General features: G+C 61.6%; 45 protein-coding genes and 4 pseudogenes (1 of these 49 cut by a window edge). 24 read left to right on the forward strand and 25 right to left on the reverse strand.

Translation table 11 applies throughout. From position 1 onward, the window contains the following. Positions 1 to 734, forward strand: partial view of a hypothetical protein gene (locus QFZ40_RS11110; protein WP_306904421.1) — the 3' portion only. It extends 619 nt beyond the left edge of the window; the window shows 734 of its 1,353 coding nt (coding positions 620-1,353); its start codon lies beyond the left edge, outside the window; its stop codon occupies positions 732 to 734. A gap of 79 nt (positions 735 to 813) precedes the next feature. On the opposite strand, the pseudogene QFZ40_RS21755 reads toward QFZ40_RS11110, so the two are convergent. The 4 genes and pseudogenes from QFZ40_RS21755 to QFZ40_RS11135 all read right to left on the reverse strand — a co-directional run. Continuing rightward, a pseudogene (locus QFZ40_RS21755) lies at positions 814 to 2,425 on the reverse strand (IS1634 family transposase). Between the two features lie 262 nt (positions 2,426 to 2,687). After that, the gene (locus tag QFZ40_RS11125; RefSeq protein WP_306904424.1) at positions 2,688 to 3,170 is read right to left on the reverse strand and encodes a VOC family protein; all 483 of its coding nucleotides are present in this window, start codon (positions 3,168 to 3,170) and stop codon (positions 2,688 to 2,690) included. A 60-nt stretch (positions 3,171 to 3,230) separates the two neighbouring features. Continuing rightward, entirely contained in the window at positions 3,231 to 4,808 is a 1,578-nt protein-coding gene (locus tag QFZ40_RS11130; protein ID WP_306904425.1) for a phytoene desaturase family protein, read from the reverse strand. A 312-nt stretch (positions 4,809 to 5,120) separates the two neighbouring features. Then, positions 5,121 to 6,113, reverse strand: a pseudogene (locus QFZ40_RS11135) (MFS transporter); the annotation flags it as partial. A gap of 69 nt (positions 6,114 to 6,182) precedes the next feature. On the opposite strand from QFZ40_RS11135, the gene QFZ40_RS11140 reads away from it, so the two are divergent. Further along, the gene (locus QFZ40_RS11140; RefSeq protein WP_306904427.1) at positions 6,183 to 6,587 is read left to right on the forward strand and encodes an integrase core domain-containing protein; all 405 of its coding nucleotides are present in this window, start codon (positions 6,183 to 6,185) and stop codon (positions 6,585 to 6,587) included. On the opposite strand, the gene QFZ40_RS11145 is transcribed toward QFZ40_RS11140, so the two are convergent. The 6 genes from QFZ40_RS11145 to QFZ40_RS11165 form a co-directional block, all read right to left on the reverse strand. Then, positions 6,584 to 8,017, reverse strand: coding sequence for an amidohydrolase family protein (locus QFZ40_RS11145; protein ID WP_306904428.1), 1,434 nt, complete (start codon positions 8,015 to 8,017; stop codon positions 6,584 to 6,586). The two genes, QFZ40_RS11140 and QFZ40_RS11145, sit on opposite strands and share 4 nt — an antisense overlap. Continuing rightward, on the reverse strand, positions 8,014 to 8,313 hold the full coding sequence (locus QFZ40_RS21685; protein WP_373427424.1) for a helix-turn-helix transcriptional regulator: 300 nt from the start codon (positions 8,311 to 8,313) through the stop codon (positions 8,014 to 8,016). The genes QFZ40_RS11145 and QFZ40_RS21685 overlap by 4 nt, the downstream gene beginning before the upstream one ends. Positions 8,314 to 8,441: 128 nt before the next feature. Beyond that, positions 8,442 to 8,867, reverse strand: coding sequence for a hypothetical protein (locus tag QFZ40_RS11150; protein ID WP_306904429.1), 426 nt, complete (start codon positions 8,865 to 8,867; stop codon positions 8,442 to 8,444). 43 nt (positions 8,868 to 8,910) lie between these two features. Continuing rightward, entirely contained in the window at positions 8,911 to 10,080 is a 1,170-nt protein-coding gene (locus QFZ40_RS11155) for an LLM class flavin-dependent oxidoreductase (protein WP_306904430.1), read from the reverse strand. Between the two features lie 106 nt (positions 10,081 to 10,186). Beyond that, positions 10,187 to 10,720: a flavin reductase family protein gene (locus QFZ40_RS11160; RefSeq protein ID WP_306904431.1), complete on the reverse strand. Its 534-nt coding sequence runs from the start codon at positions 10,718 to 10,720 to the stop codon at positions 10,187 to 10,189. A gap of 33 nt (positions 10,721 to 10,753) precedes the next feature. Continuing rightward, entirely contained in the window at positions 10,754 to 11,293 is a 540-nt protein-coding gene (locus QFZ40_RS11165) for an NADPH-dependent FMN reductase (protein WP_306904432.1), read from the reverse strand. Between the two features lie 656 nt (positions 11,294 to 11,949). Between QFZ40_RS11165 and QFZ40_RS11170 the strand changes: the two genes are divergently transcribed. From QFZ40_RS11170 to QFZ40_RS11190, 7 genes and pseudogenes are all read left to right on the forward strand, one after another. Continuing rightward, a complete protein-coding gene (locus QFZ40_RS11170; protein ID WP_306904434.1) occupies positions 11,950 to 12,372 on the forward strand; it encodes an aldolase/citrate lyase family protein in 423 nt (140 codons plus the stop codon). Then, on the forward strand, positions 12,372 to 13,199 hold the full coding sequence (locus QFZ40_RS11175) for an NAD(P)-dependent oxidoreductase (RefSeq protein WP_306904435.1): 828 nt from the start codon (positions 12,372 to 12,374) through the stop codon (positions 13,197 to 13,199). The genes QFZ40_RS11170 and QFZ40_RS11175 overlap by 1 nt, the downstream gene beginning before the upstream one ends. 267 nt (positions 13,200 to 13,466) lie before the next feature. Then, on the forward strand, positions 13,467 to 13,751 hold the full coding sequence (locus tag QFZ40_RS11180; RefSeq protein ID WP_306904436.1) for a DDE-type integrase/transposase/recombinase: 285 nt from the start codon (positions 13,467 to 13,469) through the stop codon (positions 13,749 to 13,751). 35 nt (positions 13,752 to 13,786) lie between these two features. Further along, positions 13,787 to 14,011 (forward strand): annotated as a pseudogene (locus QFZ40_RS21690) (integrase core domain-containing protein); the annotation flags it as partial. 253 nt (positions 14,012 to 14,264) lie between these two features. Continuing rightward, on the forward strand, positions 14,265 to 15,509 hold the full coding sequence (locus QFZ40_RS11185; RefSeq protein WP_306904437.1) for a cytochrome P450: 1,245 nt from the start codon (positions 14,265 to 14,267) through the stop codon (positions 15,507 to 15,509). A gap of 8 nt (positions 15,510 to 15,517) precedes the next feature. Continuing rightward, positions 15,518 to 15,715: a ferredoxin gene (locus QFZ40_RS21695; RefSeq protein WP_373427472.1), complete on the forward strand. Its 198-nt coding sequence runs from the start codon at positions 15,518 to 15,520 to the stop codon at positions 15,713 to 15,715. Continuing rightward, a complete protein-coding gene (locus QFZ40_RS11190) occupies positions 15,712 to 16,905 on the forward strand; it encodes an NAD(P)/FAD-dependent oxidoreductase (protein ID WP_306904438.1) in 1,194 nt (397 codons plus the stop codon). The genes QFZ40_RS21695 and QFZ40_RS11190 overlap by 4 nt, the downstream gene beginning before the upstream one ends. 480 nt (positions 16,906 to 17,385) lie before the next feature. Here the strand turns inward: QFZ40_RS11190 and dmpG are convergent, their stop codons facing one another. The 4 genes from dmpG to QFZ40_RS11210 form a co-directional block, all read right to left on the reverse strand. After that, positions 17,386 to 18,459 (reverse strand): 4-hydroxy-2-oxovalerate aldolase, encoded by a 1,074-nt coding sequence (gene dmpG, locus QFZ40_RS11195; RefSeq protein WP_306904440.1) that lies wholly within the window; start codon positions 18,457 to 18,459, stop codon positions 17,386 to 17,388. A 2-nt stretch (positions 18,460 to 18,461) separates the two neighbouring features. Then, positions 18,462 to 18,875, reverse strand: coding sequence for a hypothetical protein (locus tag QFZ40_RS11200; protein ID WP_306904441.1), 414 nt, complete (start codon positions 18,873 to 18,875; stop codon positions 18,462 to 18,464). A 1,069-nt stretch (positions 18,876 to 19,944) separates the two neighbouring features. Further along, entirely contained in the window at positions 19,945 to 21,174 is a 1,230-nt protein-coding gene (locus QFZ40_RS11205) for an MFS transporter (protein ID WP_306904442.1), read from the reverse strand. 380 nt (positions 21,175 to 21,554) lie between these two features. Further along, on the reverse strand, positions 21,555 to 22,535 hold the full coding sequence (locus tag QFZ40_RS11210; protein WP_306904443.1) for an AraC family transcriptional regulator: 981 nt from the start codon (positions 22,533 to 22,535) through the stop codon (positions 21,555 to 21,557). A gap of 166 nt (positions 22,536 to 22,701) precedes the next feature. On the opposite strand from QFZ40_RS11210, the gene QFZ40_RS11215 reads away from it, so the two are divergent. From QFZ40_RS11215 to QFZ40_RS11235, 5 genes are all read left to right on the forward strand, one after another. Further along, positions 22,702 to 23,490 carry an SDR family oxidoreductase gene (locus tag QFZ40_RS11215; RefSeq protein ID WP_306904444.1) on the forward strand — a complete coding sequence of 263 codons (789 nt, stop codon included), beginning with the start codon at positions 22,702 to 22,704 and terminating at the stop codon, positions 23,488 to 23,490. A gap of 22 nt (positions 23,491 to 23,512) precedes the next feature. Next, positions 23,513 to 24,754, forward strand: a complete 1,242-nt coding sequence (locus QFZ40_RS11220) for a styrene monooxygenase/indole monooxygenase family protein (RefSeq protein ID WP_306904445.1) — start codon at positions 23,513 to 23,515, stop codon at positions 24,752 to 24,754. A gap of 59 nt (positions 24,755 to 24,813) precedes the next feature. After that, the gene (locus QFZ40_RS11225) at positions 24,814 to 26,562 is read left to right on the forward strand and encodes a flavin reductase (RefSeq protein WP_306904446.1); all 1,749 of its coding nucleotides are present in this window, start codon (positions 24,814 to 24,816) and stop codon (positions 26,560 to 26,562) included. A 16-nt stretch (positions 26,563 to 26,578) separates the two neighbouring features. Further along, complete coding sequence (locus QFZ40_RS11230) at positions 26,579 to 28,156, forward strand: phytoene desaturase family protein (RefSeq protein WP_306904447.1); 1,578 nt, start codon at positions 26,579 to 26,581, stop codon at positions 28,154 to 28,156. A gap of 174 nt (positions 28,157 to 28,330) precedes the next feature. Further along, a complete protein-coding gene (locus QFZ40_RS11235) occupies positions 28,331 to 33,058 on the forward strand; it encodes an NAD-glutamate dehydrogenase (RefSeq protein ID WP_306904448.1) in 4,728 nt (1,575 codons plus the stop codon). A gap of 89 nt (positions 33,059 to 33,147) precedes the next feature. Here QFZ40_RS11235 and QFZ40_RS11240 read toward each other — a convergent pair whose 3' ends face one another. From QFZ40_RS11240 to QFZ40_RS11255, 4 genes are all read right to left on the reverse strand, one after another. Then, positions 33,148 to 34,824 carry a thiamine pyrophosphate-binding protein gene (locus QFZ40_RS11240; RefSeq protein ID WP_306904449.1) on the reverse strand — a complete coding sequence of 559 codons (1,677 nt, stop codon included), beginning with the start codon at positions 34,822 to 34,824 and terminating at the stop codon, positions 33,148 to 33,150. Further along, positions 34,821 to 35,597 carry a cyclase family protein gene (locus tag QFZ40_RS11245; protein ID WP_306904451.1) on the reverse strand — a complete coding sequence of 259 codons (777 nt, stop codon included), beginning with the start codon at positions 35,595 to 35,597 and terminating at the stop codon, positions 34,821 to 34,823. Before QFZ40_RS11245 ends, QFZ40_RS11240 begins: the two co-directional genes overlap by 4 nt. Before the next feature lie 490 nt (positions 35,598 to 36,087). Then, positions 36,088 to 36,888: a PaaX family transcriptional regulator gene (locus tag QFZ40_RS11250; protein WP_306904452.1), complete on the reverse strand. Its 801-nt coding sequence runs from the start codon at positions 36,886 to 36,888 to the stop codon at positions 36,088 to 36,090. Positions 36,889 to 37,035: 147 nt separating this feature from the next. Then, positions 37,036 to 37,176 (reverse strand): hypothetical protein, encoded by a 141-nt coding sequence (locus QFZ40_RS11255; RefSeq protein WP_306904454.1) that lies wholly within the window; start codon positions 37,174 to 37,176, stop codon positions 37,036 to 37,038. Positions 37,177 to 37,415: 239 nt separating this feature from the next. Here QFZ40_RS11255 and QFZ40_RS11260 point away from each other — a divergent pair, with 239 nt between their 5' ends. Beyond that, positions 37,416 to 37,856 carry an acyl-CoA thioesterase gene (locus QFZ40_RS11260; protein ID WP_306904455.1) on the forward strand — a complete coding sequence of 147 codons (441 nt, stop codon included), beginning with the start codon at positions 37,416 to 37,418 and terminating at the stop codon, positions 37,854 to 37,856. A gap of 125 nt (positions 37,857 to 37,981) precedes the next feature. Here QFZ40_RS11260 and QFZ40_RS11265 read toward each other — a convergent pair whose 3' ends face one another. Further along, positions 37,982 to 38,380: a RidA family protein gene (locus QFZ40_RS11265; RefSeq protein WP_306904456.1), complete on the reverse strand. Its 399-nt coding sequence runs from the start codon at positions 38,378 to 38,380 to the stop codon at positions 37,982 to 37,984. A 135-nt stretch (positions 38,381 to 38,515) separates the two neighbouring features. Here QFZ40_RS11265 and QFZ40_RS11270 point away from each other — a divergent pair, with 135 nt between their 5' ends. From QFZ40_RS11270 to QFZ40_RS11305, 8 genes and pseudogenes are all read left to right on the forward strand, one after another. Then, complete coding sequence (locus tag QFZ40_RS11270) at positions 38,516 to 39,406, forward strand: fumarylacetoacetate hydrolase family protein (RefSeq protein WP_306904458.1); 891 nt, start codon at positions 38,516 to 38,518, stop codon at positions 39,404 to 39,406. 11 nt (positions 39,407 to 39,417) lie between these two features. Further along, positions 39,418 to 39,900 (forward strand): cupin domain-containing protein, encoded by a 483-nt coding sequence (locus QFZ40_RS11275; RefSeq protein ID WP_306904459.1) that lies wholly within the window; start codon positions 39,418 to 39,420, stop codon positions 39,898 to 39,900. A 5-nt stretch (positions 39,901 to 39,905) separates the two neighbouring features. Further along, the gene (locus QFZ40_RS11280) at positions 39,906 to 40,811 is read left to right on the forward strand and encodes an acyl-CoA thioesterase (RefSeq protein ID WP_306904460.1); all 906 of its coding nucleotides are present in this window, start codon (positions 39,906 to 39,908) and stop codon (positions 40,809 to 40,811) included. A gap of 44 nt (positions 40,812 to 40,855) precedes the next feature. After that, a complete protein-coding gene (locus QFZ40_RS11285) occupies positions 40,856 to 42,514 on the forward strand; it encodes an AMP-binding protein (protein WP_306904461.1) in 1,659 nt (552 codons plus the stop codon). A gap of 12 nt (positions 42,515 to 42,526) precedes the next feature. Continuing rightward, positions 42,527 to 44,920: a bifunctional salicylyl-CoA 5-hydroxylase/oxidoreductase gene (locus QFZ40_RS11290; protein WP_306904462.1), complete on the forward strand. Its 2,394-nt coding sequence runs from the start codon at positions 42,527 to 42,529 to the stop codon at positions 44,918 to 44,920. Between the two features lie 163 nt (positions 44,921 to 45,083). Next, positions 45,084 to 46,643: a Re/Si-specific NAD(P)(+) transhydrogenase subunit alpha gene (locus QFZ40_RS11295; protein WP_306904463.1), complete on the forward strand. Its 1,560-nt coding sequence runs from the start codon at positions 45,084 to 45,086 to the stop codon at positions 46,641 to 46,643. After that, entirely contained in the window at positions 46,640 to 48,115 is a 1,476-nt protein-coding gene (pntB, locus tag QFZ40_RS11300) for a Re/Si-specific NAD(P)(+) transhydrogenase subunit beta (RefSeq protein ID WP_306904465.1), read from the forward strand. Before QFZ40_RS11295 ends, pntB begins: the two co-directional genes overlap by 4 nt. A 339-nt stretch (positions 48,116 to 48,454) precedes the next feature. Further along, a pseudogene (locus QFZ40_RS11305) lies at positions 48,455 to 49,015 on the forward strand (adenylate kinase); the annotation flags it as partial. 1,433 nt (positions 49,016 to 50,448) lie between these two features. Here the strand turns inward: QFZ40_RS11305 and QFZ40_RS11310 are convergent. From QFZ40_RS11310 to QFZ40_RS11335, 6 genes are all read right to left on the reverse strand, one after another. Next, positions 50,449 to 50,724, reverse strand: a complete 276-nt coding sequence (locus QFZ40_RS11310; RefSeq protein ID WP_373427425.1) for a TIM-barrel domain-containing protein — start codon at positions 50,722 to 50,724, stop codon at positions 50,449 to 50,451. Between the two features lie 13 nt (positions 50,725 to 50,737). Further along, entirely contained in the window at positions 50,738 to 51,442 is a 705-nt protein-coding gene (locus QFZ40_RS11315; RefSeq protein WP_306904467.1) for a hypothetical protein, read from the reverse strand. Positions 51,443 to 51,491: 49 nt separating this feature from the next. Further along, positions 51,492 to 52,343, reverse strand: a complete 852-nt coding sequence (locus QFZ40_RS11320; RefSeq protein WP_306904469.1) for a carbohydrate ABC transporter permease — start codon at positions 52,341 to 52,343, stop codon at positions 51,492 to 51,494. Beyond that, on the reverse strand, positions 52,340 to 53,179 hold the full coding sequence (locus QFZ40_RS11325; protein ID WP_306904470.1) for a carbohydrate ABC transporter permease: 840 nt from the start codon (positions 53,177 to 53,179) through the stop codon (positions 52,340 to 52,342). The genes QFZ40_RS11320 and QFZ40_RS11325 overlap by 4 nt, the downstream gene beginning before the upstream one ends. A 172-nt stretch (positions 53,180 to 53,351) precedes the next feature. Then, complete coding sequence (locus QFZ40_RS11330) at positions 53,352 to 54,689, reverse strand: ABC transporter substrate-binding protein (protein WP_306904471.1); 1,338 nt, start codon at positions 54,687 to 54,689, stop codon at positions 53,352 to 53,354. Between the two features lie 151 nt (positions 54,690 to 54,840). After that, positions 54,841 to 56,139, reverse strand: coding sequence for an alpha-L-fucosidase (locus tag QFZ40_RS11335; RefSeq protein WP_306906900.1), 1,299 nt, complete (start codon positions 56,137 to 56,139; stop codon positions 54,841 to 54,843). A gap of 287 nt (positions 56,140 to 56,426) precedes the next feature. On the opposite strand from QFZ40_RS11335, the gene QFZ40_RS11340 reads away from it, so the two are divergent. Further along, entirely contained in the window at positions 56,427 to 57,269 is an 843-nt protein-coding gene (locus QFZ40_RS11340) for a LacI family DNA-binding transcriptional regulator (RefSeq protein WP_306904472.1), read from the forward strand. Positions 57,270 to 57,671 lie beyond the last annotated feature (402 nt).

Here is a 57,671-nt window from a genome sequence, read left to right on the forward strand (position 1 = left end):
CCCGATCAACCCGAGATGTCGGGATTCTGGCCGTAGGAGGCGCCATCATGATTGACATCATTGTCGTCATCCTAGGTGCCGTCATTGTTCACGCCAGCGCGAATTCCGTGACCGATTTCCTGACCCAGAACACCGCCGCCGCGGCAACCCAGACGGGGGACTCAATAGCGGAGAAGGTGTCGTGGATGATCGCCAACAATACCGGCGCCTACTTCATCATCATTTTCGGGATCACCGGGTTCATCCTCATGTACGTCGCACAGGTCAAGGCGCAAGTTCTTAACACGTACTCCGGATCCCTTTCCCTGGTCAATCTCGTGGAAGGGCTCACCGGGAAGAGGCCAAGCCGGCTCAGTGCAGTCATTGCAGGGAACATCGTGGCATTGCTTATGATCGCCGGAAACATCCTGGGGCTACTGGGCAGTTTCCTTGGCATCCTGGGCGTATCCACGACGGCCCTTGCCGGCGTCATTATCGCCGACTACTTCATCGTCAGAAAGCGCAAACCGGTGACTGGCAACGAGACAGAGGCGGTGAACTGGGCCGGCGTTATCACCGTTGTTCTGGCAGCCGTCATTGGTTCTGTTCTGACCGAGGCGCGGGTCACACCACTGGGCTTCCTTGTCAGCCTGGTCATCGTTCTGGTGCTCTACCCCGTTCTTCGGAAGTTTGTGTTCAGAGCCCCTAACTACACGGTTGAAGTTGCTGAAACGCCAAGCAGGGATCTGGTCTAAGCCGAAGTTACGTGAGCCGTGACGTTTGAAATCCCCGCCATGGTGGGGATTTCAGCGTTTCCGGGGTTCCTCCTTCTGCCTACTTCAGGGTGAGCGGGATGGGTTGGCCAATGAGGTCGAAGGCTCTGCGCTGGATCGGGGTCGGTTCGGCCAGGGTCGGGATCGCCGGGGCTGTCCCGTCGGTGCCGTAGCGGCTGTCGTTGCGGGTCAGCGTGGCCAGGTGGGCTAGCAGGGCCTGGAAGCTGTGGGGGCGGGTTGGTCCTCGTCGGTGAAGGTCAGCGGTGCCCAGGCCCGGCGCAGGTGCCAGACCAGGTAGGCGGCGAGCAGGCAGATGAACACGTGGGCCCGCACACGGGTTTCGGTCCAGTGATGGATTGGGCGCAGGTGCAGGGCGATGGCCTTGATCGAGCGGAAGTCGCGTTCGACGTTTGCCAGGGACTTGTAGGTCGCAACAACCTGCCCGGCGTTCATCCGGGTGACGTCGATGGTGGTACGGATGAGATAGATCCCGTCCAGGGCGGTCTCGGCCGCGATCTGTCCCTCGTTGCGGGCGCAGGTGAAGCGGTCGTCGTCGATGGTGAGGGTGAAGTGTTTTTCCATCCGGTATTTGCCAATGATTTTCCCGGGCCTCAGACCGGTCTTTCCAGCACCGGTGAGCCGGCCGGCGTCAACGGCGGCGGTGATTTTCGCGAGCTCCTTCTCGGTGACGGCGAGCAGCTCAGTGCGTTTGCGTCCCCGTTCGGCAGCCAGGGCCCGGTTGCGGCAGGCGACGAGCCGTTCGCCGGGGAAGTCGGGGTGGGTGATCTCGGCCCAGGTTCGCCTCATCGAAAAGGGACATTTGCAGGGGCCCGTCATCGGCGGCCAACGTCTTGATCTCCGGGGCGCGCAGCGCGGTGACCCAACCGAACCAGCCCAGCTCCTCCAACGCCGCGATGCGGGCGGTGGTGATCATGCCGCGGTCCCCGACCATGACCATCCCCTCCAGTCCGTACCGGGTTGTGAAGTCCGCCGCCAGGGCCTCGAACGCGGCCGGGTCCGCCGTGTTCCCCGGGGCACAACCCGCACCGAGACGGGCCGGCCTGCGGGATCGGTGAGGAGCCCGTACCCGGTCTGCTCCACGCCGCGCTTTTTGTCCCGGGAATACCCCCGGCGGCCAGCGGTGTGGCCGGTCACCTACGAGGAGGACAGGTCGAACAGGGCGAGCCGGTCCGGATTCGCCTCCGGGTTTAGGTGCCGGGCGGCGAGCTTCTTTTCGATGCCCTCCTGGCGGGCGGCCAGCCAGTCCATCCCCGCATACACGTCATGGGTGGACGCGCCGGCCAGGCCGAGGTCCACGGCGAGGGTCGTGTCTTTCCACAGATGCAGCGTGGCCAGTTTCGACCCGGGCTTGCAGATCCGGGCAATGACCAGGGCAAACGCCATGTCCCGCTCCCGGCCGGCAGGCCCAGGGCCTGCGCCTGCGCGAAGACCGCGGGCACCAAGCGGTGGCCCTTCAGCCCGGCATCGATGAGGTCGACCACGTGCTCGGGCAGGGCGGAGAGGTTCGCGACGGTTTCGTTGCAGACCTTCCCGTTCTGCCGCTAGGTCCGGCGCAGTGTGTACGCGGACCGGTATTCGCGCTCCTGGCCGTTCCTGCCCGTGTGGGATTTCTTGACCCTGACTACATGAACCGCACTGCCACGCTTCGCCATGCCAGGGTTCTACGGGCGAAACGGCCCGCAGTCGATATCCAGAAGCCAAATCTTCTGACTACCTTTCAGAACCAAAAGAAGGTTTCCGCCGGAATCCCAACGATTCCGGGCGGCAAGCCCACCTAACTTCGGAAAACACTGCTCCTCCACAAAAGGCGGCCGCCATTCGCGTATAGGAGTGGCGGCCGCCATTCGCGTATAAGAGTGGCGGCCGCCATTTACTTTGTGCGACGGCACAGGACGCCGCGGTGTTGCTGGACAGTTAGGCCCACATTTGGGCATAGGGGTGAGAGCATAGCTCGATCACCGTTCCCCAAGGGTCTTCGCAGTAAACAACGGAGTAACCGCGTTCAGCGTTGATTACAACGGCGTCGGACCGTTGCCGTCCGCCAGCCTCGACGATCCGGGCGATAGTCGCTTCGAAGTTCGGGGCGGTGAGCGCAAGATGATATATCCCGGTCTTCCAGAATTCAAAATTATTGTCACGCCTTGATGTCTCCGGGGACGCAAAGTGGAAGAGCTCAAGGCCGGAACCGTCGGGCCAGACGAGGTGGGCGAAGGAAAAGCTGCTGAATCCGACACCGTAGATCGCAGCGGCCGCCATGCCCAGGTCCGTGTCGTCTTCCACAACTTTGATGGGACCCGCGAGCACATACATTCCGAAGGCTTCGCGGTACCACTGGATAGCTGCATCGAGGTTGGGCACGGTAACGCCGACGTGTGAGAAAGCGGTGGGTTGAAGCATTGAACTTCTCCTGGATCGTTGGTTGTTGCTCTTTCTTGGACTAAACCCTTGGCCATTGCACTAGATAAGGCTTCTGGCCACCAGGTGCCCGGAACCTCCGGACAGCCCAGGCCCAGGATGCGTTGATGCGCCGATGTGCCAAAGACCCTTGACTGCTGTCCGGTGGCCTGCGGCTTCCGGGAACGGGCGCCACAGGAGGTTTTGGAAGAGCTCGGCCGATCCGCCGTAAGGGTCACCATTGACTGCGTTCGGATTCTGCTGAGCTAGGTCAGCTGGCGAAAGGATGTCCCATGCCAAGACGGACGCGCGGGTGCCAGGCGCGAATTCCTCCAGTCTGGCAAGGATCCGTTCCATATAACCCGCCTTCAGTTCCTCGGACCAGCCTTCCGCAACGGACAGCAGTCCCGCCGCATCCCCTACTGGGCCGAATGGAACTTCCTGTAACTGCAGCCAAAGCGTCGCTCCACCCGCGGGTGCACGGGATGGATCCAGGATCGATTGCTGTCCCACCACGACCGTGGGCTCGGCGGGAAGCAGCCCGGCCTCTGCCTGCGCGCAGGCGATACCAATGCTGTCCGAGCCATTGCTGAGGTGAATCAGAGGAACCGTATTCAGGCGAGAATCGAGCCATTGGAGCGGCTTATCGAGAGCCAGATGGATCTGCATCGCCCCGCGGCCGTTCTGAAACCGGTTTGCTGCGGCTGCGGCGGCCGGCACCGCATTGTCAAGTAATTTTCCGTACAGGGCTTGAGGGGAAACGTTTGCCAGCACTGTACCTGCCGCGACGGGCCCGTCCGACGTCATCAGCCCTGAGACGCGCCCGGCGTCGATTCTTATCTTTTCAACGTTTGTGTTCAGCATGATGCGCACCCCTTTCTCGCGCAGCAGGGATTCAAAGGCAGCCACAAAATTTGATGCACCACCTTTCACCACAGGCAGTCCGAAGCCGTGCATGGTCAGGGCCATTACGGGCATCATCACGCCGCCGGTGGCGCTATCGGGCCCAAGGCCGGCGTGGAGAAGCCAAGGCGACCAAAGTTGGTCCGCCTCCCAGCCGTCGAATCGACTTCTGATATAGCTGCGCCCGCTCATCAGGGCGTCGCGCAGAAAGGCCTCATTTCCCTTGATTTTGCCTTTCTTCAGAGCTCCCAGGGCGATCCGTGAAACGTCCTTGAATGATCGAAGCTCAGCCCCAAACGCACCAAAGACAGTGGAAGCGTTTTTCCCGAGGTCGTCAATCATATCCAGGTAGGCGCTCCCCTCCCTGGGGGAGCTCAGAGCCAACGCCGTAGATTTGGGGTCCCTGTCGGCAACCACGACGCGGTGCTTGCCGGTGGTCGGGTCAATGCCAATGCTGGCCGTCACCGCCCCGTCTGCGTTGCAGTACTCCAACCCGCGCGCATGCAGCTCCTGGCCCAGTTCCTTGTAGGCATCCCCTGAAACGAAGAGGGGGTGCCACGATGAGAATGTGTCATGAATAAAGCCAGGAATGGTCCGTTCGGAGGAATGGATGAACCCGCCCAGCCGATCCATGCGTTCGATAAGGCAAACGCGTTTCCCGGCAAGAGCGAGCTCCGCAGCCGCTACCAGAGAGTTGATTCCTGAACCGATAATCGCAATATCTTCGGGTGCTCGCATGCGCTTTTTTCATCCTTTTCTATGACTGGCGGGGCTACCTTCCACCGGAACGCACTGCCCAGCTGCTCACCGAACTGGGCGGCGCCCCGGTCAGCCAGGGCTCCTCGGCTCGCCGGTACACCGGCTTCCGTCCACGAGAACCATGGTTGCCAGCGTTCTTGAATCCACTGGCATGAATTGTTGGGTTTCGTCGTGCAATCGGCCCCGAGCTGAAGCGGTGACTCGCCTGGTCCGGATGGTTTCGCTGTTCCAGCTGAGGAGGGCCCCGCCGGATCGCGGGAGGGCCCTCCTCAGCTGCTTGCAGTGCTGCTGCTACCGAGCGCCGACCTTGGCGCTCTCGTCTTTCGTGTCGCCGTCGAGCTGCGGTACGGAAACCGGGTCATCGACACGGCGCTTCGGAATCGTGGCCACGGCGCCGGCCGCCACAACGGCGGTTCCGGCGAAGATTGCGAAGTTGTACTCGAACGGCAGTTTCGCGTTGCCGATCCAGCCACCGATCAGCGGTCCGGAGATCGCACCGATACGGGCGAAACTCAGCGCCCAGCCCGTTGCCGTGCCGCGGATCGCGGCCGGATAGTAGTCGGCGATGTAGCCAGTCAGGACCAGCGAGGTTGAAATGGACCCGATGCCGGCGAACGCGACGAATACCAGGTTCACCACCATGTTGTTGGGGAACATCAGCAACATGATGCCCAAACCGCCCAGCACATAGAACACCAACAAAATCAGCTTCTGGCCGTACTTGTCGGCGGCGCGGCCCAGAACCAGGCCCCCGACGGCGGACGCGAGGCTGAACACTAGGAGGAATGTCAGCGACGAGCCAAGATCGTACCCGACCTGCTTCATGATCGACGGCAGCCACGTATTCAGGCCGTAAACCAGGACCATTCCGCAGAAGAGCGCGATCCAGAAAAACACCGTGGACCGCAGGTACTTTGGCGAGAACATGACGGTGATGGTCTTCCACAAAGGCGCAGACTCGCCGTTCGGGGCTGCCGGCGCTCCCACGGGTACGTAGTCGGGGATGTTCAGCTTCGCTGCGGGAGTGAGGGCATCCTTCCCGCGTCCCTTGGATTCGAGGTACTCCAGGGATTCGGGGAGCAGCTTCCAGATGAGGGGCACCAGGACAACCGGCAGCGCGCCGAAGCCGATCACCCAACGCCATCCAGCGGTAGGAAGCACGAAGAGCGCCACCAGCGCCGCAGCGACGATGCCCAGCAAGTATCCCGAGTACATCACTCCATAGTTAAAGGAGCGCTTCTTGGGGGCCGAGTATTCGATGGTCAGCGCAGCCGCCACCGGGACCGCCATCGTGGTGTCCTCGCCGGTTCGCAAGGCGGCCAGTTTCATCCGTCCAGTTCCCTTCAGTCAGATATGGAGACTTTTTTACGACCGTCACATGTGCTCAAGGTAGCACGAAGGAAAGGATCTGAACAAGGGTCTTTTTCGAACCAGCGGCCCGCGACCGTGCACATGGTCAGCGACCAGGCCTCGGCCCCGGTGAACTGGCGCTTGTTCGTGCCCGAGGCCTGGGAAGGCCCGGACATCAAGCACAAGCGAACCCGCCCGTACAGGCCCCAGACCAACGGCAAAGTCGAGCGCTACAGCTGCACCATGCTCGATGAATGGGCCTACGCCAAACCCTACGCATCAGAAAGCGAGCGTGTTGCCGCTTTCACCGACTGGCTCCATCACTACAATCATCACCGAGGCCACACCTCACTCAAAGGTCAGCCACCGGCCAGCCGCGTCACTAACCTCTCAGGTCAATACACCTAGCGTTCTGGCTGTGGGGCTGGCGACGGGGGCCACGTGACTCGACGTCCGCCGAGCCTGGTAAGTGCCCGGCGGGATGCGTCGTCCACTGCTTTGGCGAGGGTTTGCAGATCTTCCTGCGGAAATTGCCGGTCTTCCATGGCTACTATCCCGTTGATGACAACTGTGCGCGCGTCCCGTCCCGACCCTCCGTAAACGAGGTTAGGCACCGCGTTGCCGAGCGGGTCAGGCCACCATTCGGGACCGGACATGTCGAAAATCGCAAGATCGGCGGCCTTCCCAACCTCGAGTGAGCCGATTCGGTCACTCCATCGGGCGGCGCGGGCACCTCCTATGGTGGCCATTTCGAAGACGTGAAACGGGTTCATGATCAGCGGGTCTTGGCGGGCGTCCTTATGGGCGCACGCCGCCAAGTACATTGTCCTGACCATGTCCAGGGAACGGCTGATGATTGATGCGTCTGTTCCGAGAGCCACGTTGGCTCCGGCGGCAACCAAGTCGGGTATGACGCCATGGGAGACCCAACCGTTTCCGCCTACGAAGCTCGATCCTGGACAGTGGGCAACCTGGGTGTCTGTGGCGGCCAGCAGTTCGATGTCCCCGTTGGGTATCCAGCCGATGTGTGCCAACAGGAGGTCGGGTCCGAGCAGGTTTGCCTTTTGCAAGCGGTGGATGTCAGAATTCCGGTTGTTGGTCGTTTCTAGTGACTGGCGGCCTATGAGGTGGGAGACAACACCGACACCGCGGGCTGCGGAGGCCTCGGCAACCCGACTGAGCAGGGCATCACTCGCAACTATGGGCATGTCGATGTTGTATGCAGCCCGGATCAGAGAGTCAGGGCCGCCGCGATATTTCGCCACGGTCTCCTCTGCGCCTGCGATGGCGTCTTCGAGCGCCTCTACGCGTCCCCCGAACGGGCCGGCGACGTCTGTCAGCTTGCGGGTGATGACTCCTCGTATACCTGTGTCAATGGCTGCACGTGCTATCGCGTCGGGTTGCGGTCCTGCGCCGTCGACGAATGTTGTTGTTCCGTGGCGGATCATCTCGATGAAAGAGGCTTTGGCGGCCAGGAAGGCGTCTTCGTCGTCGAGTTGGTCCTCGTAGGGAATGACCCGTTGACTGAGCCGCACAAACTGGGGGGTGTCGTCGCACATTCCAGGGATCAGGGAGTCTATGGGATGCGTATGAGCATCGATGAATCCCGGCACAACAAGCCCTTCGGGTTCGTCGATGTGCCGTACCGGCGCGAAGATGTCCACGAGCTCAGCACGCGGTCCTACTGCGACTATATTGCTTCCCTCGACTGCAATGGCGCCGTCGAAGAGGATCCTTCGTTCGGCATCGACCGTTACTATGCAGCCGGCCGTGATCAGCAGGTCGACCTTTTGTCGCATGTCCGATGTCATGTCACTCCGTTCAATTGTGTGGTTCACCAAAGGGACGTTTTTTGGGTGCAGACAGGAGTCTGCCGAATGAGCGCGGGTGACACTCCGAGGCGGCGTCGGAATACCTCGGTCATGTGTGCCTGACTGCAGAAACCTGCTTCATAGGCAATATCCGCGATCCTACTGCCGGTTTCGCCAAGCAGGCGGCGCGCCTGATGGACGCGGTATTGCATGAGGTACTGGTGAGCGGAGATCCCGAAGGCTGCGGAGAAGAGGTGAGCGAAGTGCACCGGACTAAGGTTTCCTGCTGCGCGGGCTAGTTCTTCGACTGAAAGCTTCTCCATGAAGCGTTCGCCAACGAGCCGCAGGGACTGCCCCAGCCGTGCATCTGGATGCGTCTTTGGCGGCGGCGCGGGTGCGTGGTGCAAGGCCCTAAGGGCCGTGGTAATGAGCCCACTGACTTCGTCCTCTGTCACCGTGCCCTGGAGCAGATTACGGCGGATTCCCTGGGCGGCAGTGGCAAAAGCTTGGTCAAGCGCTCCCGCATGACGTCCTCAAACCCGCCCACCATGGCAGGGTCTATTGTCAGCAACAGGTACTCGCACGCATACGCCTTCTCAATGCTGACTGCGGCGCCTGCAGGAACGAAGTAAAACGAATCAGCCGGGACAACTGTGTTGATCATATGTCCACCCAAGTCCAGTGTGACGAGATTGGGCAGGAATTCTATGCCGATCAGGTGGTGATGCAGGGTAACTTCAGCCCTCGAGAAACCTTGGGGGTAATACAGGACGTACCCCGAGTCATGTACAGCCTGCCAGGGTGCCGCCGCAAGTGGCGGCACCCCCCGACGCGCTCCTGATTCGGGGGCCCACTCGGCGAAAGCGTCGATGTTCAACGGCGGACGCGCAATTCTACGTGCCCGGCAACAGGACTGGGGTTCAAAACTGCTGGCGGCCGGGAGCCCGGAGCCCTGCCTGTTCCAATTGCGGTAACACCGACTGGCTGAAGGCAGTCAGACCGCCCTCGTAGTCCAGCCAGGACATGAGGAACCCGTCTACGCCTGCATCCGAAAGAGCAGAGAGCTTTTCAGCAATGTCCTCAGCTGAACCCACGAGAGGATAGCCGCCGTAGCCGGCAGCCACAGCGAAACGCACATGCTGCACTACTTCTGGCGGCCAGGTCTCGGCGTTGCCGACGTTGTTTGCCATGAACGAATCCACTCCTTCGGCGTCGCCCTGATTCACCACGTAATCCTGGACATAGGCATCGGCCTGCTCACGGGTGTCACGCTGCACCACGTAGCATGACATCCAGACTTCGATCTCCTTTCCATGGATGTCCCGCGCCTGCCGGCGGTATTCCTCCACCTGGCGCCTAATGGCTTCCGGCCGGGGGTCCTGCGGGACGACAAACGCGATGTCACAATTTTTCGCCGCGAAGGCACGACCCCGTTCAGACCCCCCTGCATTCAACAGAGTCGGCCTGGGGAAAGGTGCGTGGGGCTGGGCGATGGCTCCTTTGAGCTGATAAAACGTGCCATCATAATCGAAGCTGCGCGGATCAGACCACAAGCGGTTGAAGATTTCGACCCATTCATCGGCGAGGGAATAGCGGTCATCGTGGCCCGGCATGGCGGTGCCGAACATTTCCATTTCGGCCCGGTACCAGCCGCAGACCAGATTCATGCCGAAGCGGCCGCCCGAGATCAGATCCACCGTTGCAGCAGACTTTGCCGCGATGATCGGGTGGACCGTTGCCAGATGTACCGTGCTGACCACTTCGATATGCTCCGTTACGGCGGCAACTGCCGCCGCCCAGGTAAAGGTCTCGAAAAGATCTCCTGAGTAGTGTCCGTCTTTGTGGAAGGGTTTCCACCTGGACGCTGAGACGAGTTTCTCGATGCCGAGACGGTCCGCTTGCTGGGCGATTCTCAGGTTATTCTCCCAAGTAGGCACGAACCTGTCCGGGTGATTTGTAAAGGCCGCACCCCCGTTTATGGCAAAAACTCCGAGTTTGAGCCGGTTTTCTGTGGGCTGGACGGTCGGAACGGATGAGGAAGCGGTTGAGGTGTACGTCATGGTTCTCCTGGTGAGCGCGGGCCGATTCATCGGCTCCGGTTGGAATATTGAGAGCCTACGCAGCGCCCCCCCGCCTGTGCTTTCACAAACCTGTGACAAGGGGCGCTGCGTAGGCAAAAGGGCGACCGATGAGGCCCTATCCTGCTTCGAGTTGGAGGAGGTGGCGGTATTGGCCTTTGAAGTAGAGCAGTGGTTGGCCGGCGTGCCACTCGGGGGTGCTCATTTCGTGGACGCGCCCGATGACGACGTAGTGGTCCCCCGCGACGTACTCCGCCGTTATTTCACAGTCGAGCCACATGAGTGTTCCCGCTATGACAGGGTTGCGTTTTGCTGTAGGTTTCCAGTCAATACCTGCCCACTTGTCGGTCCCTTTACGGGCGAACTGGTTGGAAATCTCGTGCTGTGAGTGGGAGAGAACATTGACGGAAAACCTGCCTGTTGCGCGGATCTTCGGATAGGTGGTGGAGTTCAGCATGACGCTGAAGGAAATCAGCGGCGGTTCAGTCGAAACGCTGTAGAACGACTGGCAGGTGAATCCGATGGGTTCACCGTCAGAAGCTCCCGCAATGATCGTGATGCCCGAAGCGAAGTGCCCGAGGGTGTTGCGGAATGAGCGGGGCTCGATTGCAACGCCGCTGGCCCTGTCCAAGGGGATTTGAACTGTTTGCATTGGTGTGTCTCCTAGTTCTGAAGGATCAACACGTTAAGTAAGGGAAGCGACGACGCGCAGGGAGTTGCTCACCTTCGCCAGGCGGTTCAGGTTCGTGGCGTAAGTATCGGCCGCGGCCTGAACAATCTCGTCGAGGTGATCCATCTGCCCGGTGATGAAGTAGAAGCCACGCCCGGGAACCGTTGCTCCAAGCTCAACGAGCAAAGGCGCCAGATTCACCGTAGGACCCATGGAATGGGTTTGGTCTGCTCCGGTCATCACAGGGATTGCCGTGACCCCTGCCAGTCCACTTGCTGGGTAGCGGTCCAGGAAAGCCTTCAAGAGCCCGGTATATGTCGCCTTGTAGGTCGGGGAGGCGAACACTGCCAGATCACTTGAAGCGACACTGGCATTCAGAGCCGCCATCCCTTCGCTGGGCCATGCAAAAATTTCCTCGACGTGCTCCGCAAGGTCAACAACTTCCACCTCGTAAGAGCCGGCCTCCAGCAGCTTCTCAACAAGAGTCTGCGCCACCTTCAACGTGCGGGACTGCGGCTTGGGATTGCCGACAATAATCGAAACCTTGAGCGTCATCATTTCTCACTAACTGTGTTGTCAGGAAAATGAGATACGTCGGAGGAACAGCGGAGCCAAGAGCGAGTTGACAGGCATACGCGTGTGCACCAACATGTCTCACACACCACCGAGATTTTTTGGCCCGGTGGGCCCGCAACGGCTTACGCTGCGTTCATACATAGGCATCACTCGTCGGGAGGACCCGGAGGTATCAGATGTCCGGAGAACACTTCGTGTTCCAGGTCACGATGCCTGCAAAAAATATAGCACATTCCTGCCGATGGTCAATGGGGCGCTATTACCGCCCTTACGTTGCATATACGAGGGGAGCTGAATCCCAATTCCGGGCACGGGGCCGCGACCTCGCGGAATGTCGCCACTCAAACCTCTCGGGTGCAATCGGCAAGCCCCAGTTGGATGCTCCAACGCTGGCCGGTCCCCTGCAACCGCTGCGGTCAGACCACCAAACCGTCGCACGATGGCCCGTCGGCGGAGTCTGCGGCTATTGCTACCAGCAAGCCAAACGCACCCGGGGAATCTGCGCCTGCGGCCACGAAGGCGTCCTGCCCGGCCTCATCGATAACCAACCCGCTTGCCGTCGATGCTCAGGCATCCGAATCAACATCGACTTGACGGGAATCTTCGTTATCGGCGTGGCGCTCCAGCGCCATTAGATGACGGGTATGACACCGGCAATGGGCATGTTTCCCAACGTTGCTTGTTTTCGACGTCCGTCAAGAAATATCGGGCTGGGAATTAGACGAGCCGGCGTCGAAGCGGCCGACGAGATCCTTGCCACTCCGGGCCTCGACACCGTAATCATCGGTCCCGGCGACCTCGCTCTCTCGCTCGGCGTACCAATGGGCTCGGAGGAGCATTGGACCGCGGTTGACCGCGTGCTGACGAGCGCGGCTGCGCACGGTGTGAGCACGGGAGCGTTCTGTTTCACGCTGCCGGACGTCGAGCGCTATCTCACTGCCGGCGCGAGGCTGATCCTTGCCGGAGGAGACCTGAACTGGACCATGGGCGGGGCGATGGCTGAATGGCACAGCATCCTAGCCCTTCGCCCGGCCGCCGAGCCCCTGGGCACCCACTGATGCCGCGCCTGAAGGTCGTCCTGACCAACAGCGCGGTGCCACTGCACGTGGAAGCAGCACAGGTCTTTGCCGGACTCGATGTCGACTTCGTGACGGTGGACGCCTCGAGCGAAGATGAGCTGCTGCGCTTGGCCGGCGACGCTGACGCCGTCATCGCCCTCGCAGAGCCGCTGAGTCGGCGCGTTGTCGAGGGGCTCCCCCTCTGCCGATCGATCACGAGATTCGGCATCGGACTCGACGGCGTCGATATCGCTGCAGCCACGGAGCACGGCATCTGGGTCACGAACGTGCCTGACTCCAATTACCGCGAGGTCGCTGTGCACGCCATTACCCTCGCACTGTCCGTTTCACGGCGCATTCCGAGACTGAACCACGCCATGCACCAGAACGGAGCCGCTTCGCTCGCGCTTGCCGCAGGAACTCGGCGGCCAGACGACCAGACGTTCGGCCTGCTCGGAATGGGCAGGATCGGGCGGCGCGTGGCAGCCATGGCCGCGGCGATTGGATACCGCGTTCAGGCCTTCGATCCGGCGGTCTCCTGGGCTGACGCAAGCGCTCTCGGAGTGACTTTGGTGAGCTTCGACGAGCTAATGACCACTTCGGACATCCTCTCTCTCCACGTGCCGCTGCTCGACAGCACTCGCAACATCGTCAGCATCGGTATGTTTTCGGGCACGGAAAAGAGAGAGGAAGAGCATTTCTCAGGTATGAAAGCCGGTGCAAGACCCGATATTGATCATGGCCGTGAAGCGGATCACTTTACTTTTACGATATGCCGGTTATTGCACGCAGGCCGGTCGTTTGCGAACCGAGCGCTGGTTACCTAAAGCCGTTCTACGCCTGGCGCCGACGAAATTCCGAGGCGTCAGGGCGTGCTGCTGCCCGAACGCAACTGGATGCGAAGGTCATGCGGACTCATGCGGATTCGTACGGGATCTACGGGTCCAGGCCGCGCTGGCCCGGAACGGGACCGCCGTTGACCGGAAGACTGTAGCCTCCTCGATGCGACGGCACGGCCTGGAAGGCATCTCTCACCGGCGTTTCCGGCCCGTAACACCGATCAGTGAGGCACGGGTCCATTCCATCCCGGATCTGTGGCCAGGAAATGGGATACCGGGGCCCTCGACGCGGTATGGATCTCGGACGTCACCTACCTGCGCACACATGAAGGCTGGGTATATTTATGTGCTGTCCGGGACGCCTGCTCACTGCGGGTCATTGGGTGTGCGACGGACTCGGTCCAGACCAGCGCCCTGGTCGAACGGGCACTGCGCATGGCTTACATCCTGAGCGGCAGGGGCCCGGCCGGCGTCGTGTTCCACGCCGACCGCGGCACCCAGTACACCTCTGCCCGGCTCAACGATTTCTGCAAAAGCTAAATCCTTAACCGGACAATCCACGGCATCCCGGGCCATTAGCCGATAATGCGCTGCAGGAATCCTTCTGGCCCACCCTGAAGACCGAGTTCTACGACCGACGCCGCTGGACCACCACGCACGCCGCGATCCGGACAACGGGCCGCGGGATCGAGGAGCTCTACAACCGGGCCCGGCTCCACTCAGCCCTCGGCAACACCACACCCGTGGAACACGAACGACTCCTCACCACGGATAAGCCTCATCCGGCACAAGCCGCCTGACCAACTGTCCCTGTCCACGATTTGCGGGTAACCCCACGGGTAGCTCAAAGAAGTTGTTGTCGCAGGATAAGCGGCCCGCGAGGTAAGTTCCCGACACGTCAAGGTATGCCCGCCGGGGCATGGACTTCCACTAAACAAGCATTGGCGCGACAGGAGGAGAGAAGTTTACGCTGGCGAGATCAGCACGAGCTCCGTGGTTATTCCCGAACTGGAATGAACCGTCAGCGAGCCCGTCGCAAAAGAGAGGAAGCCCATGACACAGACCACCATGTGCCCTATAGCCCACGGATTCGATCCACTGGGGGAGGACTATCTCGCAGAGCCCTATGCGCAGCTCAACGACCTTCGCGTGGACGGGCCCGTCCACTATGCCCCCTCCATCGACTACTGGGTCGTCACTCGCTACGCGGACATCGCCAAGATTTTGGCGGATCCTGAAACGTTTTCGGCGACGATCGCCCAAGCCCCGCTTGTGCCTCTCACGGAAGAAGTGAAGGAAATACTAACGTCGGGCGTGCGCAACACCCCAGTCTTATCGAATCTGGACCCTCCTCATCACACCAGGGTGAGGCTCCACCTCGCAACGATGTTCACGCCGCGTCGGGTGCAAGCGATGTCCGACCGCATCGAGGCTCTCGCCTCAGAACTGGTGGAGCAATTTGCTAGCCGCGGACGCGCCGACCTCATCACTGAACTGACCTTCCCACTCCCCGCATTGACGATGTTCAGGCTCCTCGGTTTCCCAGATGAGGACTCGGAAGAACTCAAGTCGTGGTGCAACGACAAGCTCGAGGTCAACTGGGGCCGACCGGACGCACAATACCAGCGGCGCGCTGCAACCAACATGAGTAAGTTTTGGGACTATTGCGAACGCTTCGTGGCCCTCCGCAAAAACAATCTCAGCGACGACCTCACAAGTGACCTGCTACGCCAGCGCGAAAACGATTCCGAGGCACTCGACGATCAAGAGATCGCCAGCGTGATCTTCGCGCTCAGCTTTGCAGGGCATGAGACAACCACCAACCTGATGGGTAACGCCCTGAGGCAGCTCCTCTCTCGGCCCGAGCTGTGGAAAGAACTATGCGAGGAGCCAAGGCTCATCCCCGGGGCTGTGGAAGAGACCCTGCGATTTGACTCGTCCGTCATCGCCTGGCGGCGGCTCACCACGCGAGACGTGGCGATCGACGGTGTCGCGGTGCCGGCCGGATCTAAACTGATGCTTGCCTTCGGAGCGGCCAATCACGACCCTTCCATGTTTCCTGAACCGGAAAGGTTCGACATCCGTCGCGACAACGCTCGGCTGCAACTCTCCTTCGGCAAGGGCACCCACTTCTGTCTGGGTCAACATCTTGCACGGGTCGAGGCGCGTATCGTGATCGGCATGCTCACCCAACGATTCCCGAATATGAGGCTGGTCGAGGACCAGCACCTCACCTTCTCTGCGAACATATCCTTCAGAGGCCCGGAAAAACTTCTCGTTGAGTGGGAGGAGAGCTGAGCATGGTGATGAAGGTAGTCATCGAACGCGACCGCTGCACAAGTTGCAGCGACTGCGTCCTCTCCGTGCCGGAGGTGTTCGACCTAGATGACCGAGATGCAAAGGTCGTCCTATTGCAGATCCACCCCAGCGAGGATCTAAGGCCAAACGTGGAACGCGCGGTAGACGACTGTCCGACTAACGTTATCCATTTGGTAGAAGAGTGAGTGCGAGGTCAGGTGCGCTGATCGTAGGGGCTTCGAGAGCGGGGCTATCTGCTGCGCGCGCCCTCCGAAAGGGCGGCTTTGACGGCAGGATTCGGGTGGTGGGGGCCGAGCGAAATTTGCCCTATGACCGGACTGCGGTTTCCAAAGGTTTGATGTCGGGGTCAGACACGATCGACGAAATAGGCCTCGCTTTTCCCGGTGAACTTGATGATCTAGATCTGATCTTGGGACATACAGCCGTCTCGCTTGACGTCGAGCGACGTCGTGTGACGCTAGACGACGGCACAGCGCTGGGATTCGAAGTGCTTTTTATCGCGACGGGCTCGGCCGCGGTGTGGCCGGCATCCATTCCGCACCTTCAAGGCGTTCATACCTTGCGCACAGCCGACGACAGCATGGCTCTATGCGCTGATCTTTCCGACGCGAAACGGGTTGTGGTGGTCGGCGGCGGCTTCATCGGCGCGGAGGTCGCGGCGGGTATTAAGTCTGCGGATGTCGACGTGACGATGATCGTGGCGGGAACTGTTCCCCTAGAACGTGCCCTGGGGCGGGAGTTCGGGGAGGAGTGGGCGGGGGTGCATCGCGAACATGGGATCGACGTGCGGTGCGGGGAGTACGTTGCCTCGCTCAGTGCGGAATTCGACCGTGTGTCGGCAGTTGTCCTGAGCGACGGAACCAGCATTGATGCCGACGTTGTTGTGCTGGGCATCGGGGCTCGCCCCGTCACGGACTGGCTTCACGGCAGCGGACTCACGCTTACCGATGGTGTGGTCTGCGACGAGAACTTGATGGCGGCACCTGGCATCTACGCCATCGGAGACGTCGCGAAATGGCCCCATCCCAAGTTCGGCCAGCTGCTTCGGGTCGAGCACTGGACCAACGCCCATGAGCAGGGAACCGCAGCTGCCCGGCACTATCTGGGTGTCGGCGGACCCTTCGAAAATGTGCCCTATGTCTGGACCGACCAGTTTGGGTACCGCATACAGGTATATGGCAAGACGACCGACGCCGATCTTATCCACAGGGTCCCATCCGCTAACCCAAGCGTCCCGCGCATCGTTCTCTACGGCAGCGGAAGTCGCTTAATGGCGGCCTTGGGCGTCGATGATCCACGGAGCCTACTCCCGCTCCGTCGCCTGATAGCACAGCCAGATAGCTGGGAACACGCGTTGTCGCTCGTAGGGAGCTAAGGGGACCTGTCCGGCACCGACGGGGTGATCTCAGCGTTGCAAGCTGGTCAGTCCAAAGCCAGCCCCGCCGTTGTGAGCATTTTGCGAGGCCCTGTGGTCAACATATCGCCCGCCGGGAGGCAGCGACCATCCGAAACGCCTTGGCCAAGTGGATCGCCGCCATCGAAATCAGCCGACCGGCAGGCAAGCGTCCTGCGTGCATCGAAATCCCTGCCGGTCCGGGTCGAACTGCGTGAACACGCTCTGGACCGGATTTAGTGATCCGTCCGTGGATAAAGATTTGTGTGAACGACGTAGCCCCTTGCCTTATCGATGAATCGCGGGAAAAAGAAGCGTACGCGGCCAGCCAGAGCGCTGAGGCGTCCGGCATTGCTGCATCTATGAATCCTCGCCGGTACAGCCGGTTCCTCAGTCTGACTTCCACCACTGTTCCTGGCAGGGATTGCCACTGATCTGTGGCATGGAACGGGGCCTCAAGGATCACTCTGTCTTGGACCGATCTACTCCCCTGGCCTCTGTCGACGCCGGCCGGCGTGCGCCGGAGGCGAGCTGGACGGCAACGTCGATGATCATATCTTCCTGTCCGCCGACGTAGCCGGCTTTGCCGATTTCTTCCAGGATCTGCCAGGCGGGGACGCTGTAGCGTTCCGCGGCGCGTTCGGCATGGATGAGGAAGGAAGAATAGACGCCGGCGTAGCCCTGCATGATGTAGGCCCGGTCCATGATGGGCATGCGGGTGATAATCGGCTTGACCACGTCTTCTGCTGCCGCCATTAGGCCGTGAACGTCGACGCCGGTGCTGATGCCCAGGCGTTCGAACGCTGCGGCGAGGACCTCGGTGGGTGAGTTGCCCGCCCCGGTGCCCAGGGCCAGGAGGGTCCCGTCGATCTGCTTGGCGCCCGCCCGGGCGGCGTAGACGGAATTCGCGACGCCGAAGCTGAGGTTCTGGTGGCCGTGGAAGCCTACCTGGGCGTCGGTGCCGAGTTCGGTCACCAGGGCGCCGACACGGTCCGAGACGTCCTCGAGGATCAGTGCCCCGGCGGAGTCCACAACGTACACGCACTGGCACCCTGCATCGGCCATGATCCGTGCCTGTTCGGCGAGCTTTTCCGGCGTGGCGCGGTGGGAGAGCATGAGGAAGCCGACAGTTTCCATGCCGAGTTTGCGGGCGTGCTGGAAGTGCTGAATGGAGACGTCCGCCTCAGTGCAGTGGGTTGCAATCCGTGCCACCGATGCGCCTGCCTCGTGGGCGGCGTTCAGGTCGTGGATTGTTCCCAGCCCCGGGAGCAGGAGCACCGCAATCTTGGCGTTTTTCGCTTCGTCAACGGCCGCGCGGACCAGATCCAACTCAGGGGTGAGGGAGAACCCGTAGTTGAAGGAGGAGCCGCCTAGTCCGTCGCCGTGGGTGACCTCGATGACTTCAACGTTCGAGTCGTCGAGGGCACGGACCACGGAGCGGACGTGGGCTTCGGTGAATTTGTGGCTCATGGCATGGGAGCCGTCGCGCAGGGTGGTGTCAGTCAGCCGGACGCTCAGGTTCTGTGTCAGGGTCATGGTTATGCTCCTACGGGCGTTGAAGAGATGGCGGCGTCCATGCGTTCGGCCAGCAGGTCAGCTGTCCGGGTGGCCGCCGCGGTGATGACGTCAAGGTTGCCCACGTATTCGGGCAGGTAGTCTGCTGCACCCTTGACCTGTACCCAGACGCCAACCCGGCCGTTGCCGTTCCAGTCTTCGCGGGCGGCGTCGAACTGGGCCTGGCCGGCGCAGGTGATCATGTTGACGTTCAGGACGTCTTCGAGGGCGTCCAGGTTCACCACCGGGCACAGGTACGGACCGACGGCGGCCGGGGTCAGGTAGATTGCGTGGATCCCGGTGGCTTTGTACTTCGGGGCGTTGGCTTCGTGGGCCTTGGCGGAGGTGCATTCGAAGACGATGTCGGGAAGTTCGTCCTGGGCCAGGAGCCAGTCCACGCCCTCTGGACTCTCCGTTCTCGAGTTCTCCCAAGGGCTGGCTGCTGCGACACAGTCGCTCGTGTCGCCTCGACCGGCGACATCTGATCTGTATCTGGGTCCAACACAAAAAGAGTAATCGTGGACGTGCAAGTTGCCGCCGACGCTGAGAGTTTGGCGTCAGGATTTCAATGGGAATTACCGTTGCGGGGGCCGCCAGGTTCTCACACCTTGGCAGATTTGCCGCCTACTACACCGAAAAATATCAGGAATCACCCTCTGCGACAGTCCAAAGACTACGCCGCCTGCCGTAGACCGCCATTACGCATTAGCTCGGAGACGGACCTGGACCGCGTTACGGCGCCAACTCGCGCAAGCAATGTCTCGAGTGTGGAAGGTGAGCGCGCGGCCGCTATCGCTTGCCGCCCGTCACAGGGCTCGCGTTCACGGACAGGCTAGTCGTCACTCACCCCCGAACGCCCGTTGTGCAGTGGGCAGCGGCCTGGTACTGGACAAAATCTGTGGAAGCTCCGCTGAGCGGGCCTTTCCCTGCTTCCTGCATGCCCGAGACCGCGGGCTTTATATTGGCCATACCGGGCATGGCTGAGGTCTGCTTCGTCACCGGGGAGTGGGACCTCATTGCCGCGGCCCGCATGGCTCGTTATCAACAACTCGCGGAAACCGTCCCAGATCTCCACGGTTCTCAGTACCAGCCACCACCGACTACGCCTTCCGGGCCCCACTCTCGACATGATTTCGATGCGGCATTCGCACGACAATCCTGCTTATGCGCTATGGAAGTCGGAGTCGCGGGTTGCCTCATGCAGGACCGGCTCTGGGCGGGATCGAACCACGTTTGGAGCCCTGTCCCCCGGTGCGGTGTTAGCTGGGAGATGGCCTCGAGTGCCCCTGCCAGGAGCCTGGTTTGCCGCATGGGCCCCTCGGGGGAACAGTTCATTCCACGCCACATCCCCAACAAGTAATGCCGGTGTTCCTTGAGTTACAAGGAACACCGGCACTACTCACGTGGTCTGGCCCGCGAAATAATGGGCAGGAAATTCTCCCTGGCGGCAGCTCGGCCCGCCCTCTCCTACGGTTCTGTCCGCCTTGGCACGGCGAAGACGACAATTGAGCCAATGACGGCGAACACGGCAAACATGTAGAAGTTCACCTGCCAGCCGAATGCCAGACTGGCGATGAAGCCGCCGATGAGCGGGCCGCAGATTGCCCCGATTCTGCCTACTCCCAGGGACCAGCTCAATGCCGTGGCGCTGAGCGACTGCGGGTAGTGGGTGGCGCAGTAGCCTCCGACCAGGATCTGAGTGCCAACGGAGCCGAGCCCGGCGAAGGCAACAATGACCAGGAGGATGGCCAGGGGCAACTGCAGGCTTAGCATCAGGATGGCCACGAACGCGAGGATGAATGAGCCGGTAACGACGCGTTTAATGCCTATCCGGTCGGCCAGTGCGGAGGCGCTGATGGAGCCAACGATTGCTCCGGCGTTGAGTACCAGAAGGAACGTCAAGGCGTCGCCGAGGTTGAAGCCGGCTTGCCGCATGATTTGCGGCAGCCATGTGTTGAGGCCGTAGACCAGGAGCAGTCCGCAAAAATTCGCCACTGCAAAAAGGATGGTGGAGCCCAGCCATTTGCGGGTGAAGATTGCCTTGAGGCTGGAGTTGGTGCCGGCTGGGTCGGTCGGCAGGTCTTCGGAGGAAACAATGTCCGTGTAGATCAGGCCGAAGCGTGTTGCGGTGGCTTTTGCTTCATCGAGGTGTCCTTTGCGGGCGAGGTAGGCAACGGACTCGGGCATCAGTTTCCATGCTGCCGGCAGTAGTGTCACGAGCGGGAGGGCTCCAATTGCGTACATCCAGCGGAAATCGATGTGCTGCAGAAGGTTAATGGCCAGCAGGGACGCCCCCACGCCGCCGACTGAGTATCCACTGAACATGACGGCGTTGGCGATTTGCCGCCGCTCCTTCCGGGCGTACTCGACCGTCAAAGCGATGCAGGTCGGGACCACGCCACCCAGCCCCAGCCCTGTCAGGAAGCGCAGGGCGCCGAACACTTCGGCGGACGGGGCAAAGGCAGTCAGCAGCATGCAGATGGAGAACCAAGCGATGCTCGTGAGCATGATCCGCCTACGGCCCAGCCGGTCGGTCAAGATCCCGACTGAGAGTGTCCCGATGAGCATCCCGACGAGCGCCAGGCTGCCTATCATTCCCGCCTGTGCCGTGGTGAGGCCCCAATCCTCGAATTTGAGAATGGACGGAACCGTGGATCCGAAAACAACAAGGTCGTAACCATCAAAAACAATGGTCATAAAACAGAGGAGGAGGACGGGACGCCCCTTCCATGCGGTTAAGGCAGTGGTGCGTAATTCCGTCGGCAATGACTGCGTCATATGCATACCTCTCGTTTCGGATGCGGGATGGGGCTGTGGTGGGGATCACAGCGCACCTAACAGTGTCACAGTTACGTTGCGATAGTAAAGAAGACGCAATGAACTAATTTTGACCGACGTCATAAAACCGCAATCCAGAGAATGGGCGTGACCTCCAGGAACAAGCAGCAGTGGATCTTTCCTTCGCGATCCAGGTTTGAGGAAGAACGCGTGATTGCCCTGCTGCCCGCTATAGAACTGTGAGCGGCGCGGCGTGCAGAACGGCGCAGTCGGCCCAGCGCTGTTCCCCGTTCGGGCGGCTACCGCCGCAGGCTTTCGGAGGGCAGCTCTCCAAAGGCGGTCAGGTATGAAGAGGAGAAACGCCCCGGATGTGAAAACCCACAGCGCGCGGCGATCGCAATCACAGTCTCATCCCCTGGATCCGCTCCCAAGAGCAGTTCCCGGGCACGGTTCAGCCGGGCTTTCCTCAGCAGTTCTGAGGGCGTGGCCCCAAACTCGGAACGCAAGGCAGTTTGCAGGGTTCGCATGGATACCCCGAGATGCTCGGCCAAGTCGGTTACAGCCAGCTCCTCGGAGGCGTGACGTTCCAGCAGCTCCCGGAACCTTCTGATCAAACTCCGTTCGAAAACCGGAGTCCCTATTCCAGCGGTGGCCGGACTCTTGTCAGTAGCCATGAGCAGCCGCGACAGCATTGTGTCCACAAGGAGCCGGTGGACATAGTGGGATGCCTGGGGTGCTCCGGTGATCATGTCGTCGTGAAGCTCGATCACGGATCTCAGGAATGCCCGCCCTGGAGCGCTGACGAGGTCCATTGAGTAGCCCGGGTCCACATCGTCGGTGGCATCGTGGCCATAGAGCTTTTCAGCCACCGCGGCAAGCGCGGGGCGACTCACATAGACGATCAAGTGTGGAGCACCCAGATCCCAGACCATCGAGAACGGGCGGTCCATCGGAGGGATGGTGGCCACTCTCGGACTGGACTCCACAATATTTGAGCCAACCTTCATGCGTGCGCGGCCAGCCAGAGGAACCTGGACAAGCAAGAAGTTCTCCAGACCCTCCGGATCGATCCGGACTTCGGCTCCGTAGTCCAGAAAGTCGATGCCGACATCTCCGCGGTGCAACGAGCGCAGCTTCATCGCCAAGGATCGCTCCGGTGCCTGGGGCATGAGGCGGTGGCGGCAGAACAGTTCAGCAATCTTGGCGTGAGCATCGTCGACGTCCGAAGTGGTCACCGTCGGGCTCCCCCTCAGGACATCGCGGGGGAGAATCCTGTCCATTTCGCCTGCCTTCCGAGGGGGTTTCGTTTATTGGATGATCTCTGCGCATACGGTCTATACATGACCGACGCAGCTGGCTAGATTCATTATCAGTACAAGTATGACGCACGTCATAGAAACGCAACAGGGGACGTCCAGTACGGACCCGTAGTTGAAAGGTTTGGACATGTCCGAACTCGCAGGCAGGACCGCTATCGTCACGGGCGGAGTCACCAAAATAGGACAGGGCGTTGTTACTGCGCTCCGGGGCGCGGGAGCCACTGTGGTGGTTGCTGACATTGACCCCGACGGCGCAGCCAAGCTGAAGTCACTCGGAGATGGCATCCACTTCACGCACACCGACATTACTGATGACGCGGCCCTCTCCAGGCTCATCGACCGCACCGTGTCCGACCACGGTGGCCTGGACATCCTGGTTAATCTTGCTTGTACCTACACGGACGACGGTGCCGATTCGGGCAGGGATGACTGGTTGCAGGCGCTTAACGTCAACCTGGTCAGCGCCGTGATGGCAAGCAGGGCGGCCCGAGCACACCTCAAAGCGTCCAAGCACGGTGCCATCGTCAATTTCACCTCCATCTCCAGCTCCATCGCCCAGACCGGACGTTGGCTTTACCCTGCCAGCAAGGCTGCCCTCGTCCAGATAACCCGGAGCATGGCTGTCGACTTTGCTGCCGACCGTATCCGGGTGAATTCGGTCAGCCCAGGCTGGATCTGGAGCAACATCATGGACACGCTCAGCCACGGAAATCTTGACAAGACGGACGCGGTGGCTGCTCCGTTCCACGCCCTCAAGAGGGCTGGCCGGCCCGAGGAGGTCGGCGACGTCGTTGCCTTCCTCGCCAGTGACCGGGCCAGCTTCGTCACGGGCGCAGACTGGGCAGTGGACGGCGGCTACTCCGCGCTCGGCCCGGAACGCGCCGAAGAAACCATTCCCCTGCTCGCAGCCGAATAACCTAAAGACAAGGCAAAAAATCATGACACAGCGCCACATCACCATCGTCGGAGCGGGCCAGTCAGGTCTGCAGTTGGGAATCGGGCTCCTTGACGCCGGCTACCAAGTGACGACAGTATCCAACCGCACGGCCGAAGAAATTCACGACGGCAAAGTCTCCTCCAGCCAGTGCATGTTCCACGACTCCCTTGAGCACGAAAGGCAGCTGGGGCTGGATTTCTGGTCCGACGCTCCACAGGTCGAGGGAATCTCCTTCACTGTCCCCCACCCGGAACTGCCCGGCGAAAAGGCCATCAGCTGGGCTTCCCGCCTGGACAGCCCTGCACAGTCCATTGACCAACGCGTCAAATTTCCGAAGTTCATGGAAGAGTTTGTCGCACGGGGAGGCGAACTGATCTTCGAAGACGCCGGCATCGAAGACCTTGAGCGATACACCCAGAATTCCGACCTTGTCATCGTTGCCGCCGGCAAGGGCGAAATCGCCCAGCTCTTCACCCGGGACGCCGTGCGCAGCACGTATGACGCCCCGCAGCGCGCCCTGGCCCTGACGTATGTCAATGGCCTGGCACCGAGGGCGGAATTCTCTGCCGTTTCCTTCAACCTGATTCCGGGCGTTGGCGAGTACTTTGTCTTTCCCGCTCTGACCACGACAGGGCCCTGCGAAATCATGGTCTTCGAAGGTATCCCCGGCGGTCCCATGGACTGCTGGAAGGGTCTCACTGCGGAGGAGCATCTGCAGACCTCTAAGGACGTCCTCAACAAGTACCTGCCGTGGGAGGCCGCCCGCGCAACTGACGTGGAAATGACTGACAAAAACGGCTTCCTCCAGGGCCGGTTCCCGCCCACGGTCCGCCACCCCATTGCTACGCTGCCCAGCGGCCGAAACGTTCTTGGGCTGGCCGACGTCGTGGTCCTCAACGATCCAATAACCGGCCAGGGATCCAACAACGCCAGCAAGTGTGCAGCCTCATACCTGCAGAGCATTCTCGAACAGGGCGATGACGCCTTCGACGCGGCGTTCATGCAGGCCAGCTTCGAACGGTACTGGACGTACGCCCAGCACGTTGCCCAATGGACTAACGCCCTCTTGGCTCCCCCGCAGCCGCACATGCTCGAGGTTCTGGGCGCAGCCGGTCAGTCCCCGGAGATCGCCCACCGCTTTGCCAACGGATTCAACAACCCGCCGGACTTCCAGGAGTGGTTCATGTACCCCGACCAGGCAGCTGCATATCTCGCCTTGGTCAGTGCCACGAATGCTTCTTAACCGCAGTCTCCCTGCTATGTCCAGCTCACGGCACCATATATTCACGAAAGAAGTTTGAAATGCGTAAAATCGCAATCATCGGCGCCGGTGAATCGGGCGCCCAGCTCGCTCTCGGGCTTCAGCGTGAGGGCTACGCGATCACACTTTTCTCGGACCGCTCGGCCGCGCAAATCCGCACCGGCAGGGTTATGTCCAGTCAGTGCATGTTTGGCACGGCCCTGGCGGCGGAGGAACAGCTGAGTCCTGCGCTGTCCGGTATCTACGAGAGCGGCGCGGTCCCCGCAATCAACCGGATCAGTATGCGGGTGTCCGGGGAATCACCCGACGCTCCAACGGAGTGGGAGGCATCACTGGACACCCCGGCGCATTCCATCGACCAGCGGATCAAGAGCGCCGCCTGGATTGAGACGTTTATCTCAGCGGGCGGGGACTTCCGCATTGAGAAGGTCTCGGCCCGGATGCTCGAGGAACTTACGCGCGACTATGAGCTCGTCGTGGTAAGTACGGGGAAAGGCGAGCTTGGCCAGGTCTTTCCCCGGGACAAATCAAAGTCCCCGTTTGACCGGCCCCAGCGAGTCCTCGCGCTGAATTATGTAACCGCTGGGAACCAGCTCCCGGGTGCGTCTCAGGAAAGCACCGACAGCATCCGCATGTCGATGGTGCCAGGCGTCGGCGAGTTCTTCACTTTCCCGGGCCTCACGGTGTCCGGCCTCTGTCAGATGATGGTCTTTGAAGGCGTCGTGGGAGGTCCGATGGACTGCTGGTCCGATGTCACCACGCCACAGGACCAGCTGGAGCGTTCCCTTGAGATTCTCAAGGAATACTTTCCCCACGAATCCGAAAACTTCGCGGGGGCCAGCCTGACGGACGAGGGCGCCACCCTCCTTGGCCGTATCACGCCGACGGTCCGGTCCGCGGTGGGTCAGCTGGCCAATGGCGGCCTGGTTTTTGGCGTTGGGGACGCTGTCGTCCTGAACGACCCGCTGACCGGGCAAGGATCGAATAACGCGACCATGGCGGCCCGCTACTATCTGGACTCCATACTCCGCAGGGGAAACGAGGCATTTGACCAAGCCTGGATGGAACGAACGTTCGACGAATTCTGGCGGGGCTGGGGACAGTGGGCCGTCGCGTGGACCAACGACATGCTCAAGCCCCGGCGGGAACACCAGCTGGCCATTTTCAGCGATGCCGTGGAGCACCCGGCTCTGGCCGCCAGCGTCGTCAACGGCTTCGACGACCCGAGGACGTTCTTCCCCTGGTGGTTCGACTCCGCCGCTGCCGCCGAATTCGTAGAGGCCAAGAAGGAGGAAGACTCTGCAGCCTTTGACATCCGGGATTTCAGGGCGGCACTTGGACAGTTCGCTACAGGTGTCACCGTCATCACCGCCCGGGCACCGGATGGACGGAAAGTCGGCATGACGGCAAATTCCTTCACGTCCGTTTCCATGGAACCGCCTCTGGTCCTCTGGTGCCCCAGCAAAAGGGCACCCAGCCTGATCGACTTTGAGGAATCGACCCATTTCGCCATCAATGTTCTTGCCAGCGACCAACACGTGCTGTCACGGCAGTTCGCGACGCCCTCCGAGGACAAGTTCGCGGGAGCGGAAGTAGTAGAGGGTATTGCGGGTGTCCCTGTCCTGAAAGGTGCCGTTGCCACGTTCCAATGCAGGACCGTCGCACGCCATGACGCCGGAGACCACGTGATCTATATCGGCGAAGTCGAGAAGTACGAGGGCACGGGAGGGGCGCCACTGGTCTTTCACCACGGCAAGTACCACGCAACTGCCAGCCACCCGGACTTCTGACAGGACTGAACCAGACATGGAACCACCGGAAGAAATCGCAATTATCGGCTCCGGCATCAACTCATTGGTCGCCGCGGCTGAACTCGCTCTGGCCGGGAAGCGGGTATGCATCATCGAACGCAGGGACCGTCTGGGCGGATTCATCCATTCCTCCGAAAGGACCCTGCCGGGCTTCATTCATGACACGTTCTCGTCCTGGCATCCACTCTTTGTTTCCGGAGCCGCCTACAAAGTGCTCGGTCAGGAACTCCATGCACGTGGTCTGGAGTACTGCAATTCGGAAAGCGCCGTCACAGCCAGCGTGGCTGCGGATCCCGGTACAGGTGAACATCGGGTAGTCATTGCCTACCGGGATCCGCAGCTCACTGCTTCAACGATGAAAACACCTGGTGACAATGAGGCCTATCAGGCCATGCTGGCGGACTTGGGTCGGAATGCTGACACTGTTTTCGGTGCATTCGGCGCGGAACTCCGCTCGCTCAAGGACGTCGCAAAAATTGCCTTTAGTGCCCTCCGAAGAGGGAAGATCAAAGACAATGAGGCGTTCCTGCGCGACTCTGTCATGAGCGGTCGCAACTACCTCCGAAGCCGTTTTCGAGGCTGGGAAACCGACCAGCTCTGGTCCCCATGGCTGCTCCACGCGGGCCTTGGCCCGGACCAGGCCACCGGTGGTGTGATGCTGCCGGTTATGGCCATGAGCATGCACACCTTCGGACTTCCTGTTGTGAAGGGCGGCTCTTCGAACATTGTCAGTGCGTTCGAGTCCCTGCTGAAGGACAGCGGTGTGCGCATCATGCTGGATACCGACGTGGAGAAGATCCTCGTCAACGCCGGAAGAGTCGTGGGACTTCAGACATCCCAAGAGACAGTGAACGCCGGGACTGTCTTGGCCAACGTATCCCCGCAGGCTTTGTACGGAAGTCTGCTCGATGAAGCACCGCCTCAGGCGGTAGCCGCCGCTGAGCGGTACCAGAACGGCCGCGGGGCCATGCAGATTCATCTTGCCCTGGACAAACCAGTCGAATGGCTGGATTCGAGGCTGAACTCCGTCCCATTGGTTCATCTGAGCAGCGGTTCAGACAGCACAGGCGTTGCCTGCGCTCAGGCAGAGGCGGGCCTCCTGCCGACTGATCCAACAGTGGTCGTCGGTCAGCAATCGGTACTGGACCCTTCCAGGGCGCCGGAGGGCAAAGCGACGCTCTGGCTTCAACTGCAGGAGGTTCCCTTTTCCCCTGTCGGGGATGCCGCAGGCCTGCTGCCTGTCGAGGCAGGCTGGTCCGAGGATCTGAAATTGCACTTCATGGAACGCATCCTGGAGAAGCTGGAACGATTCGCGCCCGGCACCCGGACGTCTGTGCTGGCCTGGGACATCCTGGCTCCCACCGACCTGCTCCGCGAGAATGTGAATGCGGTCAAAGGCGATCCCTACGGCGGTTCGGCTGAACTCTTTCAGAACCTCCTCTGGCGTCCATTCCCCCAGGCCGCCAACCATAAGACGGCCATCAAAGGGCTATGGCATATCGGCGCCTCCACCCACCCGGGTCCTGGACTCTCAGGAGGATCCGGTCACATGATTGCGCAAAAGCTTATCTGACCCACTATCCCTACGCTGCCGGCTGCGTACTGTGATACTAAGAATGAACAGTGCGCTGTTGCACTTTTTTGAGATGCCACCGTGATGCTCTTGAGGTACTCATGCAACTAGTCCATAGGGTCCTTCCCTCCGGCGGTGAGCGGACGTCCCGGCTCCTGCCGCCTAGGTCCTGTCGTGCCAACGGTTGAATTTTTGGGAACGGCGGTCCCGCCGACGGATTTCCTTGCCGCCTACTACGATGAGGTGCCGAGCGAAGACCGGGAACCTTACGAAACCGGGCGGCTGGAATCCCGGGCTGTTGCCCACTTCCGCTCGGGCCTGACCCGAACCCCTGGTGCTGAAGCCTGGGTCGGGCTGATTCCGGACAAGGACAGTACGGTTCTCGGTGTGGTCACCGATGATGCGCCGTTCATGGTGGATTCCGTGCTCGCTGAGGTAACGCGACGGGGCCTGGGCATACATCTGGTTGTCCATCCGACCTTTACCGTGGTCCGGGATCCTAGTGGCCGGCTCACCGCAATCAATCCAGCCACCCCGCAAGCGGAATCGCGGGTTGAGTCCTGGATCTCCGTGGAGATTGACGATTCGCTGCGTTCCGAGAATGCTGAAGCTCTGCTGGACGGAATCCGTCGGGTGATCTCCGATATTCGCCTGGTCGTGTCGGACTGGCAGAAGATGCGACGCAAGGCCGTCGACGTCGCCGAAGCCTTGCCTGATGTCCCTGCGGAACGGGCAGGACACGGCATTGAAATAGCGCGCAGTCTCCTTCGGTGGCTCACCAGCGACCACTTCGTCTTCATCGGATACAGGGAATACGCGCTGATTCGTGGACCGTCGGAAGACCATCTCAGGGCGGTGGAGGGAACCGGCCTGGGGATCCTCAGCCACGGCGATTCCAGACCGCGCCGGCTGACAGAGACTGCGAGGAAGTCACTCCGCCGACCCCCGGCCTTCGTCGTGACCAAGGCGAATTCGAAGTCCACTGTCCACCGGGACGCCCATCTGGACTACATCGGGATAAAGACGTACGACGCCGCAGGCGAAGTCACCGGTGAACACCGGTTTCTGGGCCTCTTTACCTCCAGTGTCTACAACGGTCCCGTTGATGACATGCCGGTTGTCGCCGACAAGATCCGGGCCGTGTTTGCGCAGAGCGGCTTGGTTCGGACCAGCTACTCCGGAAGGCACCTCATATCCATCCTGGAGACCTATCCACGCGATGAACTGTTCCAGATCGGCGTCGGCGACTTGTGCCAAAAGACTCTGCAAATCATGCGTATGCAAGAGCGCAGGCGCTCCCGCGTATTCTTGCGGGCCGACAGCTATGGGCGGTTCGTGACGGCTCTGGTCTATTTGCCTCGGGACCGTTACAACACCTCCGTGCGCATCCGGGTGGAACAGGACCTGCGCCAGGTATTCGCCGCCGTCGACGTCGAGCACGAGGCGCGCGTAACGTCGTCGGCCCTGGCCCGAATCTTTTTTACCGTATGGCTTCCCCCCGGTGAAATCCCGTCTGTTGCTGAAGCAGACCTTGAACGACGTGTCAGCCGGGCTGTACGGTCCTGGCCGGAAGGAGTCCTCGACGGTCTCCGGGAAATCCACCCGGGGCCGGAAGCGGAAACGCTATCCAAACGCTGGGGTGAAGCTTTTCCTGCAGAGTATCGGGTCCAATACAGCGTTGAGGACGCACGGGCGGACATCACACGACTGGAACAGCTCGACGGCGACGGTCCCGAATCGGCCGCGCGGCTGTACGTCGACCCCCGGCAGCCGGGGCGCCCGGAGGGGCACGGACGGATGCGCCTGTACCTCCGCGAACCGGAAAGCCTGACCCACATCCTTCCTTTCTTCGAGCACCTCGGACTGGAAGTGCTTGAGGAGCGCCCCTACGAAATTGTTGATTCGGGGTCCCGGACATTCTTCCTGTACGATCTCTCGGTTCGCTATCCACTGGAGTCTTCCGGGCCCCAGGCTCTGGCTCTGGTCCCGGATGCCTTCAGCGCCGCTCTCACCGGTCTGGCCGAGTCGGACCTGCTCGACCACCTGGTTCTTCGCCAAGGCTTCCCATGGCGGATAGTGTCACTGCTCCGCAGCTATGCCAAGTATTGGCGTCAGCTCGGGACGTCCCATTCCTTCGATTTCATGGCTTCCACGCTGCTAGCGCATCCTTTGGTGACAAGGGAACTCGTTACGCTGTTCTCTGCCAAATTCGACCCGGATCTGTATGGCGCCGACCGCGAATGGAGAGTGCGAAAGGCCGACGCCGCGGTGACGGAGGCCGTTTCGGCCGTGCCCACACTGGACGCCGGTTTTGTTCTGGAGACGTTTGCCTCCCTGATCCGGGCCACTGTGCGGACAAACTTCTATCAGGACAAGGAGTACATCAGCACGAAGTTCGACCCGTCCGGGATCGAAGTGCTCCCCAAGCCCCGTCCCACGCACGAAGTGTGGGTGTATTCCCCGCGGATCGAAGGGGTTCACCTTCGCTTCGGCAAGACCGCCCGCGGCGGACTCCGCTGGTCCGACCGAAAGGAAGATTTCCGGACCGAAGTCTTGGGGCTGGTCAAGGCGCAGGCCGTCAAGAACGCCGTCATCGTCCCCGGCGGGGCCAAGGGCGGCTTCTACTCCAAGGCGTCCGCAGGGCTGGCTGGCCGGGAACTGCTTCTGGCAGAGGGCCAGGAGTGCTACCGAACCTTCATCCGGGGACTCCTCGACGTCACCGACAACATCCGTTTTGAGGAACGCGGCCAGTTCACCATTCCGCCGCCGCGCGTGGTGCGATATGACGGCGACGACCCGTACCTTGTCGTAGCCGCTGACAAGGGCACCGCCGCCTTCTCCGACATCGCGAACGGCGTGGCCGGAAGCTACGACTACTGGCTCGGCGATGCCTTCGCCTCCGGCGGCTCGGTGGGGTATGACCACAAACGGATGGGAATCACCGCCCGGGGTGCCTGGGAATCCGTAAGAAGTCACTTCAGCGAAACCGGCATCGACCCGCAGGCTTCGGATTTCACAGCGGCCGGCATTGGAGACATGAGCGGCGACGTCTTCGGAAACGCCATGCTGTTGTCACGCCACATCCGATTAGTCGCAGCCTTCGACCATCGCCACATCTTTCTGGACCCGGAACCAGACGCCGCGGCCTCATTCGGCGAACGCCAGCGGCTCTTTAGTCTGCCGCGGTCCAGCTGGGATGACTATGACCGTTCGCTGATCAGTCCCGGAGGGGGTGTCTGGCCGCGGGATGCCCGCCGCATTCCCCTCAGCCCCCCGGCGGCAGAAGCGCTCGGTATCGATCCGTCGGTGGAGTCCATCAGTCCGCCTGACTTATTGCGGGCCATTTTGATGGCCCCCGTTGATTTGCTCTACAACGGCGGGATCGGAACATACATCAAGGCCGCCGGAGAGAGCCATGCGAACGCCGGCGACCGGGCCAACGATGCCTTCCGCATCAACGGCAACGAGGTAAGGGCCCGGGTGGTCGTCGAGGGCGGAAACCTTGGCCTCACCCAGGCAGGCAGGGTCGAAGCAGCCCTCAACGGGGTGCTGATTAACACAGACGCCATCGACAACTCAGCCGGCGTGGACTGCTCCGACCATGAAGTAAACATCAAGATCCTGCTGGCTCAACAGATCAGGGCCGGACGGCTCCCCGCTGCGGAGAGGGCACAGTTCCTGGACGGGCTCACTGCTGAAGTCGCTGACCTGGTCCTCAGGGACAATGCTGCCCAAAACGCGCTGCTCTTGACCGAACGCAGGTGCCCTCCGGCGTCATTCCCGAACTATGAGCGCCTGATGCAGTTCCTCGAAGGCAAGGGGGAACTGGACCGACGGCTGGAGGGCCTCCCGGACTCACAAACACTGGGGGAACGGATGGCTCGGGGCAAAGGTTTAACCTCGCCCGAACTGGCCGTGTTGGCGGCATACTCTAAGAACATCCTGGCGGGAGCCATCCGCTCCGACACCCTCATTAGGGATCCTTACTTCGAATCGGTGCTGCGCGGCTATTTCCCCGACCCTGTCGTGGCGAGGTTTGGTGCGCAACTCAATCTTCATCCGCTGCGGGACGACATCATCGCCACGGTTGTCGCCAACGAAACTGTCAATATCGGCGGCATCACAGCCGTTTTCAGGCTCATGGAAGAAACTTCCTGCGACCAGGCCGCGGCGGCCCGGGCCTTCGTTATTGCCAACGAGGTGTTCGGGCTTCGTGAGCTGACCAGCGGCCTCGTCGGTCTGGGCGCGGACCTGTCAGCCGAAAAGAGGAGTCGGATCCACCTGGATATCCAGCGCGTCCTGGACATGGCCATGCGCTGGTTCATCCAATACGACCATCAGCTCCCGATAGCGGACTGCGTGCAGCTCTACCGGCCGGTCGTGGAGACCCTGCGGCACCGGCTGGCGGAGCTTCTCGTCGGCAGTGACAAGCTGGCTGTCCTGTCCCTGCAGGATGAAACGCGTGAATGGGGAATTCCCGAGAGTATTTCCGTTGCCTGGGCCGAACTCCACGAGACCTCGACGCTGCTCGACATTGCCCGAGTGCAGCAGGTAACGGCCAAACCCTTGGACGTCGTCGCCCCAACATACTTTGCAGTGCACAATCGATTCCGGATAGAGGAGGTGCTGAACCGGATCGACAGCCTGCCCAGCACTACTAAATGGCAAGCCATGGCCCGGGCGTCCTTGCGGGAGGACCTGTCAACCGTTGTCCCGGAACTCACGGTCGCCGTCCTTGCGAGGGGCTCACGCTCGCCCGTGGCCGACCAGGTTTCCGATTGGGAGGAACGCCACCGCGACAGACTCCTGGCCTCTGAACGCCTGCTGGAGTCTGCTCCGGCGAGTAGCTTCGAAGCCCTGACGACGTATGTGGGGACGCTAAGAAAGGCAGCTGGGTCGTAGCGGCGTTCACTTCCGCATGATGGCGGGGAGCCTGGAGGGGACCGCGCCCCGGCCACGGCCGGATCCGGTCCCCTTCAGTCATGGCTGAATCAGTGGCCTTGGAATGCTTCCGCCAGCCACCATGATCCCCCGTCGGAGGCGATCTTCGCATCGATGACCAACGGACGGCTCTCAGACCCGGCGTGGAACCTGGCCACCCACGCCTTTACCGGCTCCAAATCGTCAAGGGTGCGCACGGTGATGCCATCCGCGCCGAATCCCCTGGCAATGGCAGCAATGTCCGTCTCCGGAAATTTCACACTGCCAAGATCCAGAGAGTCGTCAAGCTCAGCAAAATGGTGCACTTCGGCCCCGTATGCGGCGTCGTTGTAAACGATGCACACCAGGGGCAGTTTGAGGCGGACCGCTGTTTCCAATTCACTGATCCCCATCAGGAAACCGCCGTCGCCGGCGCCCAGGACGGGGACACGTTCAGGTTGGGCAATCGCAGCGCCGATGGCGGTGTACAGACCCAGCCCAATGGCTTGGAACGCCTGCGTGAAGCAGAAGCCGAACTCGTCCGGCACGGCCAGGTACTGACTCGGGTAGCCCATGAAGTTTCCTGAGTCCACGGAAACAATACGGTTCGTGGGCAGGAGCGAATCAAGTTCCCGGCTGAGGACCCGCGGATCGATCAGTGTCGACGTGGACAGGTCCGCCGTGTCGACGTCCCTCCACCGCGACCCCTGTTTGATCGTCACCGCGTTGGTCTCCGTGCGATACTTTTCCGCTGGAGCCGGCTGGGCGGCTTTCAACAAGGCCAGCGCGTCCATAGCGGTGAGTGCAGAGTCCCCCAGGACGCCCAGTGAAATTGGCCGGTTGGCTCCCAGCGAAGCGTCCTCGACATCAACCTGGACCACCTTCGTGCCCGGGGAAATCAGGCGGCCATGCCGCATGGTCCACATGTTCAGGGTGCAGCCCCACCCAACAATCAGGTCTGCCCCGCTGATGAGCTCAGCCGTCACTGGTGAGGAGAAGCCCCCGGAAATGCCCAGGTTAAAGGTTTCGCCATTGAATAGCCCGTTGGCCACCGCGGAGGTTGCCACCAGGGCGCCGGCATGCTCGGCCAAGGCGAGAAGGGCTTCCTTGGCCCCACGCCCTCCCCGTCCGGCCACAAACACGGGGCGTTCGGCCTGCTGGATCAGTTGAACGAGGTGCTCCACTGCTGAGGGATCAGGCCGCAACCGTGCTGGTTCCTGCAGCCGGACAGAATCGAGGGTGTCCGGCGCGAAACCGCTCTGCACGTCAAGAGGGAGACTGAGGACGACGGTGCGACGTTCGTTGACTGCGGTGCGGAACGCCCGAACGGTATCGGCCACGGCCGAGTCGACGGAGTGAATCCGTTCCGCCACTGCCCCGATGCTTCGGGCAAGAGAGTCCTGATCAATCTTGAAATTCGATCGGACCGCAGCGCTTTGTGTATCCGCGGTCAAAACAATCATCGGTGTCCGGCTCTTCGCCGCTTCCCCGATGCCCGTAATGGCATTGCTTAAGCCGCATCCCTGATGCGTGCTGACCACCCCGACTTTGCCGGACATTCGAGAATAAGCATCGGCCATGGTGGCGGCACCACCCTCATGTCGGGCAGCTGTATACGGCACGCCCGCCTGCACGAGGATGTTAGTGACATCAAAGTTGCCGCTTCCAACAACGCCAAAGACGTGGCCCACGCCCAATTTGGCCAGAGTTTGGGCAACCAGCGTTGACACCTTTACGTGGTCGCTCATGATCCCTCCACAAGGGCGTAGACGCGGGTGGGGCTGCCGGTGCCTCCGACAATTGGCAAGGGGGCGACCACCAGGGTAGCTCCCACCGTGGGAAGCCTGTCCACCTGTCGAAGTGATGTCAGGCCGTACTTGTCCGCCCCAAGGAGAAATGAGTGGACGGGGAACATCGGGTCGAAAGTTGCCGCCTGGCCCGCATCGATGCCCACCGTTTCGACGCCGAACCCACTGATGCTGGTATTGGCTGCAATCCATTGGGCGCCCGCTACGGACACCCCCGGAGTGTGCGGCCCGGCGTCATCGGCATTGACGAAGTCGGCGGCATTCCCGCCCCTGGAAGACCAGCCGGTCCGGAAAATCACCCAGCAATTGTCGGGCAGCTGGCCGTGCGCTTCCTGCCACTGCTCAAAGTGCTCAGGCTCCAGGAGAAAGTCCGGGTCCTCAGCCACATCGGCGCTCTTGTCGATGACGACCAGAGGTCCGATGAGGCGGTGGGGCTCTATCTGGTCAACGGATTTGCCGTTTCTGCCCGAAATCCAGTGCACGGGCGCATCCAGGTGGGTGCCGGCATGCTCCCCAACAGTCACATCGTTCCAGGCCCACGCCGGACCGGCGTCATCAAAGTTACTCACGGGCGAAAGGCTGAGGCCGACGGTGTTGGCGAGAGGCTGCGGAAGATTCAGTATCGGCGTATCGCTGCTGAGCGGAGTCGTCAGGTCTATGACTTCTACGGAACCATCTGTGAGGGCTGCTGTGAGCCCGGCCAGTACAGACATTGTTCTCCTATGCGGTTTGTATTGAGTTCAAATGGACCCCTACCGGCCGTCCGGCGCCAGTCGCTGCCGCGGATCGCGAAATGGGGAATCCCCATGGCGTATGGAGAAACGAAGCGCCTTACGGGCGTCCCGCACCACGGTGAGTAGCCTTCGGTGTCCGGGGACATGACTTGGGTGACAGCGCAAGTTACCTTGGCGGCGGAGCCGGCTTGGTCGTGCGTCCGTGCGTCCACCATGGCAGTCCTTCTCGGGAGTGATCTTGATTCTATCCACTTTCTACCGAAATCTGTAGCGTTTTCTTTGCGATAAAAAAATTATCTCTAGAGAGTGGACTTCATGAGGGTCCCGGGGTGGGTCAAACCGCTTTCCGGCCGCGTCAAAGTACCAGAAGCAGTGGAACAAACGACAGCATTTGACGCATCGGCTCGAGCGAATGGGCCCTGGTTGAATGCGCTCCCAGCGCAGTGAGTGGTCCTCGTCGGCGGACTGTCTAGTCTTCGACGACCGACCGTGCGTAGCGCCGGGCGATCGGGCCAAGCAGTGAGTGCAGCTTGGCAAAGAGCGCCTCGGCGGCCAGGCCGCTCCAGTCGCCGGGAAGATACTCTTCAGGCAGGCCGGGATCCATATAGGGCAAGCGTCGCCATTGGGTCACCATCGGGACGTAGTCGGCGAAGGCCTGCTTGAGATATTCCGGCGACTCAGGTTCACTCGGGGGCAATTCGGACCAACGCTGCAGTACAGGTTCGTGGCGGTCGATGAAGTCCGCATACAGTGCGTCAAGAGAGGGCAGGTCCCACCATTGCCCGACCTTCGACCGGATATGGTCTTCGGTCAGGTGCGCTGCCTTAAACAGATCAACATATTCCATCAAGGCCGCGCGTTCAAGCTGTTGACTCACTTCGTCTGCCAGGTTGCCGGGGGCTATCCATAAACCCGGCGAAACCTGGCCGCAACCGATGCGCGTCAAAATGGAGCGAAGCTTGTGGCGAAGATGCCGCTGGGACTCAGGGACGGAGAATGATGTCAGGATCCAGTCATCACCCTTACGCGCGCGATGCGGGGAGAAAATGCGCTCGTCGCCCGCCCGGAAAACATCCTCCAGTCCTGGCGCCAGCCTGTAGGCGGCCGACCCGTCCTTTCGGAGGCTAACGAGAACTCCGCGCTTCTTCAGACGCGAGACCGAAGACCGCACCCCCGCCGACTCAACTCCCAGATCGCTTAGGAGTTGTATCAGGTCTGACACTGCAAACGCCCCGTCATGTGCCCGGGCATAAAGTCCGTAGACGGTCACGATGAGATGCTGGTGGCGTGGCATGGGCGAAATGTCAGGGACAGCATTGACTCCGGGCATTCAACACCTCCGATATGGATCGCTTTACAGTCCAAGGCTACAGGCCTGAGGACCGTGCATCCTGGCACACCGCCCGCAGGCAGGATGCTAGATGAACATCAATCCGGCCCACGGGGTGCAGACCGGAACAGTTCCCCCGAAAACCTCCTCGAATTCTTCTTGGCTAATGACACTCTTCGATGCTTCATGGTTCTTTTCGTTGCGTTCGTCAAAGTCGGAAACAGACATCGGAACTCCTTGGAAAGGGCATGTAGAACGCGGCGTCAGTGCCGCCGTCAGGCATGCGTCATGTAATGGAGTATATGCCGTTCTAGTGACGGACGTAAAGAGAACGACATGAAAATTTGTTCGTGCGCCGTTCGCTGGCTCCCCAATCACAACCATCGCGGATCCGTGAACGGTCGTCATCGTGGGGATATACAATAGGGCCTTGTGACGTGGGATCATCACGCGCTGAAGGGAGACCCATGACTGACCGGACGAAGCCAAGCCGACACGCCAGCGTCGATCGCAATGTCGAATGGGTAGACACCGACGCCTCCGGCCACCAGCACAATTCCTCTGTCATGCGCTGGGTTGAATCCGCGGAAGCGGAGCTCTTCCGGGCCCTCAACCTTCCTGATTATTTCCCGAGCGCACCGCGTGTACACCAGGCAATCAGCTACAGGGCTAAACTCTGGTTCGGCCAGCGCATCACGGCAACTGTAGGAATCCAAAAAATTGGCCGCACGTCCATGACCTACGCCTTTGAAGTGTTCGGCCATCCCCATCTCGAATCCCAAGGGGGAATCGCGGCGTTCGGCACGGTGACCGTGGCCCACGTCCCTTCAGGGTCCTTGACGGCCCAGCCCTGGCCGGCACACATGGTGGAAGCCGTAAAATCCCTTCAGCTCACGACGCGGAACTGAACCACATAGGAGCGGGTAGGCGCTTCGCGTCATGAGAACGGCCCCGGCATGCATGCACGCCGGGGCCGTTCAGAAATCCGACACAGTGTCGGTTTGCGGAGCCGGAAGAGCCACCGCCCGCAGAATCAGCGGTTTCCGATCACCGCAATCCCCTGGATCTCGATGAGCGCTTCCTTCTGCCACAGCCGCGTAACGCCAATGCCGGCCATGGCGGGATACTCCGAGCCCGCCATCTCGCGCCAGATCCGTCCGATTTCCCGGCCGTTCGCCATATAGTCGTCGACGTCGGTGAGATAGATCGTGACACTGACCAGGTCCTGCGGCTGTCCCCCGGCCTCCGTCAGCGTTGTCAGAACGTTCGAAAACGCCTGCCTGAACTGTTCAACAATGCCGCCGGGCACGATGTTCATGCCTTTGTCCAGTGCCGTCTGCCCTCCCAAATACACGGTATTCCCAGCAAGGATGCCATGGGCATACCCGGATGGTTTGGAAAGCGACTCGGGGTTGACTGTCCTGTTGGTCACGGTGGTTCCTCCTGCATATGGGGTTGTCGTCGGTTCGGAAAAAGAGCTCTGTTCAGATCCTCTGCATCATGCTACCTTGAGCATATGTGACGACCGTAAAAAAGTCGACATATCTCATCGAAGGGAACTGGACTGATGAAACTGGCCACACTACGGGCGGGCAAGGACACCACGGCGGCGGTACTTGTCTCGGACGACACTGCGTACCTGGCGCTGCCATACCCTGACGTGGGCACTATGGTCGCGGACCCGCAATGGCGCCGGACGGCCGATTCCGTCGTATCGGGACAGCGTAGTGCCAACGGCGTTTCGGCTTCCGCCGCCGAGCTGACAGCCCTGCTGCCGGCGGCGGGCAAGGTGATTTGCTGCGGCCTGAACTACAGCGAGCACATTCAGGAAATGGGCCGGGAACTCCCGGAATACCCCACCCTCTTCGCGAAGTACGCAGACACACTGACCGGGGCAAGGGACACGATCGACGTGGTCGGCAGTGAACGGGTTGACTGGGAGGCCGAACTGGCCGTCGTCGTCGGCTCCCCCCTATACCGTGCAGATGAGGAACAGGCCCTGCAGGCAATCGCCGGCTACACCGTGGCAAACGATGTTTCGATGCGTGACTGGCAGAACCGCACTCTGCAGTGGTTCCAGGGCAAAGCCTTCGACGCCACCACCCCCGTTGGGCCGGTCATGATTACCCCCGATGAAGTCGAAGGCGATTTCGAGGTCCGCGGTTACGTGAACGGTGAACTGGTGCAAGCCGGAAACACGGGCACGCTGGTGTTCGGCCCCGCGAAGCTCCTCTCCTACATCTCCCAGTTCACGGTTCTGCGGCCGGGCGACCTGATCCTCACCGGCACGCCCGGCGGAGTGGGAATGGGAATGAAACCCCCACGCTTCCTGCAGGACGGCGATCTTCTCACCACCGAGATTGCAGGCATCGGACGCCTGGAGAACAGGATTCGCCTCCACCACAACGACGGCCGCGCAACCTACAGCGCGCCGGTCACCTCAACCGCAACAAACTAGGAGTGAAAACCATGAGCAACAACACCACCGCGTACCTGACCGAGGGCGACAACTCCATGTATGCCGGAGCCGACGGCAAAGTCGTCCCGGTCGTCACCCGTGCAGGTGAGGAAGACAGCAACACCGCCCAGTCCGGTGACTGCATCCGCGTTTCGGGTGTGTCCATCCAGCACACACCGGCAACGAAAATTTGGTTCGGCCAGGTATCGAACACGCCCGGATACCGTTCACTGCCCCACCACCACGGCGAGGCGGAAACCGGAGGGTATGTACTGCGCGGCCACGGCCGCATCTACTACGGCGAAAACTTTTCGGAGTACCAGGACATGAAGGCCGGCGACTGGGTCTTCGTCCCGCCCTTTATGCCGCACGTCGAGGCCAACATGTCCGTCACCGAAGAACTCATCTGGCTCACCACCCGCACTCCGGAGAACATTGTGGTGAACCTCGAAGACGTCGCCGACGACACTCTCGCCGACTACCGCCGGGTCTAGCCGCCATGCCCTCGGTTTCGCCCACTGTCTCGGTGCCCACCTCGGAAACCTTCCTCCGGGCCATCCAGCTCACCCACGTCCCGGCGCAGGTCAATGACGAGGCCTACGAAGCCACCACACAGTACGTGCCATGGCCCAAGTCATATGGCGGGGACATGGTGGCCCAGTCTGCAGCTGCCATGATGCGCTCCGTCGAGGCAGACCGGACACTGCACTCCATGCACAGCTACTTCATGCGGCCAGTCGACGTCGGAGCAACCGTGCGCTACGAGGTGGAACGGCTGCGGGACGGGCGCGGCTACTCGACCCGCAGCGTCCGCGGTTACCAGAACGGCAAGACCGTCTTCACGGCAATGGGCTCCTTTCAGGTTCCCGAAGACGGTCCCGAATACCAGCCCGGCTCCCCTGCAGACCTCGAACCCGAGACGCTGCGAAGCGCCGCAGAGGTGCTCGCAGGCGTCGACGGGCCCGCAGCCGAGTATTGGTCCACGGGACGCAGTTTCGACATGCGCCATGTTCCCGGTCCGGTGTACCTGGACGTCGAGGGAGGCCCCCAAGCCCACCAGGCCGTCTGGGTGAAGGCCTTCGACCGGCTGCCCGACGCAGCCACTGACCGCCTCACCGCTGACCTGCACCGGGCGGCCCTGGCCTACGTGTGCGATTACACGATTCTGGAGACGCTGCTGCGGGTCCGCGGGCTGCACTGGTCCTCGCCCGGTCTCAGCACCGCCAGCCTTGACCATTCAATGTGGTTCCACCGTGACGGGCGCGCTGACGAATGGGTGCTCTATGTCCAGGAAGCCGTCTCCTCCCAACGCAACCGAGGCCTGGCCCTGGGCCGCTTCTTTGACCTGCAGGGGCGCCTGCTGGCCACCGTGGCCCAAGAGGGCATGATCCGATCTTCTTCCTGAGCCGGTTCCCGGACTCACATCACCATCACTTGAAAGGAGAGGCCATGACATCCACATCATCGGCCCACGTGGATACCTTTACCAGGGACCACCTACCACCGGCCAACCTTTGGCCTGCGCTCGAGTTCACCCTTCCTGAGCTCCAGTACCCGGAAAAGCTCAATGCTGCCACGGTGCTGATCAACGGCGCAGTCACGGAATACGGGCCAGGCCGTGCCGCGCTGCACACACCTGACGGCACAACCTGGACCTACGGCGAGCTCCAGCAGCGTGCGAACCAGGCGGCGCAGGTACTCACCGAGGACTTCGGTGTGGTCCCGGGCAACCGCGTCCTGCTGCGTGGGCCCAACAACCCCTGGCTCGTCGCTGCCTGGCTCGGAGTCCTGAAGGCCGGCGCGGTGGTTGTCACCACCATGCCGATGCTCCGCGCCGCCGAGGTCAGCACGTTGATCGGGCTCACCAAACCGGTGGTGGCAGTCTCGGATCACCGGTTCGTCGACGAACTGGCCGCGGCAGCAGGTACCAGCGTTACTGTTCTGTCCTATGGAGGAGATGGCGTCGGCGATCTTGTCGCCCGCTGTGCTGCCAAGGACGGCCTATTCACCGACGTTGAAACTTCCGCGGACGACGTCGCACTCCTGGGACCCACATCAGGGACCACCGGTGCACCGAAAGTCACCATGCACTTCCACCGTGACATCCTCGCCACCGCAGACACCTTCGCCCGCCACATCCTCCAGCCCACCTCCGAGGATGTGTTTGCGGGATCACCGCCCGTCGCCTTCACCTTCGGGCTCGGCGGTTTGGTGATCTTCCCGTTGCGGTTCGGCGCCTCGTCACTTCTGACGGAGCGTGCCGCCCCGGTGGAACTGGCGGAAAACGCGGCCGCCGCCGGTGCCACCATCCTCTTCACCGCGCCCACAGCCTATCGGGCCATCCTCAAAGCCGGCCGCGGCGAACTACTCAGCCGCCTGCGGATCGCTGTCTCGGCCGGTGAGCACCTGCCCAAGGAAACCTGGGAAGCCGTCCGCAGCGCCACCGGGGTCCGCCTGGTGAACGGAATCGGCGCGACCGAACTGCTCCACGTGTTCATCTCAGCTGCCGGCGACGACATCCGCCCAGGCACAACAGGCAAGGCTGTACCCGGTTACCGGGCAGTGATCCTTGATGAGGCAGGCGTAGAGGCCGGACCCAACCAGCCCGGCAGGCTCGCGGTCATCGGGCCCACCGGCTGCCGATACATGGACGACGACCGACAGACGAAATACGTCATTAACGGCTGGAACGTTACCGGAGACACTTTCGTGCAGGACGAGGACGGGTACTTCACCTACCAATCACGCTCGGACAACATGATCGTCTCCTCCGGATACAACATCGGCGCCCCCGAAGTGGAAGCAGCCATCGACCAGCACCCTGACGTCGTCGAAAACGCTGTCGTGGCACGGGCCGACGAGGAGCGAGGCAGCGTGGTCTGCGCCTTCATCGTCCTGCGCGAGGGCGTGAACGCAGACGACGCCAAACGCAAAGAGATCCAGGACTTCGTCAAGGCCACCATCGCCCCATACAAGTACCCGCGGGACGTCCGGTTCGTCGATGAACTCCCACGCAACCCCAGCGGCAAACTGCAGCACTTCAAGCTGCGCGACCGCCTCGAACACGAAAACGACCAGCTGGCCGGCGCAGCCGCCACCCAGCCGTAGAAGGAGCAAACCATGAAGATCGCAATCGTCGGAGGCGGCCCCGGGGGCCTGTACTTCGCAGCACTGATGAAGCAGCTGGACCCCTCCCATGACATCACGCTCTGGGAACGCAACGCCGCCACAGACACCTTCGGTTTCGGCGTCGTATTCTCCGACGAAACCCTCGGGGGGATCGGCAACGCCGACCCGGTGGTTGCCGAATACATGAGCCGGCGGTTTGCCCGGTGGTCCGACATCGACATCCACTTCCGCGACGAAACCATCACCGTCGGAGGCCAGGGATTCGCTGCCATGAGCCGCAAGGAACTGCTCGAGCTGCTCCAGCGCCGCTGCGCCGAACTGGGAGTGGACGTACGTTTCAGCACCCCGGCACCACCCATCGCCGAACTCGAGGCCGGCCATGATCTGGTCCTCGCCTCCGACGGTGTCAACTCGCAAATCCGGGCAACCTATGCGCAGTCTTTCGGCCCGAGCCTTGACCCACGGCCCAACAAGTTCATGTGGCTTGGCACGGACCAGGTTTTCGAAGCGTTCAAGTTCTTCGTCAAAGACACCGAATACGGCACCATGCAGATCCACGGATACCCATACTCTGACGAAGGCTCCACCTTCATCGTCGAAATGTCCCCCGATGTGTGGGAGGCAGCAGGCTTCGATGAGACTGCCACCGACGCATTCGCGCCCGGTGTATCCGACGAGAAGGCAATCAGCAAAATCCGCGACATCTTCGCCGAAGAACTCGCCGGACACGAAGTGCTGGCCAACAACTCCAAGTGGCTGAACTTCACCACGGTCCGCAACCGCAGCTGGCGCCACGGGAATATCGTCCTGCTTGGCGACGCCGCCCACACCGCCCACTTCTCCATCGGATCCGGCACCAAGCTCGCCATGGAAGACTCCCTGGCACTGGCCGCGTGCCTCCACGAGCACCAAGATCTTGAAACCGCACTGGCCGCCTACGAGACCGAGCGCCGTCCCGTCGTCGAATCCACACAACGAGCCGCTCAGGCTTCGCTGGAATGGTTCGAACGGATCGGACAATACAAAGGACAGGAACCCACGCAATTCGCGTTCAACCTGCTCACCCGCTCGCGCCGGATCACCCAGGAAAACCTGCGCCTCCGCGACCCGGAATTCGCCGGAGCTGTAGACAAACACTTCGCCGATTCCCAAGGCTTGCCTGACGTTGCTCCCGCAATGTTCCAGCCCTACGGCATCGGCGGACTCAAGCTGAAGAACCGGATCATCGTCTCCCCCATGGACATGTACTCCGCCACCGACGGCGTGCCGGGGAACTTCCATTTGGTGCACCTAGGCTCCAAAGCCCTTGGCGGGGCAGGACTGGTGATGACGGAGATGGTTTGCGTGTCCCCTGAAGGACGCATCACGCCCGGCTGCTCCGGCCTCTATACAGACGAGCAGCAGCACAGCTGGAAGTCCATCGTCGACTTTGTCCACGAACGTTCGACGGCAAAAATCGGGTTGCAGATTGGACACTCCGGACGCAAGGGATCCACGCGCCTGATGTGGGAAGGTATCGATGAGCCCCTCGAAACCGGGAACTGGGAGCCGGTCGGCCCGTCTGCGTTGCCGTACGGGGCCGGCAACCAGGTTCCGCGCGAAATCGACACCACCGAAATGGACCGGGTCAAGGCCGACTTCGTAGATGCTGCCCGCCGCGGAGCCGAAGCTGGCTTCGACCTCCTCGAGGTGCACGCCGCCCACGGATACCTCTTGTCCTCCTTTCTTTCGCCAATCGCCAACCGGCGCACCGACGAATACGGCGGCAGCCTGGAGAACAGGCTGCGTTTCCCGCTTGAGGTCTTCGACGCACTCCGCGCTATCTGGCCTGTGGAGAAGCCGATTACAGTGCGAATCTCGGCGACCGACTGGATCGAGGGCGGCAACAACTCCGACGATTCAATCGGCATCGCGCAGGCATTCGTCGACCATGGCGCAGCCGGCATCGATGTCTCCACGGGTCAGATCTCCAAGGATGAGAAGCCGGCGTTTGGCCGCAGCTACCAGACCCCCTTCGCCGACCGCATTCGGCAGGAGGTCGCCGCACCGGCAGGAGTCGCCGTGATTGCAGTGGGCGCAATCTCCACCTACGACGATGTCAACTCCGTCCTCCTGGCCGGACGCGCGGACCTCGTGGCACTCGGACGCACGCACCTGTACGACCCGCAGTGGACACTACACGCGGCCGCTGAACAGGAATACCAAGGCCCTGGGTCTCAGTGGATTCCACAGTTCAGGGCCGGTCGCCGCAAGCCTCCGAGCGGCCGTACCGATGCCGTCCGCCCGCGGTTGTCCCTCCTCAAGGAACCTGATTCCATCGCCCAGGACGGGCACCTGCGCTGGACCCCCGGCGTCTCCGCTGAAGAGGCCATGCTGACCCAATAGAACCACGTGCTGCCACAAGCGACCGGCTGCATGTGAAGAGCTTCCAAGTGCGGAGGCGCAGGACCTGCCGGCGTTTTGCCGGCAGGTCCTCAGCGAAATTGGACCGACGCTGGCTATTGCTGGCAGCGGAATCCCGCCACGTTGGATGGAAGAGAGAACAGACGTGACACGTATTGGAATTGTGGCCGAGTTGGGCCGTGAGCTGAGGGTGGCGGCGACGCCTGTCACCGTCAAGCAGTTGTTGGAGTTGGGCTACGACGTTGTGGTCGAGAAGGGTGCGGGGGAGTCTGCTTCCTTCAGGGACGAAGACTACGCTGCGGCGGGTGCCTTGGTTGTGGGCGCTGATGAGGCGTGGGGGTCTGAGGTGGTGTTGCGGATCAATCCGCCCACTGCGGATGAGATCGGCCGGCTGGCTGCGGGTGCGACCCTGATCGGCTCGCTGAGCCCGGGGCTTCGGCCGGAACTGGTGGAGGCTTTGGCGGCGCGGCCGATCACGGCCCTTGCGCTGGATGCTGTGCCGCGGATTTCTCGGGCCCAGTCGATGGATGTGCTCAGTTCGATGGCGAACATTGCCGGTTACCGGGCTGTCATTGAGGCCGCGCACGAGTTCGGCCGGTTCTTCACCGGACAGGTGACCGCGGCGGGCAAGGTCCCGCCGGCGAAGGTCCTCGTCGCCGGCGCCGGGGTGGCCGGCCTGGCGGCGATCGGTGCTGCGTCCAGCCTGGGCGCAATTGTGCGGGCCACGGACCCGCGGCCGGAAGTCGCTGACCAGGTCAAATCGATTGGCGGGACCTACCTCAAGGTTGAGGTCGCCGAGGAGATGAAGTCCACGGACGGGTACGCGAAGGCCACCTCTGAGGCGTATAATGCCCGCGCTGCCGAGATCTATACCGAGCAGGCAGCGGATGTGGACATCATCATCACCACGGCGCTGATTCCCGGGCGCCCGGCACCGAAGCTGCTCACCGCCGAGGATGTCGCCGGGATGAAACCGGGCAGCGTGATTGTGGACATGGCTGCCGGTCAGGGTGGGAACGTGGAAGGCTCCGTTGCCGGGGAACGCGTGGTCACGGACAACGGCGTGGTGATCCTGGGCTACACCGATCTCCCGGCCAGGTTGCCGGCCCAGGCTTCACAGCTGTACGGGACGAACATGCTGAACCTGCTCAAGCTCCTCACCAAGGACAAGGACGGGGTCCTGCGGATCGATTTCGACGACGTCGTGCAGCGCTCGGTCACGGTGGTCCAGGACGGTGAGAAGACGTGGCCGCCGCCCCCGGTCCAGGTCTCCGCCGCACCGGTGGTGAACCCGGATGCCTCGGCGGCCGCCGAAAGCCCGGCACCGAAGAAGAAACAGGGTCTCAGTGCCGCCGGTAAGGCCGGGCTCTTTAGCGCGGGCATCGCCGCGCTGTTCCTGGTCAACGCTGTTGCCCCGGCACCGTTGCCGCAGCACTTCACGGTACTTTTGCTCTCGGTCGTGGTGGGCTTCTACGTGATCGGGAAGGTTCACCACGCCCTGCATACCCCGCTGATGTCCGTCACGAACGCCATCTCCGGCATCATCGTCGTCGGCGCCCTGCTGCAGGTCACCTCGGACAACCCGGTGATGCAGGTCCTCGCCGCCGTCGCGGTCCTGCTGGCCAGCATCAACATCTTCGGCGGCTTCGCCGTCACTCGCCGCATGCTCGCCATGTTCTCCCGTGGAGACGGGTCCCGTAAATGAGCGCCGTACCCGAAGCAGCAGCAACACTTACGAGGAGCCTTACCGTGTCCGACACCGTCTCCGGTCCGCTTACCGCCGACTCCATTGCGGGAGCTGCCTACATTGTCGCCGCCCTGCTGTTCATCCTCAGCCTCGCCGGGCTGAGCAAACATGAGAAGGCCCGAGCAGGGGTCATGTACGGCATCGCCGGGATGGTCATCGCCCTCGCCGCGACGATCTGGCTGACCGTCCAGGGCACCTGGGGTACCGGCCATGGCCTCACCGGCCTGGTCCTCCTGCTGGCCGCAGTTGTAGTTGGCGGGGCCATCGGCCTCTGGCGCGCCCGGGTGGTAGAGATGACCGGGATGCCAGAACTCATCGCGCTGCTGCACAGCTTCGTCGGCCTTGCCGCGGTCCTGGTGGGCTGGAACGGGCACCTTGAAGCCCGTGCCCTGTCCGTTGACCTGATGGCGGTCCACCACGCCGAGGTGTTCATCGGCGTGTTCATCGGCGCCGTGACCTTCACCGGCTCCATCGTGGCGTTCCTGAAACTCTCGGCCCGGATGAAGTCCTCACCCCTGATGCTGCCGGGGAAGAACGCGATCAACCTCGGCGCCCTCGCCGCGTTCATCGTCCTGACCGTCTGGTACGTCAACGACTCCCAGCTCTGGCTGCTCATCGTTGTTACCGTCCTCGCCCTCGGGCTGGGCTGGCACCTGGTGGCCTCCATCGGGGGCGGCGACATGCCCGTGGTCGTGTCCATGCTCAACAGCTACTCCGGCTGGGCCGCAGCCGCCGCGGGCTTCCTGCTAAACAACGACCTGCTCATCATCACCGGCGCCCTGGTGGGCTCCTCCGGCGCCTACCTGTCCTACATCATGTGCAAGGCCATGAACCGATCCTTCATTTCCGTCATCGCCGGCGGCTTCGGAATCACCGCCCCCACCACCGGCGGAGCCGCAAACCACGGCGAACACCGCGAAATCACCGCCCAGGCCACCGCGGACATGCTGACCAACGCCTCGTCCGTCGTCATCACCCCCGGCTACGGCATGGCCGTCGCCCAGGCCCAATACCCCGTCGCCGAACTCGCCCATCAGCTGCGCGAACGCGGCGTCAACGTCAGGTTCGGCATCCACCCCGTCGCCGGCCGCCTGCCCGGCCACATGAACGTCCTCCTCGCCGAAGCCAAAGTCCCCTACGACATCGTCCTGGAAATGGACGAAATCAACGACGACCTGAACGGCACCTCCGTGGTCCTCGTCATCGGCGCCAACGACACCGTCAACCCCTCCGCCGCCGAAGACCCCGGAAGCCCCATCGCCGGCATGCCCGTCCTCCGCGTCTGGGAAGCCGAAAACGTCATCGTGTTCAAACGCTCCATGGCCTCCGGCTACGCCGGCGTCCAAAACCCCCTCTTCTACCGCGACAACTCCCAAATGCTCTTCGGCGACGCCAAACAACGAGTCGAAGACATCCTCCGCGCGTTCTAAGCGAAGGCCTTCTGATGTTTGTTGTCGGTCAGTTTGACCGAGCATCAGGTGGCAAACCCGACCGCCGCACAGAAGCTCGTACCCGGAACAAGCGCATCCCATTAGTGAAGCAATGAGACAGGAACTGAAATCGCCGACTCATAACGCTGAAAATCCGGAACCGTTCGACCATGGACAGCGCGCTAAGGAATGCAGCGCAAGAGCTTGCGCAAAAAAGCCAGGGCGCCAAAAACGGCATCATATGCAGCGGTGCCGGACCAATTTCCGGCCTCCCCCAATTAAGCAAATTAACGCGCCGCTACAGCAGCGTCACCACGAAGGGCTATTGCGATGACCAGAATGTTGATTATCGGACCACCGGGTTCGGGCAAGGGCACGCAGGCGGAACGCATTTCTGAACGCCTCGGCGTCGTTGCGATCTCTACCGGCGACATCTTCCGTGCCAACGTGAAGGGCGAAACGCCGCTCGGCGTCGAAGCCAAGAAGTACATGGACGCGGGCGACTTCGTCCCGGACAGCGTGACCAACAAGATGGTCCGTGACCGCCTCAGCGAAGACGACGTCGAGGACGGCTTCCTCCTGGACGGTTACCCCCGCACCACCGCCCAGGTTGACTACCTGGACCAGATCCCGGCCGGCGGCGACCAGAAGCTGGACGTCGTCCTGCAGCTCACCGCGGACGACGAGGAACTCGTCGCCCGGCTCCTGGGCCGTGCCAAGGAAACCGGACGCAGTGACGACAACGAGGCCGTCATCCGCCACCGCCTGGACCTCTACCACGAGCAGACCGAGGCTGTTGTGGCAAAGTACGCCGTGCGCGGCATCCTGGCACAGGTGGACGGCATCGGCGGTATCGACGAGGTCACCGATCGCCTCATCCGCGCAATCAAAGAGTCCCAGGAGCATGAACAAGGCAGACAGTTCGTCGCGGATCCGCCAGATAACGGAAACGCCCCGGCCGGTGAGCCCACAGGAAGCCCGAAGGACTGGCTTATCCAGCACCAGGTAGAGGCAGCATGTCCCTAAGTCGCGCCGCACGACACACGCACCGCGAGGACAACCGCAGAAGGTATTGACAAAGAATTGGCAACACCCATGACCGACCATCACCCCAACCAACGCTGGCATAACGCGGTACCAGCACATCCGCTTCGCCAGCCGAATACCGCTTTATTACGGTGCCATGGTGCGATCCGGCTAACAGAGCAGGAGCGGAAAATGAAGACGTCCTTCCCCAACCAAGAGTGGCCGTCCAGTTAGGGCACACCCCAACCTGACGTCAGCGTCCCACCCGAGTGCTGTCAGAATGGGTCCATTTCTTTCTTTCCTGGCAAGGTCACGAGTGGGTCCTAGAACTCAACCTGACACGTGGGGGCGAACGACCTTCTCCCCGTGGAGCGCACCGCCACCCTTGGACCACTTCCGCACTAACCCTGGCACCGGGGCGCCGGCAGCTAACCGCCTGGCTCACTCAGAGTCCTCGCGGTCGGTTCCCAACAGGCTAGCCACGATGTCTGCTGCGATGGCCGCGTACATCCGAGCGATGTAGTCTTCCAGGTCTCAGCTAGGGCAGCCCTCACGGCGATGGTTCCCTGACCGGATCCGGACGGCCAAGCCATTCCGATCGAGCATGTTCTAGAGCCGAATGGGCTTGCGTTGGGGTACGTCTCCCGCGGATGCCTCCGACCCGACCGGCGGAAACCACTTCCGCTAGGATCGGTGGCACCGTATCCCCACGCCTCTCTACGATGCGCGCTTGGGGGATTCTCGCTGTTCAAGGACCTCACAGGAGCCTTGCTCCGACCGTGATGTCAGCCGCTGAGCAACTGCAGGTTCGTGGAACAGCAGTATGCGCCGACGGTGGGCTCCTCTCCCCCAAGGTTCGACTCTCAAGGGCCGCGGCCCGATGCCGGTCAGCAGAAGTTCGCGGCCCGGGTGAAGTCCCATCGGCGCATCGAATACCGCAAATTGAAATTGCAAATTTTCTCGCCGCTGAATGTTAAAACAGGGGGTGGGTCAGTCCAAATCCCTGTTCCCCTGTTCGTGCAAAGTTCTCGGCATGTAATTGGCCCCTGGCAGGCGATCAAGTCGACCCTGCCGAGCTTGACCGGGAGACGATAGCGTCCTTGCGAGAGACCATCTGAGAGAAGCTTGATCGACGAACGTTCAAGAACGTGGTGGGTCGGCATGGGCCACTGCCGCATCGTGCTCGCTCAACCAACCAGAGCTTCCCCGACGAGGACACCCCCAGCGGGGCGGGCACATGTCGCCCCTCCGAGATGTTGTGCTGGACAGTCCATCCTTCTGGGCCGGGCGCTTTTCCGTGTGCGTCCTCAACCGCTGCGGGTTATCGAAACTTCCTTTCGTTTACCTGGCGAGCCTTCTTCAATCATGAGGCGAGGATCCGGGAAGCGATCACCGTCCAAGCTCTTCTGCCCCCAAAGCCCTTCGGGCCAGGTCCGCCAATCGAGGACGATCACGTCCAGAGGAATGCTGCGGTCGCCGAACTCTCGGATGGTGTCCAGGACCTCCGTCTGGTCGACGTAGCGTTCCTTCGATTGAACGTAGCCCAGCAACGCTTTCGGGAGCATCGGAGGTCGGCCGGTCAAGGAGTGTACGCCGTCAAATGAGTTCGTCGAAGGTATCGCCGAAGATGAGGTAGAACTCGAGCCGGCCCACGCAGGAGCAGGAGATGGTGAAGGCGCCGGACCCGTCCGAGAACTCCATAGCGCTGGCGCCATCGACGAAGACCGAGTACCCCCTGCTCGAGAGGAGGATTGGTATGGAGATCTTCAGGTTGTGCTGGTAGAGGTATTGATGCTGTCCTCGGAGGTCGAAATGCCCCTCCTCGTGCTGTCCAAGTCCGAATAGGTGCTCATCTGGATCGGTGCGAAACTCAAGTACGCCGGTGTACGCAGTGCGGTCGAACTCTCTGTCCACCGCGTCCAGCGTGCTCCTCATCCCGTCTGCCCCCGAGGTCACTTCTACGTTCACGTCTTCGGGTCGGAGTGGCTTGTACACCGCTCTCGGCGCAAGCGCTGGATTGATGTTCCGGAGTGTTGTCACCAACATCCCGTTGCGGGTGAAAACGATGCTGTCGTTGTCCGCAGCGAGCTCGGCTGCAAGATCATGTGTTTCAAGAATGCTGCGACCCTCAGTGCTGCGGACACGGGACTGGGCGCCCGGCGACTCTCCGACGACTGCGCCGCTCAGTGGCGTCCTTGTGGAGAACGGGCCCGAAAGCGAGACCTTGATGATCGTCTCACTCCACGGGACTACGCGGAGCTGCTGAGGACCAGTGTCGACGTCAATGAAATCAAGCTGCATAGTTTTTCCTGGATCGGTCGAATTTGGAATCGCGAGCGAGCTCTCGCGGCTATCGGAACACTCCGCCGAGAGCGACGCCCTTGGTGATGGTGCGATTGAACACGAGGTAGACGATGATCAGCGGGATGGTCGCGAGGGTCAGCCCGGCGAAGATCGCTCCGGTGTTACTCGCAAACTGCCCCTTGAAGTCGAGCAATCCAACGGGGATGGTGCGACTGCCGGGAGCCTGGAGGAGCACAATCGCCAGTTGTGTTTCACCCCAGACGAAGAAGGCGTTGATCATGCCCACCGAGACAATCGGGCCCTTCGACAGGGGAAGGACGATCTTTACGAAGGTCTGGATTCGTCCCAGCCCGTCGATTGCTGCAGCTTCCGCGAGCTCCGAGGGGAATCCCAGGTAGAAGCTGTGCAGGATCAGCACGCACGTGGGGAGGCACAGCGCGATGTACAGTACTCCCAGTGCCCATGGTGAGCCCAGCAGATCGAGGGCGTTGAACGCGGTGTAGTACGGGATCAACAGCATGATCAGAGGCAATGTCGTCGCCACCAGGAACAGTCTGACGACCATCATCCGCACCCGGGGCGTTGCGAGCGTCGCGAAGTAGGCGGTGAACGCTCCGATGAGCAAGCAACCTGTGATCGCCACGGTTGTGACTATCGCCGAGTTCAGCAGATAGACCGCGAAACCTTGGCCGCCTGGGGCTCCCTTCCACGCGTCAACGAAGTTCTGCGGATGCCATTTGACGTTGAAGAGTCCCAGCGGATCAGTGTAGATGTCCGTGTTCGATTTGAACGCCAGCAGAATGATGAGCGCGAACGGGATGATTGCGAGCACACTCCAGAGGATTGCACCAGTGTGGCCGACGACGGTGCTGGCGCGAACGCGGGTTTTGCGGGTCATTCGTCTACCCCTTTCCGGGATCCGAGGGCTTGTCCGGCCAGGCCGACAACGAGAAGAAGGAGACCACCGACGACGCTGACAGCGGCGGCAAGGCCGAAGTTGGCGAAGAGGAACGCATCTTTGTAGACCTGCACCGGCAGGATGGTGGTCGCGTTTCCGGGCCCACCTAGGGTCATTCCCCACACCAGGGTGAATCCGTTGAAAGCCCAGATCACCTCGAGAAGCACAATCATGGAAAGCACCGGACGCACGAGCGGCAGCGTGATCGAAAAGAACTGTCGAATCCGGGACGCACCGTCGATCGACGCTGCTTCGTACACGGAGACGGGCACCTCCTCCATCCCACCGAGAATGACGAGGAACGCGAACCCCACACCCGCCCAGACGGCCACGGCAATGATGACGTACATGGCAGTGGAAGGATCGGCGAGCCAGGCATGTGTACGGCCGAGACCGATGGCGCCCAAGAAGGCATTTACGGCACCCGACCGGGGCTGCACAGACAGCGCCCAGAAGACTGCAACGGCCGACGGCGGCGCAATCGCGGGCAAGAACCAGACGACGCGGTAGAAGGCCTTCCCTCGAATGCCCCCGGACACTAGCGCGGCAAGAACGGTCGCAATAGCGGAGAGGATGAGCGCGGCTCCGACGCCGAGGGCGACAGATCGGAACAGAGCCTCACGCACAGCGGGGCTTGTGAAGGCAGTGACGTAGTTGTCAATACCGATGTACCGGGCTTCGCCGATACCGGGCCACTGAGTGAAAGAAGTCCGGACCAGATCGATGATCGGGAGGCCAAAGAACACCGCGAGGATGATCAGGCCGGGTGCGAGCATCCACCATACTTCACGGGGTGTCCCCCGCCGTGTCGCTGATCGTGGAGTTTGTCGTGAGCGTCCGGATTCGTTGGGAAGGACTGCTGTCACTGTTTCGAGTGAACTCACCATACGCCTTTCTTGAAAAACATGAACGTGTGCCGCCCGCCACTGCGGGCGGCACACATTCGGGTTACTTGTTCTGGGACTTATATTTGTCGAACGCGTCCTGCTGCGCCTGACCGACCTGTTCCGCGGTGGTCTGTCCGCTGAGGAGCTGCTGGATCTGTGGGTCCATGAACGATCCGCCGAGGGAGCCGGGGAGAGTGGCGGTCAAGCCGAGGCCGAATCCGACCGAGTTGGTGTATTCGACGATGCTCTGCACCACGGGCCCGAGACCGGGAACGTCCGACGCTTTGACCGTATTGACGGCGGGAAGGGACCCTACTTTCTCTGCAGCGAACTTCTGAACATCGTCGGATGAGTACACAGCCAGGAACTTCTTGGCGAGGTCGATGTTCTTCGACGTCTTCGGAATCGCCAGCGTGTCACCGGCGTACAGCGTCGGAAGGGTCGGCTGGTCTTTTGCGCCGGGGAGCAGGAGCCAGTCGTACTTGAAGCCGACGTCGCCGATAACGGAAGGGATCCAGGCGCCGCCGAGGAACATAGCGGCGTTACCCGCGGTGAAGGACGCCTGTGCCTGGTCTCCCGCGGCGCCGACCATTCCTTCCTGGAAGACGTTCTTGTCGTTCCACTCTTTGATCTGTTTGAGCGAATCCGTGAACGCGGGGCCGGCGTACTTCTCCTTGGGGTTCACTCCCGGCTGCCACGACACGAGGTAGTCTTTCAGCGCGTCGGGCGAGTTCGCCTGCAGCTGCGCGTCCTGAAGCCACGCGAGCTGGTACCCGGCTGCCCCTCCGGCGGCGAGGCCGTCATATCCCGCGGCGTCGAGCTTCCCGACAATGTTGTACAGTTCGTCGTTCGAGGCGATCTGGTGGTTGGCCGGTGCAGTGATTCCTGCCTTCGCGAACGCGTCCTTGTTGTAGTACACCACGTTGTAGAAGGTGGTATCGAACAGCGCGAGATAAGGAGTGCCGTTCCATTTGAGGGCCCCCGCGATTGAGTCGCCGTAGCGAGACTCGAGGTCAGCGTCGGCCCATAGGTCATCGAGGGGCACGAGTGCGTCGGCCTTCATCAGGTCGGAGTAGGGCTGAGCGTTGAGCGGCACGAGGCCGATATCCGGAGCATTCGAAGATGCCATGATCTGTGAGTTGGTGGTGGCCTTCTGCTGCTCGGTCACCGTCTGGAATTCGACGGTCACCCCGGGGTTCTCCTTCTTGAAGATCTCGGCTGCGTACTCGAAGGCAGGCTGCTGGACCGACTGGACTTGCACAGTCAGTTTCTTGTCGGCGCCGCTTCCGGCCGGTGCGCCGGGCGTGCAGCCTGCGAGGGCGAGCGCAGTGATGCCTATGAAGGCACTGATCGAGAGCACGCGCGTGCGTGCCCCCCGCTTAACCTGGTTCTGGTGCATTTTCACTCCTTTGTGATTTCTGTGTGACGTCGGTGATTCTGTAGGGTGAATCGTTTCGCTCTGTCGGTGTAAATATAGCATCGGCGGAGCTGGGTGTCTCGATTTATTTGCTACATGTCGTTCTCCCTCGCCGATTCACGGGAGAGAAACGTTATGCTTTCGGGTTGAATCCTGCATCCTCAGCCGCTGGCAGCCCGAAGACGACCGCGTTGAGCCCCCCGTCCGTGCGGACAACGGAGAGGGGGTTGTCTGCTACCACGACGATGGAGTCGCGGTGCCGCCACGCAACCCACCATTCGCTACCGGTGATGGTTACAGTGTCGGGCTCAATCGGTGACCTGTCGAGCGTGTAGGGCTTCAGATTCTGGCTCCATTCGCCGAACCCTTCGAGGGTCCGGCGCTGGAGGTCGGGAATCCGCCCACTGGCCTCGGGCCCGATGTTCAGCAAGAGACGGCCGCCGCGCGAAACTATGTCCGCGTACAGACGAGCAAGCTCGCGCGCAGAGAGCGTCAAGGATTCATCCTCTATGCGGTTGTAACCGAACGAGAACCCGAGCCCGCGGTTGTGCTCCCAACCCACCCCGCGCTCGTTCTGTGTATCGTGCGAGTACTCGCTGGTTCGGTAGTCCCACACCGGTGCGCCCCATCGGTCATTGACGATGCCATCAGGCACCACATGCTTGTAGTACGCCAGTAGTTGCACGAGAGAGCCGTCAGCCTTACCCGCGTCCGGCCATTCGATGTCGTTCCAGATCACTGCAGGCTTGTAACGGTCAATCAGGTCACGGACGTGTGCGGTTGCGTATTCGGCGTACTCGGCGTCGTTGGGGCGGTACTCGGTAACATCGGACATCGATTCGATAGGAGGGAAATCGGTGAAGGCCCAGTCAAGCCCGCCTGAGTAGTAGACCCCGAAGCGCATTCCCTCCTTGCGCACAGCCTTAGCGAGCGGAGCGAGGAGATCGAGCTTGGGTCCCCGAGCGACCGTGGACAGACTGCCGGCACCGGGCGCGTCCCACAGTGTCACCCCATCGTGATGCTTCGTGACGGGGATGACATAGTCCGCACCGGCCCGATGAAACAGCCGGGCCCATTCGGACGGATCGAACTGGTTGGGGTTCCATCGATCAAGGAAGGCGTCGTACGTGTTGTCTCCGTACTCAGCGGCGTGGTGTAGCGCCGCCGGCGATCCCGTAATCCGGGATGTGTTCGCGTACCACTCGGCGTACGCGTTGTGGGAGAACCATTTCTCTTCCGGTACGGCGCCCCATGCACCAGTCGGTTCGGCCCATGCAGGAACCGAGTACGGCCCCCAGTGGATGAAAATGCCCAGGCTGGACTGTCTGGCCCATTCGGGCAGGGTGGGACTATCGGTCATTGCTTTCTCCTTGGCGTGGTTTGGCGAGTCGCTGCTTGGCGCCCGCCTGGTAAGTAGATGGTCTTGCGACAGAGCGAAACGACTAAAGGTTCGCGGATCATGGGTAGACTCGCGATAGCATCGTTATGAGCGTGAACGGTGCCCACAACTCGCGATACGAAGGACCGAAATTGTCGACAAGCAACAGATCCCCCGCAACTTACAAGGACATCCAGCGATTGACTGGTTTGTCGTTGGCGACGATTTCGAAGTACTACAACGGGCGAAACGTTCTTTCCTCGAACCGAGAAGTGATTGAGTCGGCGGCCACGGAACTGAACTATCGACCGAACGCGTTCGCCAGCAGCTTGAGGCGCGGCGTGACTCGAACCGTCGGCGTGTTGCTGCCCTCTTTCCAGGTTCCCTTCCACCTCGAGATCGTCGTTGGAATCGAAAAATACCTGCGCAGTCAGGGCATCGGGGTGCTTTTGACCTCCAACGAGCAGGACGGAACTCCGTCCAGCGTCAATGCAGTCGAGCTGCTTCTGAGCAGAAGGGTCGATGGCATCATCGGCGTTCCCGCGCTGTCGGACTCCTCGGCGCTCGACACCGCGGTCTCGATTGGCATCCCTGTCGTCACCGTGGACTGGTGCCCGAGCGGCCTTGACGCCGACTCCGTCACCCTTGACAACGTGCAGGCGGGCAAAGTTGCAACCCAGCACCTGATTGACCACGGCCACCGAACCCTCGGCGCTCTGGTTGGCGAAGAAGGAATGTGGAGCCTGCAGGGCCGGCTTGACGGCTTCCTCGCAGCCGCTCGCGCTGCCGGCATCACCATCGCCGAAGACCACATCCAACGCGCCCCTCTCAACGTGGACGACGGATATGCGGCGATGATGCGATTGCTTGCGGCAGACACGCGCCCCACTGCGGTGTTCGCCGGGAACTACGACCTGACCGTCGGCGCCGTGGCCGCCCTGAACGACTCCGGGCTCCGCCTCGGCCGCGATGTCTCCCTCGTTGGTTTCGACTCTGTGGAGCTCGCCCAGGTAACGCGCCCGAAACTGACGGTCTACGTGCAGCCCGTCGAACAGATCGCAACCGAGGCCGCTCGAATAATGAATGCCCGGCTGGACACTCCGGACGCGTCGAGGAGCCGCATAGTTCTGGAGCTTCCGGGGCACCTGCAGATCGGTGCGTCGGTTCGGCGGCTGAGCGACTGAACTCCTGGGCCAATCCATATGCACGTCGGTCCCCACCTTTTACGCGATTCCGATTGTCAGCAGCACGTTCGCGTAAGCGCGCCGCTCTCCCGTGGCAACGAAGAGGCCCGTGTCGGCAGCGCGAACTCTAGATATGGTCTTCGTACAGCCCTTCACCGCCTGCGCGATATCGGCGGGACCGTAACAGTCGGATCCGAAGGTGCCCATTCCGATTGCGGGAATCCTCATACCAGAGCGAAGCGTGCGCGAAGGCACAGGCGCAGGCGCAGGATCAATGTGAATGACAGACGGACCAGCCGTAGACATGGGACTCCTCGGGCTAACAGTAGGGCGAAACGTTTCACTCAGCGTAGAGCGCCGTGCAGCGCAAATCAACTGTGTGCCGACCCCAATGATCCAGGT

Origin of the sequence: Arthrobacter pascens (genome assembly GCF_030816475.1) — a bacterium.
In the GTDB taxonomy this organism is placed as follows: Bacteria; Actinomycetota; Actinomycetes; order Actinomycetales; family Micrococcaceae; genus Arthrobacter; species Arthrobacter pascens_B.

Bases quoted from the DNA above. Each gene is read 5' to 3' on its own strand.
- QFZ40_RS11275 (WP_306904459.1), top strand. From the start codon at position 39,418: ATGAGCAACAACACCACCGCGTACCTGACCGAGGGCGACAACTCCATG.
- QFZ40_RS11290 (WP_306904462.1), top strand. From the start codon at position 42,527: ATGAAGATCGCAATCGTCGGAGGCGGCCCCGGGGGCCTGTACTTCGCA.
- QFZ40_RS11165 (WP_306904432.1), bottom strand. From the start codon at position 11,293: ATGACGCTCAAGGTTTCGATTATTGTCGGCAATCCCAAGCCGCAGTCC.
- QFZ40_RS11155 (WP_306904430.1), bottom strand. From the start codon at position 10,080: ATGAATCGGCCCGCGCTCACCAGGAGAACCATGACGTACACCTCAACC.
- QFZ40_RS11315 (WP_306904467.1), bottom strand. From the start codon at position 51,442: ATGCAGCTTGATTTCATTGACGTCGACACTGGTCCTCAGCAGCTCCGC.
- pntB (WP_306904465.1), top strand. From the start codon at position 46,640: ATGAGCGCCGTACCCGAAGCAGCAGCAACACTTACGAGGAGCCTTACC.
- QFZ40_RS11270 (WP_306904458.1), top strand. From the start codon at position 38,516: ATGAAACTGGCCACACTACGGGCGGGCAAGGACACCACGGCGGCGGTA.
- QFZ40_RS11325 (WP_306904470.1), bottom strand. From the start codon at position 53,179: ATGCTCGCACCCGGCCTGATCATCCTCGCGGTGTTCTTTGGCCTCCCG.
- QFZ40_RS11170 (WP_306904434.1), top strand. From the start codon at position 11,950: ATGACGGGTATGACACCGGCAATGGGCATGTTTCCCAACGTTGCTTGT.
- QFZ40_RS11160 (WP_306904431.1), bottom strand. From the start codon at position 10,720: ATGCAAACAGTTCAAATCCCCTTGGACAGGGCCAGCGGCGTTGCAATC.
- QFZ40_RS11210 (WP_306904443.1), bottom strand. From the start codon at position 22,535: ATGGACAGGATTCTCCCCCGCGATGTCCTGAGGGGGAGCCCGACGGTG.
- QFZ40_RS11245 (WP_306904451.1), bottom strand. From the start codon at position 35,597: ATGTCTGTACTGGCCGGGCTCACAGCAGCCCTCACAGATGGTTCCGTA.
- QFZ40_RS11260 (WP_306904455.1), top strand. From the start codon at position 37,416: ATGACTGACCGGACGAAGCCAAGCCGACACGCCAGCGTCGATCGCAAT.
- QFZ40_RS11285 (WP_306904461.1), top strand. From the start codon at position 40,856: ATGACATCCACATCATCGGCCCACGTGGATACCTTTACCAGGGACCAC.
- QFZ40_RS11320 (WP_306904469.1), bottom strand. From the start codon at position 52,343: ATGACCCGCAAAACCCGCGTTCGCGCCAGCACCGTCGTCGGCCACACT.
- QFZ40_RS11240 (WP_306904449.1), bottom strand. From the start codon at position 34,824: ATGAGCGACCACGTAAAGGTGTCAACGCTGGTTGCCCAAACTCTGGCC.
- QFZ40_RS11185 (WP_306904437.1), top strand. From the start codon at position 14,265: ATGACACAGACCACCATGTGCCCTATAGCCCACGGATTCGATCCACTG.
- QFZ40_RS11125 (WP_306904424.1), bottom strand. From the start codon at position 3,170: ATGCTTCAACCCACCGCTTTCTCACACGTCGGCGTTACCGTGCCCAAC.
- QFZ40_RS11230 (WP_306904447.1), top strand. From the start codon at position 26,579: ATGGAACCACCGGAAGAAATCGCAATTATCGGCTCCGGCATCAACTCA.
- QFZ40_RS11175 (WP_306904435.1), top strand. From the start codon at position 12,372: ATGCCGCGCCTGAAGGTCGTCCTGACCAACAGCGCGGTGCCACTGCAC.
- QFZ40_RS11215 (WP_306904444.1), top strand. From the start codon at position 22,702: ATGTCCGAACTCGCAGGCAGGACCGCTATCGTCACGGGCGGAGTCACC.
- QFZ40_RS11140 (WP_306904427.1), top strand. From the start codon at position 6,183: ATGGAGACTTTTTTACGACCGTCACATGTGCTCAAGGTAGCACGAAGG.
- QFZ40_RS21695 (WP_373427472.1), top strand. From the start codon at position 15,518: ATGAAGGTAGTCATCGAACGCGACCGCTGCACAAGTTGCAGCGACTGC.
- QFZ40_RS11330 (WP_306904471.1), bottom strand. From the start codon at position 54,689: ATGCACCAGAACCAGGTTAAGCGGGGGGCACGCACGCGCGTGCTCTCG.
- QFZ40_RS11280 (WP_306904460.1), top strand. From the start codon at position 39,906: ATGCCCTCGGTTTCGCCCACTGTCTCGGTGCCCACCTCGGAAACCTTC.
- QFZ40_RS11130 (WP_306904425.1), bottom strand. From the start codon at position 4,808: ATGCGAGCACCCGAAGATATTGCGATTATCGGTTCAGGAATCAACTCT.
- QFZ40_RS21685 (WP_373427424.1), bottom strand. From the start codon at position 8,313: ATGGAGAAGCTTTCAGTCGAAGAACTAGCCCGCGCAGCAGGAAACCTT.
- dmpG (WP_306904440.1), bottom strand. From the start codon at position 18,459: ATGACCCTGACACAGAACCTGAGCGTCCGGCTGACTGACACCACCCTG.
- QFZ40_RS11205 (WP_306904442.1), bottom strand. From the start codon at position 21,174: ATGACCATTGTTTTTGATGGTTACGACCTTGTTGTTTTCGGATCCACG.
- QFZ40_RS11220 (WP_306904445.1), top strand. From the start codon at position 23,513: ATGACACAGCGCCACATCACCATCGTCGGAGCGGGCCAGTCAGGTCTG.
- QFZ40_RS11225 (WP_306904446.1), top strand. From the start codon at position 24,814: ATGCGTAAAATCGCAATCATCGGCGCCGGTGAATCGGGCGCCCAGCTC.
- QFZ40_RS11255 (WP_306904454.1), bottom strand. From the start codon at position 37,176: ATGTCTGTTTCCGACTTTGACGAACGCAACGAAAAGAACCATGAAGCA.